Below are 51,762 nucleotides of genomic sequence, written 5' to 3'. Positions count from 1 at the left end.
TTCAATTTAAGATTTTGTTCGGCTCAATGAATACTGAACATTACATAAAGTAATGTTTGAATTGACTGTGCTGAATCTTTCGATTCAATGGTCACTTCGTTTCATTGAAACCTAATTTGATACCTAAGTATCTAATTGGATTATCATCAACGAGTGCCCACACAGATTGATAGGTCTATATTGTTAAAGAGCAACTCTTCTTTGTGATTGATATCACTTCGGAAGAGGCGGCCATTCTAGCGAGATAATTTATTGTGTCAAACACTTTCTTCAAATTATTTCGTTTTTCTTTTCAGCCTTATCAACTTCGCTTAACCCCTTGTGAGGCCTTGCCCTGTCGACGAGGAAGCATTATAGAGATCGCGCTCACATTGGCAAGTGTTATTTTTCAAAAATTGCAAAAATAATGGTTAAACAATGAGTTTTCGATCAAACCTTTATTTATTCAACTTTACCCCAAACTCTCACACAACTTATCCACAGAGTTGTTCTTTGAGGCGTGTTTTTCAAGTACCATAAATAAAGAAAGCTGCTTTATTGCAGCTATCTTTATTAAACTTAACCTAAACTCTATTTAAAGAGCATTATGGCTATATGCCAGACCCATCTTGTTCAGAGCCATCATCTTCGTGTAGGCCACATTCTCGCTTTAAGCCAAAGAATCGAGTTTCTTCCTCTGACATTCCCGGCTCCCATTTACGAGTGGTATGTGTATCACCAACTGAAAGGTAACCTTCATCCCACAATGGGTGGTATTTAAGGCCGTGTTGTTCTAAGTAGTAATGAACGTCTTTATTAGTCCAATCAATTACTGGTAGAAATTTAAACACACCGTTCTGAATTGATAGAATCGGTAAACCTGCACGAGATTTACTTTGCTCTCGACGCAATCCAGAGAACCACGTTCCAACATTAAGCTCTTTTAACGCTCGACGCATCGGCTCAACTTTATTGAGCTTGTTGTATTTTTCAATTCCCTCTACGCCCTGCTCCCATAACTTTCCATATCGAGCTTCTTGCCAATTCGCACTTTCTTTGGCTCGATAAACTTTTAAATTTAGGTTGAGAGCATCTGTCAGCTCATCGATAAATCGGTACGTCTCAGCAAACAGGTAACCAGTATCGGTTAGAATGACGGGGATGTCCGCTTTGGCGCGAGTAACTAAATGAAGCATAACCGCGGCTTGAATACCAAAACTAGAAGAAACCGCGAACTCGCCTTCTAGATTATCTAAAGCCCACGCTACTCTCTCTTGTGCTGAAAGCTTTTCGAGCTCGACATTAATTTGAGCAAGACGGAGGATTTGCTCCGTCTTTGTTAATGTCAGTAACTCTGTGAGCTCCAGCTTGGATGCTACAGAATCAAGCATGAAAGTCCCTCTTTGATACGAGCACTTCTTGGATAATGCCAGCACGAATAGTGAAATCGCCAAAGGCTTCGCCTTCTTTACGCTCTTTCGACCATCGAGCCACCAGCAGATCAATCTCTTCTAAGATTTGCTTATCCGTGATGTTCTCTTTATACATTTTTGGTACTCGAGTACCGGCACGGTTACCACCTAGGTGCAAGTTGTAACGACCCGGCGCTTTGCCAACTAGACCAATTTCAGCCAACATTGCGCGACCACAACCATTTGGACACCCAGTTACACGCAAAATGATGTTGTCATTTTCTGGTAGGTTGTGCTTCTCCAGAATCCCCTCCACATCAGTAACAAACTGAGGAAGGAAACGTTCAGCTTCTGCCATCGCTAGCGGACAAGTTGGAAAAGCAACACAAGCCATTGAGTTCTTACGCTGTTCACTTACGCCGTCGTCCATTAAGCCATGTTCACGAGCGATCTTTTCAATCTTCGCTTTTTCGTTTTTAGGTACACCCGCAACAATTAGGTTTTGGTTTGCTGTCATGCGGAAATCGCCTTTGTGGATTTTGGCAATTTCAGCAACACCCGTCTTAAGTGGTTTACCTGGAAAGTCTAATAAGCGACCGTTTTCGATGAAAAGCGCTAAATGATATTTACCATCAATTCCTTCTACCCAGCCAATACGGTCACCACGTTCTGTGAATTCATATGGACGGCTTTGCTCAAACTTAACACCAGCACGTTTCTCGACTTCCGCTTTAAAGACATCGCTACCTACACGATCCAATGTGTATTTGGTTTTTGCGTTCTTACGGTTTGAACGGTTACCCCAGTCGCGCTGAGTTGTTACTACAGCTGCGGCAACATCAAGTGTCTTGTCCAGCGGAATAAAGCCAAAGTCGTCAGCGCGGCGCGGATAAGTTGATATATCGCCATGCGTCATCGCTAAGCCGCCGCCGACCAGGACGTTAAAGCCTACCAGCTTACCGTTATCTGCAATCGCTACGAAGTTGAGATCGTTAGCGTGTACATCTACGTCATTTTGCGGTGGGATAACCACTGTAGTTTTAAACTTACGTGGTAAGTAGTTCTTGCCTAGAATCGGTTCGTCTTCTTCCGTGCTTTCTACTTTTTCACCGTCTAGCCAAATCTCTGCATAAGCGCGCGTCTTTGGTAATAGATGCTCACTGATCTTCTTCGCCCATTCGTAAGCTTCTTGGTGTAACTCAGACTCCACTGGGTTAGTGGTACACAACACGTTACGGTTTACATCACCCGCGGTTGCAATCGAATCAATGCCAATACTGTTGAGCGTTTGATGCATCAACTTAATATTCGGTTTTAATACCCCATGAAACTGGAACGTTTGGCGAGTCGTCAGACGAATACTTCCATATAAAGAGTGCTCCGTTGCGAACTTGTCGATCGCTAACCATTGCGTTGGCGTGATGATGCCTCCAGGCATACGAGCACGAAGCATCACATTATGTAATGGTTCCAGTTTTTGCTTTGTGCGTTCATTACGGATATCACGATCGTCTTGTTGATACATACCGTGGAAACGAATTAACTGGAAGTTGTCGGCAGTAAAGCCACCAGTAATACGGTCCTGTAAATCTTGCTCAATAGTGCCACGTAATAAGTTGCTTTCTCGCTTCAGGCGCTCGTTATCAGATAGCGGCCCTAACTCTTCACCTAATACAACCTGCTTATTATTGTCCGTAGAAAAAGTCATTAGTACACATCCCTCTGATAACGTTTCGCTTTACGTAGGTCATTAATAAATTGTTCTGCATCGTCACGCGGCATCTTGCCTTCTTGTTCAGCAACGATAACCAATGCGTCGTGCACATCTTTTGCCATACGCGTTGCATCACCGCAGACATAGATATAAGCGCCTTCTTGGATCCACTGCCACACTTGAGCTGCGTTTTCTAAGATGCGATGTTGTACGTAAACCTTTTCTACTTGGTCACGACTAAAGGCAACATCCAATCGGCTTAGTACTCCTGACTTGAGATACTTTTGCCATTCCACTTGGTACAAGAAGTCTTGAGTGAACGTGCGATCACCAAAGAACAACCAGTTTTTGCCTTCAGCATCGCGGTTTTCACGTTCCTGAATAAAGCTACGGAATGGTGCGATCCCTGTGCCAGGACCAACCATGATAATTGGAGTACTATCATCTTCCGGCAGTTTAAAGTTGTTGTTATGCTCAACAAATACTTTAACTTCATCTCCCTCTTCGAGACGCTGTGCTAAGAAACTAGACGCACCACCATATCGTTTTTCGTCGTTTTGTTCGTACTCAACCAAAGCAACCGTTAGGTGTACTTCTTCATCGACCTCTTCTTGGCTTGATGCAATAGAGTAAAGGCGTGGAGTAAGACGACGAAGCAAACCAATCAACTCATCTGCGGTTAACTTGGTTTTCTTTTCTGCCAGTACATCAACGATTTGAGTATTTGCAGAGTACTCGCGAAGCTTATCTTTATCTTCAACTAACTTTTGTAGCTTCTTGCTACCGGATAACTCGGCAAACTTTGTGATGAGCTGCGGGTTAGATGTTGTGATTTCATATTTACTCACGAGAGCACTGTGGATTGACAAGCTTTCACCATCAACGTCAACAGTCTCAACCCCAGACAAACCGACCTTACCAAGAATGGCATTTGCAAGTTCCGAGCTATTTTCAAACCACACACCTAGTGCATCACCTGGCTGATACGTTAAGCCCGAGCCTTCTAAGTCGATTTCTATATGACGAACGTCTTTTCCAGAGTCACGGCCCGTGATTTTTTGACTGGTCAGTAACGTCGCAGTGTACGGATTTTGTTTATTGTAAGGAGAGTGCGCAGTCGCAGCTTGACCCACAGGAAGTTGAACCACATCCGCTTCAGAGCCAGAAGACAGTGTATCTTTTACCTTGTCTAACGCATTCTTACGCCATTCAGTTGCAGGGGCTTCATAATCCACATCGCAATCAAGACGCTCGATAAATGGAGTCGCGCCTAGCTTTGATAGGTAAGTGTCGAAGTCTTTACCGGTCTGACAGAAGAACTCGTAGCTAGAATCTCCCAATGCAATAACACCATATTGCAGGTTTGGCAGCTTAGGAGCCTTCTTCGATTGCAAAAACTCATGTAGCTCAATGGCATTGTCTGGCGCTTCGCCTTCGCCGTTAGTCGATGCCACAATAATGACATGCGTTTCTTTGGCTAAGTTTTTACCTTTGTAATCGCTTGCATCAAAAAGTTCGACTGCAATTCCTTCTGCTTTTGCTTCCTGTTCCAGAGCTTCAGCAACACCTTTAGCATTGCCCGTTTGGGAAGCAAAAATAATACTCAACTTACCTGCTGGCTTCGCTGATACGGCTGCCGTTGCTTGTGCAATTGGCGTTACCGCTGTGTTTGGTTGATTTTGAGCTAATCCCCAAAAATACCCACTGACCCAAGCAAGTTGCTGTGAAGACAACTCAGAGACAGTTTGTTGGAGTGAGCTAATTTGTTGGTCATTCAGAGGGCTTGCGATTGGAGGATTTCCTCCTTGCCCATTATTATCTTCAGACACATTCTTGTGAGAATACTCATTCTTTTGAAAAGACATTATCACGACATCCCTATTCATTGCGTGACGATAGAGTACCCACTCTCCTTAATAACAAGAAAGAATAGAAGTGAATGTTTTATAACTTTTTGGAAGTAAGAACGGCTTACTTTTTGCTCATCGATCTTCAATGCGGACTTGTTGAAAGCCTACTGCCATTGCCGATTTTGACGCAGTATCCAAATCTTCATAAAGACATTCTTCGCCGTGACTGTCCGTTAGAAAAACAAAACCACCGCGCGCATGTCTGAACTCTACAACCCAACCACCCTCTTGGATTGCAGGCTCAATAATCGCTTCGATAAGCTGATTTTCACGGAATAGATGTCTTAGTTCATTTATTGTCATCGCTATCCCTGTTTTAACTTTCACATTGCTCCTAGGTAAGCATGGTCTAAGTCAGCCAAATAGGGAGAAATTTCGATTAGATATAATGAAGTGATATAAAAAAACGCCGCTTATAAAGCGACGTTTTAAGTAAATCGAATATCTAACATGGCTGAGTTTAGAACGCGTATTCCGCACTCACAAAGAAGCCGTTAGCAAAAATAAACTCTTTCCCTAGATCCGACATGAATTTATCGGACTCTAAATCAATCACACGGTAACCTCCACGAAAAGCCAGTCGAGCTTTTTCGAGCGGTACATTGTATTGAACACCTGCCATGAAATCGGTGCTTTTGATACCTTTGTTGTCACCAAAGTTTATCTCACCAATCACATCAAAGTTTGTATCCGGAACTTGAATTTCTGCGTAACCATACCAAGCCCAAATCAGCTCATCAAATTCTTCTACACGCCTGCTTGAGCCAGCATCAATGTATTTAGTGTCACTTAAATTACTAAACGTAAGACCCGCATCAAAGTGCAATAAATCATGCTCTAGAACGTGGTAATACAAGGTTAAATCGAGCTTATCGAACCCCATGTAATCCGCATCAACACTTGAGTAACGAAGGCGCGCATTAGGGACGTATTTAACATCATGTTCAATCGCCGCGTAAAAAGTGCCTGCGGTACTGCTATCTCGTCTCACTTCATTAACTTTAGTGTCGGCAGCCCATACCTCTGCGCCGACTTTTGTCGATACAGAGTACTCTGCAAAAACAGGAAAAGATACTGCCAACGATAATGCCGTTAAAGCGATGTTCGCTTTATTTGTCATGTAGTATTTACTCCGAGATAGCTGATATTCACGTAGAGGACGTGAGAGGAAATATACCATATTCTCACGCCTCTCCATCAACTAAATGATGTTACTCATTATTTATAGCGGGGCTGAGCGACGTAATTCTTGAAGAACCAAATACCCAATGCAATCACGATTAACCATGGTAATAGTTTAAGTACCGCTCCAACCATTCCCAGTAAAAACATCACAACTAACGCAATACCAGTTGCTGCGAATACGGTCATCATTGTGATACCCGTAACCAACAAGGTCGCCGCAAAGACTAAAATAAAGATTAGCTCCAACATAATCACTTCTCCATTTGTTTTCAATAAACAGAGCAGTTTCCATACCAACTTACAGAAACGAAGTTAAGATTATGATTTTTAATAAAAAAACAAAGCCAGAGGCATTTCTGCACTCTGGCTTTATCATTCTTTAGTTGGTAATTTTAGCCATTCACTGGCGAATTTTACACATTCAATTCTTTTGGAATCTTAGCTAGCGCGTCTTGCAATACTTCTAGACTAGAACCTGGTTTGTGCGCATTTTCACTGATATGACGACGCCATTGACGAGCACCGGGCATGCTTTGGAACAAACCTAACATGTGGCGGGTAATATGACCAAGGTACGCACCTTTCGCTAATTGCGCTTCAATGTATGGATACATCTCTTCAACAATTTCGCTGCGTTTCTTCACTGGAGCATTAGAGCCAAACAACTCTTGATCTACCGATGCCAGTAAATATGGGCTTTGGTATGCTTCACGACCAATCATCACACCGTCAAGATGCTGAAGATGTGCTTTTGCTTCTTCTAATGATTTCACGCCACCGTTAATCGCAATCGTTAGGTGTGAGAAGTCTTGCTTCAATTGGTAAGCGCGTGGGTAATCCAATGGTGGGATCTCACGGTTTTCTTTTGGGCTTAGACCACTTAACCATGCTTTACGTGCGTGGATAGTGAACTGCTCACAGCCACCCTTTTCTGAAACAATAGAAACGAAATCCGTTAGGAATTCGTAAGAGTCTTGATCATCAATACCAATGCGAGTCTTGACTGTTACAGGGATATCGACCACGTCTTTCATTGCTGCGACACAATCCGCAACTAACTGCGGTTCAGCCATTAGGCAAGCACCAAATCGACCGTTTTGTACGCGGTCAGATGGACACCCCACATTTAGGTTAATCTCATCGTAGCCACGCTCTTGCGCTAGCTTGGCACACGTAGCCAAATCTGCTGGGTTTGAACCACCAAGTTGAAGGGCTAACGGATGCTCTTCTTCGTTATAAGCCAGGAAATCTCCTTTTCCATGAATGATCGCACCTGTCGTCACCATTTCAGTGTACAACAGGGTTTCTTTGGTCATTAAGCGATGGAAGTAGCGACAATGACGATCAGTCCAATCTAACATTGGTGCTACGGAGAGCCTGCAAGAATGAGTCATGATATAAACACCCGTTTTTTATGTTGCCAAGGTCGAGCGCAGCAGTACGCTCAAAAAATAAGTCGGGTATTGTATACCCAAGCACCTCTGGGTGCTAGTTTCAGCGAGAATGATTTGGTTGGCTGGCTAGCCAAGTGCTTAGGAATACGCAGAAGTAATACGAATCTGTCATTCGTTGATTCATTCTGTGATGATTATTCCGCCTTCACACCACCACCGACTTGCTTTAATTCATGATTTTCGTTCTGATAGTGGGTAAAATGAAGCATTTCTAAACGAACTTCGTATAGAAATGATTTATCATAGAGCACGTCCGATAGTTATGGTGAAAGGTTTGAACCCAACAATCATTGAACAAATTGAAAGTATCTGCGCAGAGCGTGGAGTACGACTGACTCCGCAACGCCGACGCGTATTTGAACTCATTTGTTCTAATCGCCGCGCCTCAAGTGCGTATGAGCTATTGGAGCAACTAAAAGAGAGTGAGCCTCAGGCTAAGCCGCCCACTGTTTATCGAGCATTAGATTTTCTCCTAGAGCAAGGCTTCATCCACCGAGTGGAATCGACAAATAGCTTTATTACTTGTTGTTCTTTCAATACTCAGCAGCACTTTTTCCAATTACTAATTTGCGATAAATGTGGTGATGTCGTTGAACTCGAAGATGAGACGCTGATATCCTTGTTAGCCGAAAACGCCGAGAAGCATGGATTCAAACTTACCAACCAAGTTATTGAAACTCATGGTGAATGCCAGGCCTGTTCCTCCGAGACGAAAGAAAAAGTATAGAAGAACGTTATGCGCGCTGAATTTGTAAACCCGTTTTTAGCTTCTTTAATGAACGTGCTAAAAACTATGGCTTCTCTTGAGCTGAAGCCACAAAAACCGCGAATCAAAAAAGATGAGATCGCACGAGGTGACGTTTCTGGTCTGATTGGTATGGTAGGCCCACAAACTCGTGGTTCAATGTCGATCACCTTTGATGAAGCACTCGCCCTAGAAATCATGCAGAACATGCTTGGTGAACGTCCAAATGGGCTCAATGAAGAAGTGACCGATATGGTGGGTGAGATCACCAACATGGTTACTGGTGGTGCGAAACGCATTCTGGCGGAAAGTGGTTTTGACTTTGATATGGCAACACCGGTTGTGGTTTCGGGCCGAGGTCATACGATTCGCCACAAGTGTGAAGGCTCAATTATTATCATGCCTTTCTCTTCCCAATGGGGAAATGCCTTTATCGAAATTTGCTTCGAATAAAAGAGAAAAAATAGGTTGGCACTGGCCAACCTATTTTGTTTTTGCCTCAGGCAATAAAAAGGTCAGCATTTGCTGACCTTTTCTTTATCTATTCAAACATTAAGCTTTGAACGCTTTAAATGCGTTGATTAGACCGTTTGTTGAGCTGTCATGCGAGCTGATTTGAGACTCGTCTGCAAGCTCAGGTAGGATTTGGTTAGCCAGTTGTTTACCTAGCTCCACGCCCCACTGGTCAAAGCTGAAGATATTCCAGATAACACCTTGTACGAAAATTTTGTGTTCGTACATTGCGATCAAGTTACCTAGCGTACGAGGCGTGATTTGCTTCACTAGAATAGAGTTTGTTGGACGGTTACCTTCAAACACTTTGAATGGTGCAATCGCTGCCACTTCTTCAGCATTCTTACCTACTTTCACCAACTCTTCTTTCACGGTTTCTTCATTTTTACCAAACGCTAGAGCTTCAGTTTGCGCGAAGAAGTTAGACATCAGTTTTTGGTGATGATCGCTAGCTGGGTTGTGGCTAATTGCAGGTGCAATGAAGTCACATGGGATAAGCTTAGTACCTTGGTGAATTAGCTGGTAGAACGCGTGCTGACCGTTGGTACCTGGTTCACCCCAAATGATTGGGCCAGTTTGGTAAGTTACAGCATTGCCGTCACGGTCAACGTATTTACCGTTTGATTCCATGTTACCTTGCTGGAAGTACGCCGCGAAACGGTGCATGTACTGATCGTAAGGCAGAATAGCTTCTGATTCCGCACCGTGGAAGTTGTTGTACCAAATACCGATAAGCGCAAGGATCACAGGGATGTTGCTTTCTAGATCTGTTGATACAAAGTGCTTGTCCATCTCGTGAGCGCCATCAAGCAGCTCAACGAAGTTGTCGAAACCTACTGCTAGTGCAATTGATAGACCGATCGCAGACCATAGTGAGTAACGGCCACCAACCCAGTCCCAGAATTCAAACATGTTCGCTGTATCGATACCAAATTCAGACACGGCTGTCGCGTTTGTTGAAAGCGCAGCAAAGTGCTTAGCCACATGAGCCTGATCACCCGCCGATTCTAGGAACCAATCACGAGCAGTGTGCGCGTTAGTCATGGTTTCTTGTGTTGTAAACGTCTTAGACGCGATCAAGAATAACGTCGTTTCTGGGTTAACTTTCTTCAACGTTTCAACGATGTGTGTACCATCAACGTTAGATACGAAGTGAAGGTTTAGATGATTTTTGTATGGCGCTAGAGCTTCCGTCACCATGTAAGGGCCAAGGTCAGAACCGCCGATACCGATGTTCACAATATCAGTAATTGCTTTGCCTGTGTAACCTTTCCATTCACCGCCGATAACGCGCTCAGTGAATGATTTCATTTTTTCTAGAACCGCGTTCACTGCTGGCATTACGTCTTCGCCGTCTACCATAACTGGAGTATTCGCGCGGTTACGTAGTGCAGTGTGAAGAACAGCGCGACCTTCTGTTTGGTTGATCGCTTCACCACTGAACATCGCTTCAATTGCAGATTTCAGCTCGGTCTCTTTCGCAAGAGCAAACAGGTGCTTCAGAGTTTCCTCATTGATGAGGTTCTTTGAGTAATCGACTAGGATGTCTGAGCCGAAACGTGCAGAGTATTTGTCGAAACGCGCTGCGTCTTGAGCAAACAGCTCTTTAAGATCCATATCTTGTGCAGATTCGAAATGCGCCGTTAGCGCTTTCCAAGCTTGTGTTTGCGTTGGATTGATATTTTTCAACATGGTCTTTATCCCGATGTTACAGTAGGTTCCATTCCTTACAGTCTAGCGAAAACTGTGGAATCCCCGATTTAGCAAATAGAATATAAATTAGATGTTTGGGCAAATTGCCACAAAACAAGTCTTTGTAATTTTTTTTCAGGCGCCAATTATGACCGAGAGCTTTTACACTCACATTGAGTTAGGTCACGTTCCCTGCCCTGAAATTGAACAATTCATTTACGATGACAAGAATCATATCATTTACTAATGACAGGCTCTAATTGGAATAGGATAGACGCCAATTTATAAATTTCCAAAGGAACACGTATGTGGGCACAAAAAACACTGCAATTAAAAGCGAGAAGCCGCGGTTTTCACCTGATAACTGATGAAATTGAACAACAATTACCACAAATAAACGAACTTTCAGTAGGTTTATTACACTTATTTATTCAGCACACCTCCGCCAGTTTGACCTTAAATGAGAATGCTGATCCAACCGTGCGTATGGACATGGAAGCGCACCTCAATAAGTTTGTGCCAGAGCGTGCTCCTTATTATCAGCACACCTATGAAGGTGACGACGACATGCCGGCACATATTAAAGCATCACTGCTTGGCAGTAGTGTGACGGTACCAATCCAAAATGGTCGATTAGCTTTAGGAACATGGCAAGGTATTTACTTGGGTGAGCATCGAGACTTTGGTGGCGGCCGCCGCGTTATTGCTACGATTAACGGTGAGTAGATAAAACAAAGGCTAACCTTGGGTTAGCCTTTCGTTGTTTATTTTGAGTATTCCATCTCGACGCGAGGCGTTAGCTTAGTCACGAGTTCATACGCAATCGTACCAATGTGACCCGCCACTTCTTCTACTGGGAGCTCTTTCCCCCAAAGAATCGCTTCGTCGCTGACTTTATCCGTTGCGTCTGGTCCCAAATCGACCGTCAGCATATCCATGGAAACTCGACCTGCAATAGGTACTTTACGGCCATTAACCCACACCGGCGTACCGTTTGGAGCACTTCTTGGGTAACCGTCGCCATACCCTACAGCGATGACCCCAACTTTTGTATCTCGCTCACTGGTCCAAATACCACCGTAGCCAACACTTTCGCCCTTCTTCACTTCACGTACCGCAATAAGGTGGGATTTAAGTGTCATAACAGGTTGATACCCAAGATCTTGCGCCGTTTTGTCATCGAATGGCGACACACCATACATGATAATACCCGGACGAACCCAATCTAAATGGCTTTGAGGCCATGCCAATAACCCCGCAGATGCCGCCAGTGAACGTTCCCCTTGGCAACCAGAAGTCAACGATTTAAACAGCTCAATCTGTTGTGGGGTAATATCGCTATCCAGCTCATCTGCACAGCCAAAGTGGCTCATGTAACGCAACGGTTTCGCTACATTTGGACACTCCTTCAGCCGCGTTACAAAGTCGTCATATTGTTCAGGACGAACCCCAAGGCGGTGCATGCCACTGTCAATCTTCAGCCACACGACAACCGGAGTTTCAAGGTCTGCTTGCTCCAAGGCGATAAGCTGCTCTTCACAGTGCACCACGGTTTGGATGTTGTTCGTCACAAGAACAGGTAAATCACCAGGAGAGTAAAAACCTTCTAGCAATAGAATCGGCTTTACTACTCCACAAGCGCGCAGTTGCAATGCTTCTTCAATGCGAGCCACGCCAAACGCATCCGCATGGTTAGCATGTTTTGCGACATGACGTAATCCGTGACCATAACCATTGGCCTTGACGACAGCCATCACTTTACTTTGTGGCGCTTGAGCTTTTACGCGCTGTAAGTTGTGCTGCAACGCAGACAAATCAATGCACGCCTTGGCCGCTTTCATATAGCTCATGGAATTACTCATCATCAATATCGAATGCAGGACCCGCGTAGTTGTCGAAACGCGAATGTTGACCTTGGAAAGTGAGGCGAACAGAGCCGATAGGACCGTTACGCTGTTTACCAATAATGATTTCGGCCGTACCTTTGTACGGACTATCTGGGTGATAAACCTCATCACGGTAGATGAACATGATCAAGTCGGCATCCTGCTCGATGGAACCGGATTCACGCAAGTCCGAGTTTACTGGTCGTTTATCCGCACGTTGCTCTAGGGAACGGTTTAGCTGCGACAGTGCCACAACAGGCACATTTAGCTCTTTTGCCAGCGCCTTAAGAGAGCGAGAGATCTCAGCAATCTCAAGAGTACGGTTATCGGTTAACGAAGGCACGCGCATCAACTGAAGGTAGTCGACCATGATCATCGATAGACCGCCATGTTCACGAGCGATACGGCGAGCGCGCGAACGCACTTCGGTCGGAGTTAGACCAGAGCTATCATCAATGTACATATTTTTCTTCTGCATCAGGATACCCATAGTAGAAGAAATACGCGCCCAATCTTCGTCATCTAGCTGACCCGTACGGATCTTGGTTTGGTCTACACGAGACAAAGAGGCCAACATACGCATCATCAACTGTTCAGCTGGCATCTCTAACGAAAAAATAAGTACGGGCTTTTCTTGTTGCATGGCCGCATTTTCACACAAGTTCATCGCAAAGGTCGTTTTACCCATCGATGGACGCGCTGCGACAATCACCAAATCAGAGCCTTGCAAACCTGCGGTTTTCTTATTGAGATCGGTGAAACCGGTATCGACCCCCGTAACACCATCTTGTGGCGTTTTATACAACAACTCGATACGTTCTAACGTCTTTTCGAGGATGTTGTCGACGTTTTGTGGTCCTTCGTTTTCACTAGTTCGAGACTCGGCGATAGCAAAAACTTTACTCTCCGCCATGTCTATTAAATCTTCAGAACTGCGACCTTGAGGGTCATAGCCCGCGTCCGCAATTTCATTCGCGACACCAATAAGGCCACGAACAATCGCACGCTCAGCGACAATATCAGCATACGCATTGATGTTAGCTGCACTTGGCGTATTCTTCGCCAAGTCAGCGAGGTAAGCAAAACCGCCTACATCTTCTAACAACTCGTGACGCTCTAGATATTCCGATAAAGTAATAAGATCGAGAGGTTTACCCGCTTCAAGAATGGTTTTTACACCTTCAAAAATCAGGCGGTGTGGACGACTATAGAAATCACTGCTCACAACACGTTCGGCAACGGTGTCCCAACGTTCATTATCCAGTAAAAGACCACCAATTACTGATTGCTCGGCTTCTAGTGAGTGAGGTGGCACTTTGATTGCGTCGACCTGACTGTCTGAAGGTTTGCGATTTCTGTTTTCCGCCATGACTTTGCTCGATAACTACTATTGACCCACGATTATAACCTTAACCTAACTGAGATGCTTCCCCGAAGCGACAATTACTTGTTAAGAAATCATCATGTGAACCACCCAGGTAATAGCCTGGTTCTTCCGCCTAGCTCTAATAAAAATTAACCTACCATTGACCCAACCAAATATCTGTATCAGTATCATGCCCCTCCTTTTTGATTACGTTCGAGGTTGATGTGTCCCGATACTGGTTACTTAGCTTTAGCCTACTGTGCGCTAGTGCATCGTATGCTGACGAATCAGTACAGCCAGAGCAAAATATTGATGTACCCGACCCACTAAAAACCGAGGTGGAGTTCGGCTATCAAGCTCACACAGGTAACACGGACTCTCGTTCCCTGAATGCTCGTTTGAGTGCTGAATATACGTCAGGTCGACACCGTTCTAATGGTGAATGGAAGTACTACAACTTGTACAAAGACGGTGAAGAAGACAAACGCTCATCCACCTACTCCCTACAGAGTGACTACAAGTTAGGCCCTAAGACATATTTGTATGGCAGCTTTAAAGGGGTGGATTCTCGCTACAGTGCTTATTTTAAAGACTATACGTTGTCAGGTGGTTTGGGTTACCAGTTCTCCTACACTGAGAACTTCATTTTAGAGGTAGAGGTAGGCCCTGGTTTTCGCTATCAAGAGCCAAACTTAGACGAAATAGATGATGACGATATTGTCTTTCCCGATATCGTTAGAGAAGGCATTTTTCGAGGAAATATCAACACAACTTGGCATGCGTTGGATAATTTAAGTTTCGCAGCTGATATTACGTTGGTAACAGGTAGAAGTAACACACGTACTGATAGTGAACTCAGTGTAACCAATGATATTACTGAAGATATTGCACTGAAACTGGCGCACTCTCGTCAGTATCACGATAAAGTGCCTGAAGGCTTAAGCAAAGCAGACAGCGTATTTTCCGTTAATTTACTTTTCGCTTTTTAACCCTTTTTCTCTCAGTTTTAGAAATAAAAAAAGCACCTCCAAGGAGGTGCTTTTTAGTATTTCGTCTTGATACTGAATTACTCAGCAGCAACAACTTGTAGGTTCACAGTTGCGAAAACTTCAGAGTGAAGTTGAACGCTGATCTCGAACTCACCAGTTGTACGTAGAGCACCTTCAGGAAGGCGAACTTCGCTCTTAGCAACTTCAACGCCTGCAGCTGTGATAGCGTCAGCGATGTCACGAGTACCGATAGAACCGAATAGTTTGCCTTCGTCACCAGCTTTAGAAGCGATAACTACAGCTTCTAGAGCGTTAACTTTCTCTGCGCGAGCTTCTGCAGCAGCTAGTTGCTCAGCAACTTTAGCTTCTAGTTCAGCACGACGAGCTTCAAACATTTCAACGTTAGCTTTAGTTGCCATAACTGCTTTACCTTGTGGGATAAGGAAGTTACGAGCGTAGCCAGATTTAACGTTTGCAGTATCGCCAAGACCACCTAGGTTACCAATTTTATCAAGTAGAATAACTTGCATTGCTTAATCCTCTTTCTTAATAAAATGAACCGATTACTGATGCTTGTCAGTGTACGGTAGTAGAGCTAGGTAGCGTGAACGCTTGATAGCACGTGCTAGTTGACGCTGGTACTTAGCGCTTGTACCAGTGATACGGCTAGGTACGATTTTACCAGCTTCAGTGATGTAGTTTTTAAGAGTTGCTACGTCTTTGTAATCAATCTCTTGTACGCCTTCTGCAGTGAAACGGCAGAATTTACGACGACGGAAGAAACGAGCCATGGGCTATCTCCTGATCTTAAATTTGAGTAATGTTGTCGGCGTGTAACACTAATTTTCCCACGCCATTTCGGCCGGTTTGATAAGTGACAAAACCACTTACCTTAATGTTACTGCCTTGAACTAAATTCTGAGTTAGTGCTTGTGACCCAAGCCCGCTGACGACTACCGGCATACGACAATAAACTTGTCGAGGTAAGTCAGCTTCGATAATAGTAGAGCGATGCTCCAGCCAAAACCGACAGTGTTCAATGCCACCAGGGCTTTTACTACGAATGGGCGGTTTGGCAATGGTGCCGCTCAGCTCCATTCGATTGGCCATAAGAAAACTTACTCAGCAGCTTCTGACTTAGCTTCAGGCTTAGCTTCAGAACGCTCTTCACGACGTGGAGCACGCTCTTCTTTTTGCTTAAGCATGATAGATTGCTCAGTGATCGCTGCTTTAGTACGCATGATCATGTTACGTAGAACTGCATCGTTGAAACGGAAAGCAGTTTCTAGCTCATCAATTACAGCTTGGTCAGCTTCAACGTTCATAAGAACGTAGTGAGCTTTGTGAAGCTTGTTGATTGGGTAAGCCAGTTGACGACGGCCCCAGTCTTCTAGACGGTGGATTTTACCGCCAGCTTCAGTGATTGAACCAGTGTAACGCTCGATCATGCCAGCAACTTGCTCGCTTTGATCTGGGTGCACCATGAATACGATTTCGTAATGACGCATTGGTTGCTCCTTACGGATTATTCAGCTTCCACAAATGGCTCAGTCGTCCAGAGGAAGCAAGGAACTAAAGATAATTGACTGAGTTTAAGGAGCACGAATAGTACAGAAAGGGCGTAAAATAGGCAAGTGATTATTTGCTCATCGCAGCGGATATTTAATTTCTTCTAATACTAGAAAACACAAAGGCTGCCAACAACCTGGCAGCCTTTAAAATCAGTGTGTTATTGCGCTGGCTTATCGGTGCTTATTTAACTTCAGTCAGTTCAGCGCGCATTTGATCGATCACTTGTTTGTAATCTGGCTCACCGAAAATCGCCGAGCCTGCGACAAACATGTCTGCGCCCGCTTCTGCAATTTCACGAATGTTGTCAACCTTCACACCGCCATCGATTTCTAAGCGGATATCACGGCCAGACTCGTCAATCATCTTACGAACGGCACGCAGTTTATCTAGTGTATGAGGAATGAATGATTGACCACCAAAACCAGGGTTTACCGACATCAGTAGAATCATGTCGACTTTATCCATAATAAACTCAAGACTTGCAAGTGGCGTTGCTGGGTTTAGTACCACACCAGCCTGACAGCCGTGCTCTTTAATTAACTGCAGTGTACGGTCTACATGATCAGAAGCTTCTACATGGAACGTAATCATCGACGCACCCGCTTTTGCGAAATCAGGAATAATACGGTCAACGGGTTTCACCATTAGGTGAACATCGATTGGCGCTGTGATGCCATAATCGCGTAGTGCTTTACACACAGGCGCACCAAAAGTCAGGTTTGGTACATAGTGGTTATCCATAACGTCGAAATGCACCACATCCGCACCCGCTGCGAGTACTTTTTCTACATCTTCACCTAGACGAGCAAAATCTGCCGATAAAATGGATGGAGCAATAAGAAAATCTTTCATACCTGACCTCAGTAGTAATGAGCAAACAATCTGCGCGCAATTCTACCGAAGCCAGTGGGGAGATCCACTATTTAGATATAATAGTGTGAGAATTAAGAGCTTGATTTATCCATGTCTGGGGCATGAAAAAGCGCAAGTAGCTCATCAACTTTATTACGACCGTTACCATTACGGCTAATGGTACGCTTTACTTTTACCACATTAAGATCCGCACCGTGATACAACCGACGTGTCAAGGTAGTGTCGTGGTTAGAAATCAACACAGGAATGCCACGTTCAGTCGCTGTTCTTTCAGCAATGTCGGCTAATGCAGCTTGGTCGTCCAACGTGAAACCATTACCTGCGTATGAGGTGAAATTTGCCGTATTTGAAAGCGGCGCATAAGGTGGATCGCAATACACGACGCTCCCTTTGCGCGCACGACGAAATGTTTCAGGATAACCTTCACAAACGAACGTAGCTTTTTTGGCTTTTTCTGCAAAAAACTCCAATTCCGCCTCAGGGAAATACGGTTTTTTGTAAGAGCCAAACGGTACATTGAAGCCACCTTTTTTGTTGTAACGGCATAGGCCATTAAAACCAAAGCGGTTCATGTACAAAAACGCTAAAGAGCGGTACATCACGTCATCGGTTTTATTAAACTCAGCGCGAATGTGTAGGTAGGCTTCTTTGCGGTTGTTCTCAGCGACAAACCAACGCTTCGCTTCAGAGATATACTCTTCAGGGCGTTCTTTCAGCAGGTTGTACAGATTGATCAAATCTGGATTGATATCTGCAAGTAGATAATGGTCATAATCGGTATTCAGAAACACTGAGCCCGCACCAACAAAAGGTTCAACTAGCTTTCGAGCCGGCGGCAAATGACGTTGGATGTCTTCAACCAGTCCGTATTTTCCTCCTGCCCATTTAAGAAAGGCTCGTTGCTTTTTCATCTACTGCTCTATCTATCGACCAAAAATTAAGGCTGCGGAATGTAACATATTTTTCAGGGAAGCTCAGGTTTATTTCACTCGTTCAATTTCACGGTGAACCTGACGGAGTGATTTTGCCCAAGGACTCACCGACTTAACCGAATCTGGCAAGCTTGCGACGGCATCACGAGCCATTTGAATTGTCGGATAATCTTGATATGTGATGATATACCACTCGGTGTCATTACGAACGGTAGGATAAATTCGCACTTGATTATTCAGTTGATGCTCATTGAGAAAGGATTGTACATCTTCCATTGAGGTCATAGCCGCGAGTTGTAAAGTATACGCTCTTGGCGATAGCGCTTTTAGTTCTTCACGAGCAAATGAAAATTTCACAACAGGTTGGTTTGCCTCACCCTCTTCTGACTGAGCAGGTGCTTGCGTCATATCTTGATTCGGTTTTACGACTTTAATCAAAGGGGAGCTAGTTTCATCGGCGGTTTCTGTCTTCTCAGTACCTACGACATCATCAATCGCTTTTGTGTCTGCTGAATCAGCTTTACCTTCAAGCAATGCATCGACCACATTCGACTCAATCACCACTCTTTGTTGATTGTCATCACTGCCTACGCTCGCTACTTCTTCTGTCACTGCTGGCGGTAATGAATCAGAATCATCAATCGCACCAGACTTATCAAGACTGCTAGAGCCATCGGTTACAGGTTGCAGTGAAGACTGCGCTGCACTGATTCCTGACTCTTCAAAAGTTGGAATAGCCGTTTGCTCTAAACTGCCAGCAATTTGCTGCGCTTTATCATCAGGACTTGGTTGACTAAGCATCCACCAATAGCCACCAGCAGCAAGCAACAGTAAGACTAATACCACCAACGCAATATTCAGGGGTGAACCGACAATCGAGCGGATAATGATCCTTTTTTCCACTTTCATCTCTCCTAACGCCATGATGTCACCCGGTACTGGGTCGACTTTTTTAAATGCATCTCGAACCCGTTTCTCAGACTCATCATCGACGTAGCGCGCAACAAGTGACTCAAAGAAACGACGAGCTTCCACTTCGGACAACATATCAATATCAAGCTCAACAGGCTTTATCTCTTGTCCATAACTGAGACGTGCTAGCAAACCTTCTAAACGTCCAGACTGTGTAAACAGTAAGACATTGATGGTCCAATTTGGCTTATGGTGCGCCTCTAAGACCAGCATCCAAAGCTCAGAGATAAGTGTCTCACTCAATAAATGCGCATCATCTACAACAATTGCAATGTCACACGGCTCATCACCTAAAAGCCTTTCAAGGCTGTCAAGTAAAGGCTCTTGCTGATTAAACAATGCGTCTGAAACCAGTTGACTCAAAATAAGGACGCGATGCTGCACATCGTCTTGATTAGAATGACAAAGTAACAAACATTGATTCTTGTTACTGGCACCCACTTCAAGGTATCGCTGCGCTAACCAAGATTTCCCGTACCCATCATGACCATTAATCGCAATGAGATTGGAACCAAAGTTAGTCAGTAGACCTAATCTATCAAGCAACTCGATTTGAGAATCTAATTCCAGTACGTGAGCAACACTCATCTAATAACCTTAATACACTACAAGAATGACGCCCAAAGGCGCCATTACAAGGTTAAATATCGCGACCGAAGTCTATTGCCTGCTTGAGTACGTCTTGCGTCGTATCAGCAATTACCTCGGCAGTGCCAATGCCTGTAGGCAAAACCAATCGTAATTGACCAGAGAGGACTTTCTTATCTCGCATCATGTGCTTGATGAAGTCATCGAAATTCATACTGTCTGGAGTATGCACAGGCAGTTTTGCACGACGCAAAATCGCAACAATACGCTCAAATTGCTCTTCCGAGATCAGACCGCGTAGATGCGACGTTTTGGCCGCCATAACAGTGCCGGAAGATACCGCTTCACCATGCAGCCAATTGCCATAGCCAAGTTCCGCTTCAATCGCATGACCAAAGGTGTGACCTAAGTTAAGCAAAGCACGGATGCCCGATTCTTTCTCATCCTGAGCCACCACTTCCGCTTTTATTTCACAGCAACGTGCGATCGCATAAGTTAGTGCTTCTTCATCCAACGCATACAAGCGCTCAAGATTGTCTTCTAACCATACAAAAAAATCTGCATCGTAAATAATGCCGTACTTAATGACTTCGGCGATACCCGCAGCGAACTCACGTTCAGGCAACGTCGACAGGCAGTTGGTATCAATGATCACGGCTTTAGGTTGGTAAAACGCACCTATCATGTTCTTACCCAACGGATGGTTAACCGCGGTTTTTCCACCAACCGAAGAGTCCACTTGGGATAGTAATGTGGTCGGTATTTGAATAAAGTCGACCCCACGCTGGTAACAGGCAGACGCAAAACCCACAAGGTCGCCAATAACACCACCACCTAACGCGATGATCACAACATCACGAGCATAACTCCCTTCCAGTAAGAAGTTCATTACTTGATTAAATACATCCAAGTTTTTGTACTGTTCACCGTCAGGCAATTCTAACAAGGATGCACTACAGCCGAGCTGCTCGAGTTGCTTTAAAATTTTGTCTGCATACAAAGGCGCCACTGTGACATTACTGATCACAACAACTTTTTGTTTTGCATTTTTGTTTGAGAGAACTTGAGAGAGGTACGCCGGGTCCTCAAATAACCCGGCGCCAATAGAGATTGGGTAGCTACGCTCAGCTAGGTTGACCGTAATCCGTTCCATCGGTTTGCTCCAATTAAAAAAAAGATAAAGACTTATCTCTCTTCTAGCATTTTTACGATCTGGTTGGCTACCACTTTTGCACTTTGATCGTCAGTGCGAACAGTGTAATCCGCTACTTCTTCATATAAAGGATTACGTTCTTCAGCTAATTGCTCCAGTACTTCGCGAGGGTTATCCGTTTGAAGTAAAGGACGCTTCTTGTCGCGGTTTGTACGCGCAAGTTGCTTTTCAATCGTCGTTTCTAAGTAAACAACAACACCACGTGCCGAAAGACGATTGCGGTTTTCTTTGCTCTTAACAGAGCCACCGCCAGTCGCAAGCACGATGCCTTGCTCTTGTGTTAGGTCTTCAAGTACCGCTTCTTCACGCTTGCGGAAGCCTTCTTCACCTTCTACATCAAAAACCCAAGAGATGTCTGCACCAGTGCGTTCTTCGATCACTGTATCGGAGTCAACAAACTCCATATGCAGTTGCTGTGCTAGATGTCTACCAATTGTACTTTTGCCGGCGCCCATTGGGCCAACAAGGAAAATATTACGTTTCTCAGCCATGTTTAGCAGTAATTTACAACATTGATTCAATAAGATCGCCACAAGAAAACACAGCTAAACTGCTGTTCTACAAGGCTTGTGGCACCAGTTCCTCACAGATAATTCGTGATAAGACCCGAAATTATCCAAGCATGGTGCCACTATTGCAACTTTATTTTTGATTTAATCAGTTTTTCCCGAGACAGAACTACTGAATCACCACCTTAGGCGTGACGAAAATTAACAGCTCACTTTTGCCAACATTTTCATAGCTTCGACGAAAAAGCGCACCTAATAGCGGCAGATCGCCCAACAAAGGCACTTTGTCCACCGAGTTAGTAATGCTGTGCTGAAAAATACCACCAAGAACGACCGTTTCACCGTTATTCACTAACACTTGCGTCCCGATACGTTGAGTATCAATCGCAACAGCTTCACCAGTGCCTGTCTTCACGACTTGTCCAGGTCTATCTTGCGTGACACTTAAATCCAACACTAAGCGGTTATCCGGTGTGATTTGCGGGGTCACCTTCAAACTTAATACCGCCTTTTTGAACGTCACCGTCGTTGCACCACTTGATGATGACTCTAGGTAAGGAATCTCTGTACCTTGTTCGATATAGGCTGGTTTCTTATTGGTAGTGATCAAACGTGGGCTCGAGATAATCTCAGCTTTAGACTCTTGTTGCAGCGCAGAAAGTTCCAAATCAAGTAGTGTGTCTGATCCTAACTTCGCAACTTGGAAAGCAATGCTGGTCGCATTCGGACTGGTTGCAGCTAAGTTTACATTTAGGAAGTCATCGATCCCCACTCCATCACCGTCACCACCGTCGTCGCCCCCTTCTCCATTATAGAGACCGATCGTGGCAAGGTTGTTCTCAATAGAACCGCCCACTGTATTACTGCCATTAATAGACGTAAAACCCCAACGAATCCCTAACTCATCCATGTTACCTTCATTGATGGTCACAATACGCGCCTCAATTTGAACCTGTTTAACTGGAATATCCAAAGACTCAATAATTTCTCGAATCACCTCGATGTTTTCAGGTAACTCTCTAATCAATAACGAGTTAGTTCGCTCATCAATGGTCATACTGCCGCGCTCTGACAGCATGCTGATATTTCCTTCACCATTGATCATCTCCGCAATGTCTGATGCTTTAGCAAAATTAACTTTGATGATTTCAGATGAAAGCTCTCCCATTTCTTCCGTCAGTTTTTGTTTTTCTAACTGCTGCTTCTCACGCAAGTCCAGCTCATCAGTCGGAGCAACTAAAATCACGTTGCCATCAACACGCTTATCTAACCCCTTAACTTGCAATATAATATCCAGCACTTGCTGCCAAGGGACACCATCAAGACGAAGCGTGAGGTTGCCTTCCACAGAGTCGGAGACAACCAAATTGAATTGGTTGTAATCAGCAATAAGCTGCAAGACGTTTCGCACAGGAATATCTTGGAAGTTAATCGAAATAAGCTTACCTTCTCTTTCTAAAATGCTTTTATCTGGGGCTTTCTCATTAGGTTCGATCTTCGCTACTTTGATTTCCAAAAAACGCCCCGTTAAACGGTAATCATGCTTGTATTCTTCATTGATGTGCGCAACCAAGCGCGTCGTCGAGGTGTCGCGAAACACTTCTACGCTCTCAACCACAGTCGAAAAGTCTTTCACGTCTAGGAGATACAATTGCTCGTCTTTTACTGAAGTGTTAAGCAAATCGATACTTAACCCTTCCTGTACACGCTTGATATCTACAATCGCGGCCGGTGACGCCAATTCGACGACAATCACCGCGTCTTTATCTTTATTAGTTCGAAAGTCGATACTTTTTAGGGCATTGGACGAAACTTCTTCAGCTGCCGCTAAAGGGGCTAAAAATACAAACAACCATAAGGAGAAGAGCCCAGTAAGTATCCTTGGTGTACGTGTTAATCCTTGTCTCATTTTCATTACTCAATATCAAAAATAAATGGGGCTATCTCAAAGCCAACTTAACTTTACGTTTTTGCCAACATCCTAAGCCGTCGGGCAACGTTTCATTAATCAACAAGTAGGAGTGGCTGACATGGGTCACTTTGCCATTATTGCGTCCGAGGTATTGACCCGGCTTAACTTTATAGACGTTGCCATTGGGAGCCTGAACGAGGCCAGAAACCGTGTTATCCATGCCCATGACCCCTTTCAAACGTAATTGGCTTAATGGGAATTTTTCTAATTTTCCAGTTCGCCTTCTTGAGGGCGGTTGCCAACAATCTTTTCTTGCAACTGGCTGAGTCGCGATGATGGCTTCTTTGGGTAATTCAAAGGGTGCACGCTGTACTTCCGGTGCGTACGTGACTGCAACATACTTGTCTGCGGGCTTAAGCTTCTCGACCTCTCGACGCGCCTGTGTTTCCACTCCTCGAATAAAATCCGTCAATGATTCATCATTCGCCTGGCAGCCCATCAATAGAGAACCCATCAATACCAACAACAAAGACTTACTTGTCATTTTTCGTCTCCTCCGGCTTAAACTGATAGGTGTTAGCGCGCACCCGAAAGTGCAGGGTTTCGCTCTCTTGGCTGACACGTTGCCAAGTCACATCTTTAAACGTGATGATTCGAGGTAGCGTCGCTATTGCCTGAGAAAAATGGCCGATGTCATGAAAGTCGCCCGTTAACTCTATGTTTAAAGGAAGACGATAAAGGAAGTGCTCTGATTGTTTTTCGCCCCAGTCGATTCGGGTGAAAGTCAGCTTATTGTCGATGCCAAGCTCATTCACTGAAGCGAGCATTGTAGCCAGCTCTTTTTGCGCAGGCAGTTGTTGCAGTAATAACTCGTAACGAGTGGTAAGTTCATCCAATTGAGATTGAAGCTGAGGCAACGCTGCCACTTTGTTCGCTTTGATCTTCAATGCCACCTTGAGTGTCTGCTCCTGCTGGATCAAGTGATTCAACTGTTCTTCTTTCGGTTTAAGGTAAAACCAATAACCTAAGCCTTGAATCGCTATGATCAGAAGCGCGATTACTACAATCTGGGGCAACAATGGCCACTCGGCCATTTCATCTATTTCGAGATCCTGCCAATCAACCACGTTGAGCCTCCAATTTCTTCTCCGTTACTTTGAACATGAAAGACACTTTGAATGTTTGAAACTCTTTCCCAAAACGGGCTTTGCCGTGAACGATGGAATGCATTTCTACGTCGTTCAACTTGGCCGAGCGCTCCATGTTGTCCAGCATCGTGGCAAGTTTTGGAGTGCTATCTGAGATCCCAGAGATCTCAATTTCCAGATCATTCATTTTGATCTTGTCGACATATACACCTTCAGGGATAACGGCAGGCATTAAGTTCATGAACTCGGTCGTTTTGTTTCGTCCGTTTTGTAAACCTTCAACGACCTTTAGACGTTCGAGGATTTTGCTGTGCTCTTGCTCTGCAATTTTCATTGCTTCAATACGCTGGTCGAGTTCGGCAATGTAGTGAGTGAGGTAATCGAGCCGCTCCTGTTGTTGATCTTGTTGGTACTCAAAAAACTTTCCAATACCCCACTGGATGCCAACAGCGACCAACATGCCTAATGCGACCAAACTGATGAAGCGACGTCGGTGCTCTTCTCTTTGATTCTCTCGCCAAGGAAGTAAATTAATGCGATAAAGCACGGGCGCCTCCTAGCCAATGAATGCCACGAACGGCCAGTCCGGCTGCTGTTGAGAAATGCTGCCAATCCACAGCACGACGCTTACGCTTAGACACCTTCATCTCAAATAGCCCTAGCGGATTTAGCAATTCACACTCTAACGACAATTGTTGAGACAACTCTTCTACGAGCATGGGAGTGGAGGCCCCTTCCCCTGATAACCAGATACCCTTGATGTTTTGTGAGCCATTGATTGAGGTATAGAGCTGCATCTGGCGCTTTACTCGCTCTACGATTTGACGGTTAAACAGCTCTGTTTTCTCCTGAGCATCATCGGACAGAAAATCGACTGGAGAAGCGCTGTTTGCTCCGCGTGTGCCGTAAGCAAACTCTTTGTGAAACAGTTCACCTTGTTCGGTAAACATGGTGAAGGAGCTCGATAAAGTGCCAATATCGAGTAAGCAGTATTTGTTTTTGTCAGGAAAGCGATCGGCGGTGAGCTTCCAGATATGACCAAGGCTTTGCGAATGCACGTCCACTAAAACAGGTTTTAGTCCGGACTTTTGTAATGCATCGACTCGGCCTTCTACCACATCTTTTCTTGTCGCAAACACTTGATAGCTATCACTGCCACTCTGCCCGCCCTCAGCGCGAAGACGAACGAAGTCTAAACTCAGCTCTTCGACAGGGAATGGCGATTGATGAGAAAAGGCTTGTATCACTGCAAACTCAACTTCACTCTCTTCAAGATTTTGTTCTATTTGCAGTTTCTTGCTAATTACCGAGTTATCAGGAACTGAGATCGCAACTTTTTTAGCACCAAAAGGCAGTTCTTTTTTTATCTGCTTGAGGGTCTTTACAATTTCTTGATGATTTATGGTGTTATTTTCAGCGACAATACCTTCCTTTAGTAATATTTCTTTGTAACCCAACAGAGCGTAATTGTTGCCTGTGGGTTTAAGTACTACGGCTTTGAGGCTGTTATGGCCTATATCGATGCCGGTAACGATTAGCTTATCCATCTCTTACTCTCGCTCCGAAATTTCTTCGTGCAAAGGTTGTTATTAGCATCCAAATAAGAGTTAATATCTCTTATGTGCTAAATTTTTGACCTAAGAGTACAAGGGTTTGCCGTTACACAGCCTCAACCAATCAGGGATTCTCCGGTGAAGTTCATAAAGCGTTTATTATTTTTAACATTGATTTGCATAATTCTTGGAGTCACCACAATATTTGGCTTCTATCAGTACGTGAAGCCTGAATTGCCAGATGTTGCAACTCTAAAAGACGTTGAATTACAAACACCTATGAAGGTGTTTAGTCAAGACGGGAAGCTGATCGCACAGTTCGGTGAAAAGCGTCGTATTCCTGTTACTTATGACGAAATTCCTCAAGACTTAATTCACGCGCTCATCGCAACCGAAGATAGCCGTTTCTACGAGCATCCCGGTATCGACCCTATCGGCATCACTCGTGCAGCTGTTGTTGTTGCGGTTTCAGGCTCGGCTAAACAGGGTGCAAGTACGATTACGCAACAGCTAGCTCGTAACTTCTTCTTATCTAATGAGAAGAAGATCATGCGTAAGATTAAAGAGATTTTTATTGCTATCCATATTGAGCAGCTTTTAAGTAAGCAAGAAATCATGGAGCTTTATGTCAATAAAATCTTCCTTGGTTACCGCTCATATGGCTTTGGTGCTGCCGCTCAAGTGTATTTTGGCAAGAGCCTTGATGAATTGACGTTAAGTGAGATTGCAACACTCGCTGGTATGCCAAAAGCGCCATCAACCATGAACCCAATTTACTCTCTTGAGCGCGCAACAAAACGCCGTAACGTTGTATTAATGCGAATGCTTGATGAGAAATACATTACACAAGAGCAGTATGACGAAGCACGCAATGAACCTATTGTGGCGCGTTATCATAGCGCTGAAATTGAGCTTTCAGCGCCTTACGTAGCAGAGTTGGCTCGTGCATGGGCAGTAAAAGAGTACGGTGAAGAAGAAGCTTACACCTCTGGCTTGAATATCTACATGACTGTGGATTCTAAACTGCAAGATGCTGCAAATACGTCTGCGGTAAATAACCTCTTGTCATACGATGAACGTCATGGCTACCGTGGTGCAGAAAGTGTGCTTTGGAAAGAAGGGGAAGCAGCCTGGGGCAATGAGCAAATAGAAAAGCACCTGAAGAAACAGCCAACTTATGGTGACCTTTACCCTGCGGTTGTGACGAAAGTCGATGATAAGACGGCGCAAGTATGGGTTAAGAACCATGAAGAGCAAACCATCCCTTGGACTGGAATGCACTGGGCGCGTAAGTACATTACCGATAACCGCCAAGGCTCAACACCAAAGTCAGCGCATGATGTGCTAGCGACAGGTCAACAAGTTTGGGTTCGCGAAGTAAGTGAAACCGATGAAGATGACAACACAACACTGAGCTGGAAACTGAGCCAAGTGCCGACAGCAAACACCGCGTTTGTTGCGATGAACCCAGAAAATGGCGCGATATTGTCGCTGGTTGGTGGTTTCAACTTTGTTCACAGCAAGTTTAACCGTGCAACCATGTCAGTGCGTCAGGTTGGTTCAAGTATCAAGCCTTTCATCTACTCGGCAGCAATTGACAAAGGACTGACTCTAGCCACTTTGATTAACGATGCGCCGATTAACAAGTGGGATGCAGGTTCTGGTTCAGCTTGGCGACCAAAAAACTCACCACCGACTTATGGTGGTCCAACGCGTCTTCGCCTCGGCTTAGCTCAATCAAAAAACGTCATGGCAGTACGTACACTCCGTGAAGTTGGCCTCGAGGAGACACGTCAGTACCTTACTCGTTTCGGTTTTGATATTAACCAAGTACCACGCTCTGAGACCATCGCACTCGGAGCTGGCAGCTTAACACCAATGAAAGTGGCACAAGGTTACTCTGTGTTTGCAAACGGTGGTTATTACGTTGAACCATTCTATGTAGAACGCGTGGAAGATGCATTCGGTGAAGTACTGTTTAAAGCCAATCCAAAGAGTGTTTGTCATAAGGATTGTCCACAAATGAGCGAGCAGCCAGAAAATCGCTACGCTGATGAATTTGGCGAACAAGACGTCGCAATTGACGGCCTTGCAACAGACAATGCCCTTGAAAATGATGAACCTCAATATGCACCGCAAGTTATCTCCGAACAGAATGCATTCTTAATGCGTGAGATGATGTACAGCAACATTTGGGGTGGCGGTAACTGGCGTGAAGGCACAGGTTGGAATGGTACAGGCTGGCGCGCGCAAAAACTTGGTCGTCGTGATATCGGGGGTAAAACGGGTACAACGAATGATTCCAAGGATGCTTGGTACAATGGCTATGGACCTGGTGTCGTTGCGATAGCTTGGGTTGGCTTTGATGATCACTCACGTGCACTTGGCCGCACCACTGTTAACAGCAACCTAGGGCAAGGCCAAATTTCTGGTGCCGAGTCGGGTGCGAAAACCGCAGAGCCTGCTTGGATTGACTTCATGCGTGTTGCGCTAGAAGGGACGCCGGAGCAAGGTAAAAATATTCCAGAGGATATTATTCGAGTTCGTATTGATCGCAACAGCGGTATGCTAACGCACAAGGTAGATAGCACATCAATGTTCGAATACTTTGAAAAAGGCACGGAGCCTACCGAATACGCTGGCGACCGTTTAGAAGATAGTATTTACTCTTCAGGCTCTGGCGCAGAAGAACTGTTCTAAATCACAAAAGCACAAGGGAGAGCATCAAGCTCTCCCTTTTTTATGTCTGCTTCTTATGCTGCAGCATTCAATGATGGATAAGAAGCCAACACCTCTTTAATCTTCGCTGCTAAAGCTTCAAACCTAGCTCGTAATGGTGAGCCCGGACGATATACGAGAACGATATTACGCGAGGGTGTTGGGTTAACAGCTGGTACGTAGCATACGCCATCTTTTTGCTTCTCATTAGGGATAGAAAGCTGAGGCAATAACGTAATCCCCGCACCGGCAGCAACCATATTGCGTAACGTCTCCAAGCTGGTGGCTTTAAAACGCTCATCGTCTTTTGCACCAGCGGCAAAACAAAAACCTAACGCTTGATCTCGCAGACAGTGGCCGTCTCCCAACGCTAAAACGGTTTTACCATTCAGCTCCAACATATCAACATGGTCGAGAGAGGCCCACTCGTGGTCACATGGCACTGCGACACTTAATGGCTCTTGATACACTTCGATCTCTTTAAATGGCGCAGTTTCATCAACCGAAGCTAAAACTAAGCAATCTAGTTTGCCTTCTTCCAATTGACGCACTAATTGATGTGTTTGAGCTTCGTGCAGAAATAGCTCCAGCTCAGGAAATGCTTCTTTTATCTGCGGCAGAATTTTGGGTAGTAGATAAGGCCCAACCGTCGGGATGAAACCAATATGCATCGGTCCAGTCATGGCTCCGCTTTGACCGCTTGCCATATCTCTGAAGGTTTTCACTTCACTTAAGATGCGTTTAGCCTGCTCCACCAGCTGTAACCCTGAATCGGTAAACAAAACACGTCGGCTGCTTCGCTCTAAAAGCGTGGTCCCGAGTTCGTCCTCTAGTTTACGAATTTGCCCACTCAATGTTGGCTGGCTAACAAAACATGCCTCTGCCGCTTTGCGAAAGTGCTTATGTTCCGCAAGTGCAACTAAGTACTCAAAATCTCGAATATTCATACTTCACGCTTCGCTTCTTTAACAATAGCTAATACCTATCAAAACCATAACACCAAACGATTAGAGCTATCAAAGGATTTTTACAATAATGGGCTCAACAAAACGAAACAGAGCGACGAAAAACGCTAAGCTCTATACGCATAATTTAAAATAGTTAAAGGAAATCATTATGTTTGTATCTAAAGAAGGTCAACAAGTCCCTCAAGTTACTTTTCCAGTTCGTCAAGGTGACTCTTGGGTGAATGTAACGACCGATGAGCTATTTAAAGGTAAGACCGTTATCGTATTTAGCTTACCGGGTGCATTTACTCCAACCTGTTCATCAAGCCATCTACCTCGTTACAACGAATTGTTCCCTGTATTTAAAGAGCACGGAGTGGATGAGATTATTTGTGTCTCGGTCAATGATACGTTCGTGATGAATGCATGGAAACAAGACCAAGAAGCAGAAAACATTACCTTCATCCCGGATGGTAATGGTGAATTCACCGATGGCATGGGTATGTTAGTGGATAAAAACGACATCGGCTTTGGCAAACGTTCATGGCGTTACAGCATGCTAGTAAAAGATGGCGTAGTGGAAAAAATGTTCATTGAGCCAAACGAACCAGGCGACCCATTCAAGGTGTCAGACGCAGATACGATGCTGAACTACATAGCGCCTGACTACAAAACGCAAGAATCCATCACTGTGTTCACTAAACCAGGCTGCCCTTTCTGTATGAAAGCGAAACAAAATCTGATTGACCACGGTCTTCAATATGAAGAAGTGATTCTGGGTAAAGACGCAACAACAGTTAGTCTACGAGCTATATCTGGTCGCACGACTGTTCCACAAGTCTTTATCGGTGGCAAGCACATCGGCGGTAGCGAAGAGCTAGAAGCGTATCTAGGCTAAGCTGTCCATAGCCTACACCCTCGGTCTCCGGTGCCTTTTGGCTCGGAGGCCAACCCTAAACCACTTCTTCTACTAGTCTAGATAAGTAGTCATCTACCAATAAGGTGACTACTTATCCAGATTCAACTATCCAATTCACTCTCCAAGCTCAATGTAGCTAGCTTGGCTTAAAACAAAAGCGAGAGTTCACGATGAAACAAGTTAATGTCGACGTAGCGGTTATTGGTGGCGGGACGGCTGGTCTTGGTGCTTATCGAGCAGCAAAAGCTCATACCAACAGCGTGGTAATGATTGAGGGCGGTCCCTACGGAACAACCTGTGCTCGTGTCGGATGCATGCCGTCTAAGCTGTTAATTGCGGCAGCAGAAAGTGTTCATCAAATCGAAAAAGCACCTGGATTTGGGATACACCCGCAAGGTGAAGTACGAATTAACGGACGAGAAGTTATGGATCGTGTAAAGCGCGAACGCGATCGTTTTGTTAGCTTTGTGCTTGAAAGTGTCGATGATATTCCCGCTGAAGACAAACTATCGGGCTACGCGAAGTTTGCCGATGACCACACTCTCATCATAGATGATCATACTCAGGTCACCGCACAGCGCATTGTTATTGCGACAGGATCTCGTCCAGCATATCCGGCAGCTTGGAATGAACTGGGTGATCGCCTAGTGATTAACGATGATGTATTTGACTGGGATGACTTACCAGAGTCCGTGGCAGTATTTGGCCCAGGAGTCATCGGCCTTGAATTGGGTCAGGCTTTACACCGCCTAGGAGTAAACGTGAAGCTCTTTGGCATTGGAGGACAAGTGGGCCCACTGACAGACCCAGAGGTGATGGCGTATGCAGATAAAGCCTTTAAGGAAGAGTTCTACCTTGATGCAGATGTAAAAGTCGAAAGTATGAAACGCATTGCTTCGTCAGACAATGACGGCGAAGACAAGGTCGAAATCCAATTCATCAACCATGATGGTGAATTAGAAACTTTCGTTGTCGATTACGTATTGGCCGCAACGGGTCGTCGTCCAAACGTCGATAAGCTGGCGATCGAGAACACCAATGTGGCTCTCGATGAACGTGGCGTACCAACGGCGGATCACTACACATTGCAAACTTCGGTAGAGAGCATCTTCATCGCGGGTGATGCAAGTAACCAAATTCCACTGCTGCACGAAGCCGCTGACCAAGGCCGTATTGCTGGAGACAACGCAGGCCGTTTCCCAGATATTCGTGCGGGTCTGCGTCGCTCACCAATTTCAGCCGTGTTCTCCGACCCTCAAATTGCTATGGTTGGAGAAACATATAAACAACTAGAAACACGTCTAGGCACATGTGGATGTTTCGCAACCGGTGAAGTCTCGTTTGAAAATCAAGGACGTTCGCGCGTCATGCTTCGTAATAAAGGCATTCTGCATGTCTACGGAGAGCAAGGCACTGGACGTTTTTTAGGTGCAGAAATGATGGGCCCGAATGCAGAGCATCTTGCTCACCTTTTAGCATGGGCGCACCAAAATAGGATGACGATTTCTGAGATGTTAGATATGCCCTTCTATCACCCAGTGATTGAAGAAGGCGTCCGCACCGCTCTACGTGATTTGAATGCAAAACTACACTTAGGGCCAGAAATGGTGAAACATTGTCTTGACTGCGGCCCTGGCTGCTAACGCTTTCAGGCTTCTATCTAAATATAAAGCAAAGCCTCGTCATCAACGAGGCTTTGCTTTGCTACTTCGGCGCAATAAAATCTCTCTTACGCTGCCATCATTGCATAGCGGCTGACCATATAAATCGCGACAACACCGATCATAAAGAACCCACCAGCGATACTCAGCGCAAGTTTCAACTCTGTCGACATCATTATATTTCCTGTTAAAGACTGACAGCACATCATACATCAATTACGTGCCACAAAGCTTTTACAAAGCTAACTTTCCATTTTTGGTTGTGTCATGGCGCTCTAAGCCCGTGTAAGAAACGCTTTCCACCATTTAGTTAGATATATAATCTGAAGCAACACTAATGGTTTGGAAAACACTATGACTTGTCGCCGCTGCGAGGAACATTGGTTTTGGAAAAAACTTGGACGTTGCCAACGATGCTTGGATCAATTGACGGTACTTTCTGTACTGTGTTGGATTGTGTGGTGGTTTATGCTCAAAGATGATCCACAAAGCATCGAGTCGATCGCTTTGATCTTTGCCGGCTTCGCTTTCAACGTTTTGTTGTTTCTACACTTATGGATGCGTTTTGTCATCTTGCCTTGGCAACGTCGAAAGGGACAAAAAAAGGCCAATAAAAAAGAGAAAAGTGACAGATAGAAAAAAGCCCCAAAACCAATGTCAGTTCTGGGGCTCTCTTAGATTCTTCTAAGAAAAAGCAGTGGTACTTTAATAGACCGGGCTTCCTCTCAAAGGTTCCAAATTTTTTCGATTTTTTTAGCGAATACTGATGTAAGTAAACAGGAAAATGACTATGTCATTGAATGCTAATAAAATCACTCCACAACTTCAGTTCATGCCACATGCGTTTTTTGGATCACTTGCTCCATTAAATTGATCTCAAGCGCTACCTCATCACATGCATGTTGACGTGGGCACTGATCGCAATCTTTCAGAACTTTCTCCGGCAGTAATGACTTCGATGTCGGTAAAAAGCTTTGCTTCATAAAGAACTCAGGCGTTCGCGTTAGAACAAAGACTTTCTTGATCGCCATCTGGCGCGCTTTCTCAACCAAATAGTTCACAATCGCACTGCCCTGCCCTTGGCCTTGCCAGCCCGCTTCGATACCAAGAGAGCGTATTTCAGCCAACCCTGAGTCATACACATATAGAGAAGCGCAACCCGTCACTTCACCATGATGCTCAGCCACCGCGAAAGAGCCAATATCTCTCACGAGCTCATTACGAGAGCGCGGAAGATTCTCACCAAGGTTCGCCCAGTAAGCAACCATACCTTCCAGCGTTTCAATGTCCGTCAAACGTGCAGGACGCACTTTCACCGCCGAGCTGTCACGTTGGCTCAGGCGCTTATCCGCTTGTTCTACCGCGTAAGCGACCTGGTGAGGCGAAACACCACCCAAAGCACAACGCTTTTCCAAACACGAATCGATAGTCAGAATGTCATACACATCCGCTTCAATGACCTCTGAGAAGGCTTTTAACTCTTCGATAGACAGTTCTTCTAGCGCACAACCTTTAGCAATAGCACCAACGACCGCGACACCGACGATGTGGTGAGCTTCACGGAATGGGATGCCTTTCGCCACTAGGTAATCAGCTAACTCCGTCGAGTTTGCGTAACCTTGTTTCGCCGCTTCTAGTGTGCGCTCGCCATTCACTTTAATACCGTCAAAACACAGAGCTGCCATTTCCATGCAGTCGTTCCATGTATCTAAAGCGTCAAACAACCCTTCTTTATCTTCCTGCATGTCTTTGTTGTACGCCAATGGCAAGGCTTTAACTGTCATCATCATGCTCGATAATGCGCCATAGACACGCCCTGTCTTACCACGGATCAACTCAAGTGCATCTGGGTTTTTCTTCTGTGGCATTAATGACGAACCAGATGTCACCGTATCCGCTAACTCAATGAAGTTTGACTCGCCTGAATTGTAGAAGATCATATCTTCTGCAAGACGAGAAAGGTGAAGCATAGAAATCGACGCCACCGACATCAGTTCCATCACATGATCACGATCTGAAACCGAATCGAGTGAATTACGCGTAGCACGGTGGAAACCGAGATTATGTGCTAATTGTTCGCGATCAATCGGATAAGCCGTTCCCGCTAAAGCACCCGAGCCAAGTGGACAAGTGTCGAGACGCTGTAAGGCATCATTCAGACGAGAGTAGTCACGCTCGAACATTTCAACATAAGCCAAGCACCAGTGAGCAAAGGTTACAGGTTGAGCACGCTGAAGATGAGTATAGCCTGGCAATACGGTGCCTTGGTGCTGTTTAGCAACATGGACCATTTGTGCTTGTAGGCGATCTAAAGCAATCAACAATTGCTGACCTTGCTGACGACACCAAAGTTTCAAGTCTGTGGCGACTTGGTCATTACGAGAACGCCCAGTGTGGAGTTTTTTACCTAAATCTCCCACTTTACTGATTAGCTGCTGTTCAACCCAAGAGTGGATATCTTCTGCATCAGAGCGAAGAATTTGGTGAGGGTCTTCCATCACTTCTAACTTCAGCTCATTTAAAGCAAGTTCCAGTTTTTGCTGTTCTTCTGCCGATAGCACATCAACAGAAAGCAGAGCTTTAGACCATGCGATTGAACCTACGATGTCTTGCTCAGCCAATCGGTAGTCAAAACGCAACGAATCATTGAACTCTTTAAATCTGGTGTCTGCCGCTTGGGTAAATCTTCCGCCCCATAATGCCATTGCGTCTCTCCTGATGACTATTGCTTACTCTAACGTTCTCGAATGAGTAGTAACCAATTTGATGGTCATTTGCTCACTTTTTCTTATGTGTCAACGTTACGGCAATTTCGATAAAAAATAAAGTATAAATTCAATATTTTTACATATATATTCAAGCCAAATTTAGGTACCCGCTTTTAGAAACCAAAAGACCCGCCTATAAATGGCGGGTCTTTATTCAATCCAAGATGGATGTTAAGGGATTATTTCTTCTGGCTGTTCAATGCACGAATACGGCTTGATAGCGAGTAAAGACGGATGAACCCACCTGCATGGCTTTGGTCGTAAACTTCATCTTCACCAAAAGTCGCGAACTCTTCTGAATACAAGCTGTTGTCAGAACGTTTTTGCGTGACTGTCGCTTGACCTTTGTAAAGCTTAACAACCACTTCACCGTTAACGTCTTGCGCTAGCTCTTCTGAAGCAGCAAGGATAGATTTACATAGTGGCGTAAACCAACGGCCATCGTATACAAGGTGAGACGCTTTTAGACCTAGCTCCTCACGGAATTCGAATGATGATTTGTCTAGCACAAGCTGCTCTACAGCACGCAGCGCTTCCATCATGATGGTGCCTCCCGGTGTTTCATAGCAACCACGAGACTTCATTCCAACAAGACGGTTTTCCACGATATCGATACGGCCAACACCGTGCTTAGCGCCCTTCTCGTTTAGGTAAACCAGTGCGTTGTATGGTGTCATCACTTCACCATCAACTTCGACCACTTCACCTTTTTCTACTTTCAGCGTGACGTATTCCGCTTCATTTGGCGCTTGCTCTGGGTCGACAGTCCACACCCAGCAGTCTTCGTTTGGTGCGTTCCACGTATCTTCTAAAACGCCGCCTTCCGTCGAAATGTGCCATGCGTTTGCATCACGTGAATAGATCTTAGTAAGAGACGCAGAGCAAGGAATATTACGCTCAGCTAGGTAATCCAAACACTCTTCACGGCTCACTAGGTCCCACTCACGCCAAGGTGCAATCACTTGTAAGTCCGGTGCTAGTGCTGCGAATGCGCCTTCAAAACGTACTTGGTCGTTACCTTTACCTGTACAGCCATGACACAGAGCGTCCGCGCCCACTTTACGTGCCACTTCAACCTGCGCTTTGGCAATGATTGGACGCGCCATTGATGTACCTAGCAGGTACTTACCTTCGTAGTACGCGCCGGTTTTTAGCGTTGGGTAAATGTAGTCTGCGACCATTTCTTCTTTCAAGTCAGCGATGTAGCACTCAGAAGCACCAGAGGCTTTTGCTTTCGCTTCAATGCCTTCTAGCTCTTCGGCACCTTGACCAACATCGGCAACGAAAGCCACTACTTCACAGTCGTAGTTCTCTTTTAGCCACGGGATAATTACTGAAGTATCTAGACCGCCTGAGTATGCGACTACCACTTTATTTACGTTCACTTTGCTCATGTTTTTTCTCCAAACTTAACTGGCGCTGCGCTCGGCGGTCAGTGCCAACTACGACTTCCTAATATTGAATTCTTTTGCTGATGCTTATTGAGGCAAGAATTGAGTACCAATACTTTCACCAGCGAATAACTGTGCTAATTTTTCTGGGTAACGCCAGGTCGCGACTTCAATTGGACGGCCAAGATCATTGGCGGCCTCCAAAGCAGCTTTAACTTTGACGATCATGCCATCGGTGATCACATGTCCATCGATCAACGAGTTAGCTTGCTGCTCTGACAGGGTTTTGATCAAATGGCCTTTTCCATCTAATACACCACTCACGTCTGATAACAGGACTAACTCCGCATCTAATGCGCCCGCAACCGCGACTGCTGCTTGATCAGCATTCACATTCATCATCTGGCCATCTTTGGTTAAACCAATTGAACTGATGATCGGCAGTGCACCTGTGTTTAGCACCGCTTGTAATAGTGCTGAGTCACCCGGTGATGCTTTGCCTACCGCGCCGAGTTCTGGGTCAAGTTCTTCAACAAGACACAAACCACCATCCGCAAGGCTAAGGCCCACAGCGTTAAGACCGTCCGCAATCGCTTGACCTTGAAGTAACTTATTCGCAGTGCCTGCAAGCGCGCCTGCAATCACAGGAATTTGATCGTAAGGCGTTACGCGTAAACCGTTTTTCTTAACGGTTTCAAGCTGAAGCTTTGCCATCAACTCATCAACTAGGTAGCCACCGCCATGAACGATGGCGATTTGTCGCTGTGCCGATTTTTGGTAAGCCGCAATGGCACCAAAAAGTTGGCTTAAGGTTTGAGTGCATGATAGAGCTGCACCACCTAGCTTAATGACTAAAGGAGCTTGATTGGTTTGCGTCATCGCATTTCCCTCTTTCAACGACTACAGCAACGCTGTCAGTTCTGGGTAACCGTAATGAATATTGAGACATTGCATCGCTTGACTCGATGCACCTTTAAGTAGGTTGTCGATAGCTGAAATCACAATGATGTGTTCGCCTTGTACCTTCCAGCCGATATCACAGAAAGGGGTATTTTCGACATCCTGAATACGTGGAATACCGTCGCCTTTAAGACGCACCGCAGGCTTGCCTTGATAAGCTTGTTCAAACGCCTGTGCCACTTGTGCTTCTGTCACACCTTGCGCAAGCTTCATGGTGATAGTGGCAAGAATGCCGCGTTTAAAGTTGCCGAGGTGCGGAGTAAAAATCACATCGCAACCCAATTGCTGAGCAATCTCTGGCTGGTGACGATGGTTAAATACACCATAAGGTTGCAAGCTCACTTCACAGAAGCTGTTAACCATGGAGGCTTTACGCCCTGCACCTGATACACCACTGGTTGCGTTGATCACTGGCCATTGGTTGGTATCGAGCAACGCATGTTCTAATAAAGGTTTGATTGCAAGCTGTGAAGCGGTTGGGTAACAACCTGCCACCGCAATCAAAGGAGTAGTTTTAATCTGCTCTTGGTTCCACTCTGCTAAGCCGTATGCTGCTTTATCTAGCCAGTTGTTATGTTGATGTGCGAAGCCATAAAAAGTGTCGTAAAAGCCTTCACTTTTCACACGGAATGCACCCGATAAATCGAATACCTGACAGCCTGTCTCCAAGAAAGTTGGGGCTAAATCATGGCTGACTTCGTGAGCCGTTGCCAAAAACACCACGTCCGATTCTTGAGCGATTTGCAGTGGATCCGTTAGTGGTAAAACTGGCATATCAATGATGCCCGCTAGCTTACCGTGTAGCTGCGCGATGCTCTTTCCCGCATCAACACTGTTGGCGGAAACGTATAAACCTGATAGCGTGAGTTGTGGGTGTTTATTAACCATTAACGCTAACTCTGCACCGGTGTAACCGCTGGCTCCAATAATCGTGGTTTTTAGCATTGTGTGACATCCATATACTTAAAGGCTCAAATGACTATTCATATTTAACTTTTGCTTTATTTTGATTTTTTATTCATTAAATATGATTTAATATGTGTTTTACATTTTTGTGGTCTGTCTGTCAACAGGAGATTTGAAGAATCCATGCAATTACCAACTTTTCTAGAGGTCTATGAAGGACTCATCAGCACCTCTTCTATCAGCTCCACGGATCCGAGCTGGGATCAGGGCAATGCAAAAGTCATCGAAAAACTCGCATCTTGGTTTAAAGATCTGGGTTTTAGCGTTGAAGTGATCGAAGTCGAGCCAGGCAAGCACAATATGATCGCACGTATGGGTGAGGGTGAAGGTGGCCTTTTACTTGCTGGCCATAGTGATACCGTGCCATTCGATCAAGGGCGATGGAATTTTGATCCGCATAAACTGACGGAAAAAGGCAACCGCTTCTACGGTTTAGGCACAGCAGACATGAAAGGCTTTTTCGCCTTTATTTATGAAGCAGTGAAGAAAGTCGATTGGAGCAAGCAGAGCAAACCACTTTACGTATTAGCCACTTGTGACGAAGAGACCACCATGTTGGGCGCGCGACATTTCACAGCAAACGCCCCATTTAAGCCGGATTACTGCATCATTGGTGAACCCACCAGCCTTGTACCAATTCGAGGTCATAAAGGGCATGTGGCAAATGCCATTCGCGTAACAGGCAAGTCCGGTCACTCATCGGACCCAGCGCTTGGCGTTAACGCTATTGAGATCATGCATGAAGTCATGTTCGCCATGATGCAACTGCGTGACAAATTGATTAAAGAATATCACCATCCGGGTTTTGCCATTCCAAGCCCAACCCTAAATCTTGGACACATTCACGGTGGTGACAGCGCTAACCGTATTTGTGGTTGCTGCGAACTGCATTACGACGTGCGTCCTCTTCCCGGCATTAGCCTTGATGGTTTAGAGAACATGTTGCGCGGAGCATTAAAAGAAGTCGAAGCGAAATGGCCTGGGAGACTGGAGATTATTCCATTGCATGAGCCTATTCCGGGTTACGAATGCCAACATGACCACCCATTTATTGGTGGTGTTGAAGAGATCTGCCAAACCAGTTCAGAAACCGTGAACTACTGTACTGAAGCACCATTTCTACAGCAGTTGTGTCCAACCTTGGTGCTCGGCCCTGGGTCAATCGACCAAGCCCATCAACCGGATGAGTTTCTATCCTTCGACTTTATCGACCCCACAATTGATGTGCTTTCAAAGGCGATGGTCAAGTACTGCTGTTAATACGCGTTTAAGCTCGAAAGTCTGTGCAGCTCGATTGAGCTGCATCTTTTTATCTTCACAATTTAGCGCTAGTCTTAACACTTATTTAACTTGTTATTTTGTAATTAATTTTCACTTCTTACTCTATGGCTGCCGTAAATTTGCTCTAAATCAGGAGACAGCGGAATAATTGCAAACTTAGTCTGCTTTATTTGACTATAACTGGTGCTTTTCGCTAGATTGGAGTCTTAACAAGGACAATGGATGTAGTTTTTTTACGAGGCAGGACGACAATGAACGAGAAATACGCCGCACTCAAAAGTAATGTGCGCATGTTAGGCCACTTATTGGGTAACACCATTCGCGATGCCCATGGCGAAGAAATCTTCGAGAAAGTGGAAACCATTCGTAAATTATCCAAATCAGCTCAAGCAGGGAATCAAGCAGACAGAGACAGCTTGATCGAAGAAATCAAACATCTACCTGATGAGCAGCTAACGCCCGTTACTCGCGCGTTTAACCAATTTCTAAACCTCACCAATATCGCTGAGCAATACCACACGATTTCACGCCATTGTGAAGAGCACATTTGCGAACCAGACGCGATTAACTCGCTGTTTTCTAAACTGGTACAAAACGATGTGAGCAAACTGGACACTGCCCAAGCGGTTCGTGATCTAAATATTGAATTGGTATTGACGGCTCACCCAACAGAAATTACGCGCCGTACGATGATCAACAAACTGGTCAAGATAAATGAGTGCTTATCAAAGTTGGAGCTAAGCGATCTTTCTTCTAAAGAGCGCAGAAAAACCGAACGCCGCCTAGAGCAACTGATTGCCCAAGGCTGGCATTCAGACGTGATTCGACAACAACGCCCAACTCCGTTGGATGAAGCAAAGTGGGGCTTTGCGGTCGTTGAAAACTCGCTATGGGAAGCAGTACCGGACTTCCTACGTGAGATGAATGACCGTCTAAAATCTTACCTTGGAGAAGGTTTACCTATTGATGCTCGCCCAGTGCACTTCTCCTCTTGGATGGGCGGTGACCGTGACGGTAACCCGTTTGTTACTCACAACGTTACGCGTGAAGTCTTACTTTTGTCTCGTTGGAAAGCCGCCGATCTTTATCTCAATGACATCAACGAGTTGATCAGCGAGCTGTCTATGACAGTTTCAAACGATCAAGTCCGTGAGCTTGCTGGCGAAGATCAGCACGAACCATACCGTGCGATCCTGAAGCAATTACGCACTCTGCTCAATGAAACCAAAGATATTCTCGATGCTAAGATCCACGGTCAAAAACTGGCCGTTAAAGCACCACTGCAAAAAGTCGAGCAACTTTGGGAACCGTTGTATGCCTGCTACCAGTCACTAAACGAATGTGGCATGGGTGTAATAGCCAACGGCTCACTACTGGATACACTACGCCGCGTAAAAGCATTTGGTATCCATCTTGTACGTCTTGATATCCGCCAGGAGAGCACGCGTCACTCAGACGTCTTGTCTGAACTGACTCGCTACTTAGGTATTGGTGATTACGAACAATGGAGTGAGCAAGATAAGATTGCTTTTCTAACTAACGAGCTGGCATCTAAACGTCCGCTTCTCCCTCGTGATTGGGAACCGTCTGAACCCGTCAAAGAGGTTTTGGATACCTGCAAGATTGTTGCAGCACAACCGCGTGAAGCGTTTGGCGCTTACGTTATTTCAATGGCACGTACCGCCTCTGACGTACTAGCCGTTCATCTACTGCTACAAGAAGCTGGTTGCCCTTACCGCATGGATGTGTGTCCTCTGTTCGAAACGCTAGACGATTTGAACAACGCGGAATCGGTCATCAAGCAGCTTATGGGGATTGACCTTTACCGTGGTTTTATCCAAAACCACCAGATGGTCATGATTGGTTACTCTGACTCAGCGAAAGATGCAGGTGTTATGTCTGCAGGTTGGGCTCAGTATCATGCGATGGAATCGTTAGTTAAAGTGGCTGAAGAAGAAGGCGTTGAGCTAACTCTATTCCATGGTCGTGGGGGCACAGTCGGTCGCGGTGGCGCACCTGCGCATGCTGCGCTTTTGTCGCAACCACCAAAAAGCTTGAAAGGCGGTTTACGTGTAACAGAGCAAGGCGAGATGATCCGCTTTAAACTGGGTCTCCCAGATGTCGCAGTAAACAGCTTTAACCTATACGCAAGCGCGATTCTGGAAGCCAACTTGTTACCGCCACCGGAGCCAAAACAAGAATGGCGCGACTTGATGGAAGTGCTATCAGAAGTAAGCTGTGAGTCTTACCGAAATGTGGTTCGTGGCGAGCCAGATTTCGTGCCTTACTTCCGCCAAGCAACACCAGAACTCGAACTCGGCAAGTTGCCACTTGGTTCTCGTCCTGCAAAACGCAACCCTAAGGGCGGAGTAGAAAGCTTACGTGCAATCCCGTGGATCTTCTCATGGAGTCAAAACCGTTTGGTACTTCCTGCATGGCTAGGCGCAGGTGAAGCGATTCAATACTCGATCGATAAAGGCCACCAAGCATTGCTCGAAGAGATGTGCCGCGAATGGCCGTTTTTCTCTACTCGTCTCGGCATGCTAGAGATGGTGTACTCGAAGTGTAATATTGATATCTCTCGCTACTACGATGAGCGATTGGTGGATGAGTCGCTCCGTCCACTCGGTGAAAAACTTCGTGCTCAGCTTCAAGAAGACATCAAAGCGGTACTGAATGTAGAGAACAATGAAAACTTGATGCAGCATGACCCTTGGGGACTCGAGTCGATTCGCTTACGCAATATCTACGTTGAGCCATTGAATATGCTACAAGCAGAGCTGCTATACCGCACGCGTCAAACCGAAGAAGCCTCTGCAAACTTGGAAGAAGCGTTGATGGTGACGATTGCTGGTATTGCTGCTGGTATGCGTAACACAGGCTAATCATTTCATTTTTAATAAAAAGCTGGGCAAATGCTCAGCTTTTTTTATCACAGGATAATCGCACCAAAACAAAAGCAGTCAAATAAACCACAATAGACCCAAAAAATACCAAAACAAAAGAACAAAAAACCACAAGTTAACACTATTGATTATTATGTTAGTTTTTTAGGGTAATTTTGTCCTACTATTCCACTTCATGCTTATTATTTATATACTACTTGCCTGCTGAGAGCTCATAAATCCAATCATACCTGCTCCAGCCTTGATGGGACTCCCCATCTCTCTAGGTGATAAACGGCTTTAAGGTGACAGGACCAACATTGTTGGTGCTACTTATACATTAAAAAACTCAAGTGCCAGTAAGAGCGCAGCTGAAAGTATAAGTAGCTTGTTTACAAGTTTATTGACCATTTGGATTGAAGACATGTCATTACCACACGTAATCTTAACTGTTCTTAGCACTCGCGACGCAACCGGTTACGATATCACTAAAGAATTCTCTGCTAGCATCGGTTACTTCTGGAAAGCAAGCCACCAACAGGTGTACCGTGAACTCAACAAAATGGCTGAGAAAGAACTGGTTACTTGCGTATTAGAACCCCAAGAAGGCAAACCAGACCGCAAGGTTTACTCCATTACAGACGCTGGTCGCAGCGCTTTAGGAGAGTGGTTTGATCAACCAACTGCACACCCAACAGTTCGTGATGAGTTTTCAGCGAAATTGATGGCATGTGCCGTTCAACCAGCGGCTCCATTCCGTGACCAACTCGCCGAGCTAGTTGAAGAGTCTCGCAAACTGGTTTCTCACTACAAAGAAATTGAAGCGGCTTACTACGCAACGCCGTCAACTTTAGATAAACAAGCTCGCCTAGAACGTCTAACGCTTCGCCGTAACCTACTGTTACGTGAAACTTGGATCACTTGGGCAGAAGAAGTTCTAACTGAACTTGAAGTGATTGGTTAAACTCCTTTTGCTTTGATAAAACGAAAAAGGCTTGCCACTTGGCAAGCCTTTTATCTTTTTGAAACTAGGTTTACGCACCGACTACTGCGCGAGGACGAACACCCAACGTATGGCATAACGCGTAAGTCATCTCTGCACGGTTTAGTGTGTAGAAGTGAAAATCCTTAACCCCTTCACGACTCAGTACACGCACCATATCAATAGCTTGGCTAGCTCCTACAAGCTGGCGAGTCACCGGATCATCATCCAAGCCATCGAATTGTTTGCTCATCCATCCTGGTACTTTCACATTGTTCTGTGCCGCAAAGCGAGAAGCTTGCTTAAAGTTCGATACAGGCAAAATTCCTGGCACAATCTCTACGTCAATTCCTGCTGCGACACAACGGTCACGGAATCGCAGGTAAGACTCAACGTCAAAAAAGAACTGAGTAATAGCACGGTTTGCACCTGCATCTACCTTACGTTTTAGGTTCAATAAGTCAGACTGTGCGCTTTTAGCTTCAGGGTGAACCTCAGGGAATGCAGCAACGGAGATATCGAAATCGTGGCGTGATTTCAGCAGCTCAACCAAATCCGAGGCATACATATCAGGCGCACCGCCACCTGGAGGAATATCACCACGCAGAGCGACGATATTTTCAATACCATTGTTCCAATAATCATCGGCAATATTAATCAGCTCTTCACGAGTCGCATCAATACAAGTGAGATGGGGAGCGGCAACCAATCCGGTTGTTGCTTTAATTTCTTTAATGATGGAGTGTGTTCTGTCACGCTCGCCGGAGTTCGCACCGTAAGTCACAGAAACAAATTTAGGTTGAAGCGTTTTAAGACGGTGCACTGAATTCCAAAGTGTTTCTTCCATCTTAGCGCTGCTTGGCGGAAAAAACTCAAACGATACATTGATGTTATCTGATAACTCAGCAATATTCTGGTTCAAGGCGTCGATATGGCCTGCGTGCGTATATCCCATCTTACTCTCCCTGCGGCACTCCGCCACGAAAACAAATCCTTAAAATCGACGTTTAGACGTCTATATGTCTACAGAATGTATTGAATACGATTTAATGTCAACCTTGTAATTATGAATTTTTCTCAAGTTAATAATGAAGATAGTTCAAGTTTCTACTTGAGCATCATCTCGCCATTTTGCACGGGTTATGACTTCAGTATGGCACTGATAGGGGAATAAAAAACCCTGGATTAATTCCAGGGTTTTTAGGTCAATCGCAACTTTAAAATAAACCAGCCAATCGGTTGAGGTCGGATTGAATAGCGCCGGCTGTCACTTCTCTGCCGGCGCCTGGTCCTCGAATGACCAGAGGGTTATCTTTGTACCACTTGCTCTCTATGGCAAAAATGTTATCGCATGGCAATAAGTTGGCGAGCGCGTGCTCACGAGATAACGCTTCGACTCCCACCGTTGCTTTACCATTTTTTTCTAAACGCGCCACATAGCGAAGCACTTGATCGTTTCTCTGTGCTTTTGTCAGACGCTCTTGAAGTATTTCACTCAACAACGCTCCATTATCGAAGAAATCATCTAAGCTCAGTTCTCTTAATTCTTCTGGCACCAAAGACTCAACTTTAACGCTGTCTGGTTCTATATCTAGGCCCGATTCTCGAGCCAAGATGACTAACTTACGCATTACATCGGAGCCATCTAAATCAGAACGAGGGTCAGGTTCGGTTAACCCTTGCTGCCAAGCAAGATCGACTAAATCATTAAATGGCACAGAACCATCAAACTGTTGGAACAGCCATGATAACGTCCCCGAGAAAATCCCCGATAGAGCGACGATTTCATCCCCACTTTCACGAAGATCTCGCACGGTATGGTTTATCGGTAACCCAGCACCAACCGTTGCGTTGTATAGCCAATGACGACCAATTTTAGCGAATGCATCTTGAACCTGATGGTAGTACTGACTATCTGCGGAACCGGCCACTTTGTTGGCGGAAATCAAATGAATGCCTTGCTGTGCGATTTCTACGTAGCGCTGAGCCAAATCTTTACTCGCGGTAACATCAAGCACGACGGCTTCATCGTAGCTTTTAAGCGCTCCCAAACGTGCCAGCCAATCCCCATTGTTTGCTATGCTTTCATCATCAAATCGTTCAGCAACACTCACCGCCTCAATACCTTGCTCATCGAACCAATAGGTTTGGCTATCCACAACCGCGACAAGATCAAAGCTCATACCATGACGTTTTTCGAGCTCACTTTTTTGCGTCGCAAATAAATTTAACCAACTAGAACCAATATTACCCTTGCCACATAAAGCCACTGCCACGCGTTTTTGCGCTTGGAACAACTGGCTATGAATCGTTTGAACCAACGCCTCGGTATCAGTACGGCGCAAAACAGCGACTAGGCTCAGCCCTGAGTCTGTTTCAGAGATAAATTCTACCGGAGAGTGCTTTAGCTTCTGATAAAAGCCAAAGCAATGATTGGCGTTTTTCGTAACGCCTGCACCTACCGCAGCTAAGAGCGAGTAACCTTCTTTTAGCTTAATTTCTGCCTCTACCGCAAGCTCTTGCAAGTGTTTCAATGCACCACCGGCGATTTCTGCGGTGTAAGCCAAGCGTAGCGTATGCTGATCGGATTGAGCTTCAAATGCCAATGGCTCTAATTGCGCGCGCTGCAACGCTTGTAATACATCACTCTGTGTTTTTTCGAAGTCGTGCCCATGCATGAAAGACAACTGCACCAATAAAACATCATCCAGTGAAGTAATAATTTTAGCGCCACGACCAGATGCCAATACACGCTCAATACGAGTAGAACCCGACTCTGGCAGATAGCTACACTTGAGATTAAGGTCCATGGTACTTTGCGCCACAGGCTGAAGCGTACGACTGTGTAGCACTGGGGCAGCTAAGCGAGCAAGTTCACTGGCTTCATCCAATCGAAGTAACGGTAATAAACAAGCGTCAGACACCAAACGTGGATCAGCACTATAGACACCAGCAACATCACTCCAAATCGTGACAGTACTGACTTCAGCAAGCGCGCCTATGACCGTTGCAGAATAGTCAGAGCCGTTACGACCAAGTAGGATGGTTTCTCCTGCCTCGTTCTGAGCCATAAAGCCAGTAATTACCACACGTTTATGGTTATGCTGCGCGAGGATCTCTTTAATTAAAGGGTATGAACGAGCGCGATCAACCTCTGGTTGAGTTCCCGCTTCTGCACGTAAAAACGCTCGTGCATCTTGTGCAACCGCAGGGATAGAACGTTGAGATAATAACGCGGCCAATAGGCGAGCAGACCATACTTCTCCGTGCCCCAGTACCGCGGCTTTTTGCGCATTAGTGAGTGGTGCAGTCAGCTCCGAGAGAGTACTGAACTCATCATGTAATAAAGCTAACAGCTCTTCTTTTGCTTCACTCTCCAACAAGCTTTCTATTAGCTCAGTTTGAAACTGTCTTAAGCTTTGAAGCGCTTCATGCGCAATTCGGCCATCTTTATTTAACCCTTCCAAAAACTCAATCAAGCGGTTAGTGGTTTTTCCTGCGGCTGAGACGACCACAAGATCATTTTCTGTCGAATACTCCTTGAGAATACCCACAACGCGTAAGTAGCATTCTGGGTTTGCTAAGCTACTGCCACCAAACTTATGCAGCTGACGTTGTACAGTCATTGTTATCGTCTCCTATTACTGGGTAGCTTTAGCGAACGCTTGTTCTAAATCTGTGATGAGGTCTTGTGCATCTTCCAAACCGACAGACAAACGCAATAGTTGATGAGAGACCCCAGCCTCCGCCAGCGCCTCCTCACCCATTGCACGGTGCGTCATGGATGCCGGGTGGCAAATCAAACTTTCTACACCACCTAATGATTCAGCTAATGAAAACAGTTGGAGCTCTTTCACAAACACCTTTAACTGCTCAAACGAACCAGCAAACTCAAAACTCAACATAGAGCCAAAGCCCGTTTGCTGCTTTTTAGCGATGTCATGACCTGGATGTTCCGGCAGGCTTGGATGATAGATAGTTTTAACTAACGCTTGTTTCTGTAGGTAAGCCAGTACCTGCTGTGAGCTCTCTTCATGTACTTTCATACGAGCACCAAGCGTACGAATACCTCGCAGTGTCATGTAACTATCGAAAGGTGTGCCCGTTGCACCAATACAATTGCCCCACCATGCAAGCTCTTCTGCATGCGCTTCTGTGTTGGTGATGATTACCCCACCAATTACGTCCGAATGACCGTTGATGTACTTTGTTGTGGAGTGGATAACAAAATCCGCACCTAGCTCTAAAGGTTTTTGGTACACGGGTGTCAAAAAGGTATTGTCCACCGCAACTAACGCGCCGACTTGTTTCGCTTTTTCACAGGTAGCTGCAATATCCACTACGCGAACCAGAGGGTTTGACGGAGTTTCTAGCAAAATGAGTTTTGGTTTTTGTGCCAATGCAGCATCTAAAGCCTGTTCGTCTGATTGATCGACAAACTGAACCTTAAAATCGCCTTTGCTAGCTCGAGTATTAAAAAGACGATAGGTGCCGCCATAACAATCGTGAGGAGCAATAATGAGATCATCTGGGCCGAGAAAAGCGGAAACCCATAAATTTAATGCCGACGTACCGCAGTTAGTAACAACCGCTCCTTTTCCAGACTCAAGTTCAGATAGCGCACTTTCCAACAGTCCGCGGTTTGGATTACCAGATCGTGTGTAATCATACTTGGGCACTTCACCAAAAGCAGGAAAACCATAGTTAGTGGAAAGATAAATAGGTGGAACGACAGCATGATATTGGCTGTCTGATTCAATACCAGTGCGTACTGCAATGGTCGCAGGTTTGCGAGTGCTCATGGGTGTATCCTTTCACGGGTAATGACTTCTAAATAGGAATGCGCTATATCTAATGAGTAACATAAAGTGATCAACACGCTTCCTTTGCTGTTATGTTCACTTTACTCGTCAAAAAATGAGACGTCAACACTTCTAGACGTCTATATGTCTTTGCTTATGGCGGTAAATGCAGCTAAAATCAGCACCTAAATTATTTTTAACCGATTACATAAATGAAGGTGTGCAATGGCTGACTGGAATGGCGAATACATTAGCCCATATGCAGAGCACGGCAAAAAAAGCGAACAAGTAAAAAAAATTACCGTCTCTATCCCGCTAAAAGTTTTAAAGGTGCTAACTGATGAGCGTACTCGCCGTCAGATCAATAACTTACGCCATGCAACCAATAGCGAACTGCTATGCGAGGCATTTTTGCACGCGTACACAGGTCAGCCACTTCCGACAGATGAAGACCTTCGTAAAGACCGTCCTGATGATATTCCAACAGAAGTAAAAGCGCTGATGACGGAAATGGGCATCGAATTTGAGTCATTCGACGAAGAATAAAAAAGCCTGATAAGAGGTTTCAGGTAATAACTCTTGCCTCGAGCCAAATGAATGACATAAAAAATGGGACGCAATAGCGTCCCATTTTTTATGTATCACATCTGAAAGATATATTACTCTGCCATGTAGTTTTCAGGCATCTCGATACGAGCTACACCTGAATTAACCGCCGCCTGAGCAACCGCTTTTGCAACACGTGGTAGCAAACGTGAATCCATTGGTTTTGGAATAATATAGTCCGCACCAAACTCTAGCTTATCAACACCGGCAGCCTTCAATACGGCTTCAGGTACAGGCTCTTTTGCTAGCTCGCGAATCGCCTCAACGGCTGCAAGTTTCATTTCATCATTGATTTCACTTGCACGCACATCAAGAGCACCACGGAAAATGAATGGGAAACACAATACGTTGTTAACTTGGTTAGGATAATCACTACGGCCAGTACCCATGATCAAGTCATCACGAACTGCGTGAGCAAGTTCCGGCTTGATTTCAGGATCCGGGTTAGAACATGCGAATACGATTGGCTTATCTGCCATCAACTTCAACGCTTCCGCTGGCAATAGGTTTGGACCAGATACACCTAGGAACAGATCTGCACCTTCAATCACGTCTTCTAGTGTGCGCTTATCTGTATTGTTCGCAAATAGCTGCTTATATTCATTAAGATCATCACGACGAGTGTGAATCACACCTTTGCGATCTAGCATGTAGATTTTTTCGCGCATTGCACCGCATTTGATCAGAAGCTCCATACACGCTACAGCGGCAGCGCCAGCGCCAAGGCAAACAATTGTTGAATCTTCAAGTTTCTTACCTTGAAGTTCGATTGCATTCAGCATACCCGCTGCCGTTACAATAGCAGTACCATGTTGATCATCGTGGAATACTGGTACATCACAACGCTCAATCAAACGTTTTTCAATCTCAAAACAGTCTGGTGCTTTAATATCTTCAAGGTTAATACCGCCAAAAGTGTCTGCAATGCTCGCAACAGTATCAACAAATTCATCGATCGTGCGGTGCTTAACTTCAATATCAATAGAGTCAAGACCTGCAAAACGCTTAAACAGTAACGCTTTACCTTCCATCACTGGCTTAGATGCAAGTGGACCTAGGTTACCTAGACCTAGAATAGCGGTACCGTTAGAAATAACAGCAACCATGTTCCCTTTTGCAGTGTACTTGTACACGTTATCCGGGTTTTGTGCGATTTCACGCACTGGCTCTGCAACTCCTGGGCTGTATGCAAGGGCAAGATCACCCGCCGTTTCCGCAGGCTTTGTCAGTTCGACAGCAATCTTTCCTGGAGTTGGATAAGCATGGTAATCCAATGCTTTTTGGCGATGTTCTTCTTCTGGAGTGGCTGCTTGGTGGTTGTCTTCAGACATGGACGTTTCTCTTTTTTATTTTTAGGTAAGGGGGCATAAATTCTATCGGATAGAAATCAAACTTCATAGGCAAGATTGCGAGCAATATCCTTAAAAAGCCGATAATAAAAGAGATTAGACCAGATAACGGGGTTAAGCACCTGATTTTCGAGTCAGGTGCTCTTTCTTCTTACTATTATTGGAGTATGCAAACTCAGAAAGTATCGTTACTCTTCGTCCACGTATTGCGCTTGGAGAAAATTCTCAATACCAGACATTTCAATCAAGCCAAGTTGCGTCTCTAGCCAATCAACATGTTCTTCTTCATCTTCAAGAATATCTTGGAAGAGATCTCGAGACACATAATCTCGAATGTCTTCAGCGTAGGCAATCGCATCTTTTAAATCTGGAATAGCCGCCATTTCAAGCTTTAAGTCACACTCGAGCATTTCCTTGGTATCTTCACCAATCATCAACTTACCTAAATCTTGTAGGTTCGGTAGGCCTTCAAGGAACAAAATACGCTCAATTAGATGATCGGCATGTTTCATCTCATCGATAGATTCGTGATATTCCTTGTCTGCTAGGTGCTTTAAGCCCCAGTCTTTATACATTCGGGCGTGAAGAAAATACTGATTAATAGCGACGAGCTCGTTACCGAGCACTTTATTGAGATGTTGAATGATGATTGGATCGCCTTTCATGACAGAACCCTCCTCTTTGGCTTCATTTAAATGTAGAAGCAAATGAGAAGGTGTCAAAATGTAAGGCAAATAATTACTGCATACTTACAGCAATTAGCTGGCTTGTTTAAATTCCGTGTAACTAGTTTCCGCTAAAATTTCCTTGGCCTGTCTGATGCACTTACCACATTGGCTGCCCAATGCCGTGCACTTTTTGATTCCTTTAATATCTGTTACGCCTTCATCTATCGCCAACTTCCTAATTTTTTTGTCGGAGACACCATGGCAAAGACAAACGTACATACTCAAAAAACCTATAAAACTAATCTGTGACAAACAATATAAACAAGAATAGTTCTTGTTACCAGTCGCATTATGGTGTCCGCTCAGAATATTTGGTTATAACGATTTTACCGCTGCAGGAAAAGATCAAAGGGTTAAGAGGGGTGAGTAAAAGCGTTAAGAAACAAAGCCGGTAAAACTCTGTTTTTAAATCGAAAAAGTGACGTCTTTTATTTCAACACTTATAACTAAATGTAATCTAGAAATGAAAAAGGGAAGCCTAAGCTTCCCTTTTCGATGCGCTTTCTTCAAAAAGAAGAACAGTGCAAGATTTCGTTTAATTCGTTATGAATTAGTCGAAGATCTTAGCAACAACACCAGCACCTACTGTACGGCCACCTTCACGGATCGCGAAACGTAGACCTTCGTCCATTGCGATTGGTGCGATTAGCTCTACAGTCATCTGTACGTTGTCGCCTGGCAT

47 protein-coding genes and 1 pseudogene are annotated in these 51,762 nt (G+C 45.0%); 12 read left to right on the top strand and 36 right to left on the bottom strand.

The features are described 5' to 3' along the window. Positions 1 to 590: 590 nt before the first annotated feature. The 7 genes from R7P80_RS27495 to dusA all read right to left on the bottom strand — a co-directional run bounded on the left by R7P80_RS27495 (position 591) and on the right by dusA (position 7,594). The gene (locus R7P80_RS27495; protein ID WP_005382748.1) at positions 591 to 1,370 is read right to left on the bottom strand and encodes a phosphoadenylyl-sulfate reductase; all 780 of its coding nucleotides are present in this window, start codon (positions 1,368 to 1,370) and stop codon (positions 591 to 593) included. Continuing rightward, entirely contained in the window at positions 1,363 to 3,099 is a 1,737-nt protein-coding gene (cysI, locus tag R7P80_RS27490; protein WP_225492147.1) for an assimilatory sulfite reductase (NADPH) hemoprotein subunit, read from the bottom strand. The genes R7P80_RS27495 and cysI overlap by 8 nt, the downstream gene beginning before the upstream one ends. Further along, positions 3,099 to 4,970, bottom strand: coding sequence for an assimilatory sulfite reductase (NADPH) flavoprotein subunit (locus tag R7P80_RS27485; RefSeq protein WP_005381262.1), 1,872 nt, complete (start codon positions 4,968 to 4,970; stop codon positions 3,099 to 3,101). The genes cysI and R7P80_RS27485 overlap by 1 nt, the downstream gene beginning before the upstream one ends. Positions 4,971 to 5,087: 117 nt before the next feature. Then, on the bottom strand, positions 5,088 to 5,318 hold the full coding sequence (locus tag R7P80_RS27480; RefSeq protein WP_005381264.1) for a hypothetical protein: 231 nt from the start codon (positions 5,316 to 5,318) through the stop codon (positions 5,088 to 5,090). 157 nt (positions 5,319 to 5,475) lie between these two features. Further along, positions 5,476 to 6,135 carry a TIGR04219 family outer membrane beta-barrel protein gene (locus tag R7P80_RS27475; RefSeq protein ID WP_005381265.1) on the bottom strand — a complete coding sequence of 220 codons (660 nt, stop codon included), beginning with the start codon at positions 6,133 to 6,135 and terminating at the stop codon, positions 5,476 to 5,478. 98 nt (positions 6,136 to 6,233) lie between these two features. Then, positions 6,234 to 6,449 carry an envelope stress response protein PspG gene (pspG, locus tag R7P80_RS27470; protein ID WP_005381266.1) on the bottom strand — a complete coding sequence of 72 codons (216 nt, stop codon included), beginning with the start codon at positions 6,447 to 6,449 and terminating at the stop codon, positions 6,234 to 6,236. 164 nt (positions 6,450 to 6,613) lie between these two features. After that, entirely contained in the window at positions 6,614 to 7,594 is a 981-nt protein-coding gene (gene dusA / locus R7P80_RS27465) for a tRNA dihydrouridine(20/20a) synthase DusA (RefSeq protein WP_225492149.1), read from the bottom strand. Positions 7,595 to 7,916: 322 nt separating this feature from the next. On the opposite strand from dusA, the gene zur reads away from it, so the two are divergent. Further along, the gene (gene zur, locus R7P80_RS27460) at positions 7,917 to 8,381 is read left to right on the top strand and encodes a zinc uptake transcriptional repressor Zur (RefSeq protein ID WP_005381268.1); all 465 of its coding nucleotides are present in this window, start codon (positions 7,917 to 7,919) and stop codon (positions 8,379 to 8,381) included. 9 nt (positions 8,382 to 8,390) lie between these two features. Further along, complete coding sequence (locus tag R7P80_RS27455; protein WP_005381269.1) at positions 8,391 to 8,852, top strand: chemotaxis protein CheX; 462 nt, start codon at positions 8,391 to 8,393, stop codon at positions 8,850 to 8,852. 99 nt (positions 8,853 to 8,951) lie between these two features. On the opposite strand, the gene pgi is transcribed toward R7P80_RS27455, so the two are convergent. Continuing rightward, complete coding sequence (gene pgi / locus R7P80_RS27450) at positions 8,952 to 10,604, bottom strand: glucose-6-phosphate isomerase (RefSeq protein ID WP_005381270.1); 1,653 nt, start codon at positions 10,602 to 10,604, stop codon at positions 8,952 to 8,954. A gap of 306 nt (positions 10,605 to 10,910) precedes the next feature. Between pgi and R7P80_RS27445 the strand changes: the two genes are divergently transcribed. Continuing rightward, positions 10,911 to 11,330 (top strand): secondary thiamine-phosphate synthase enzyme YjbQ, encoded by a 420-nt coding sequence (locus tag R7P80_RS27445; protein WP_053350735.1) that lies wholly within the window; start codon positions 10,911 to 10,913, stop codon positions 11,328 to 11,330. A gap of 38 nt (positions 11,331 to 11,368) precedes the next feature. Here R7P80_RS27445 and alr read toward each other — a convergent pair whose 3' ends face one another. Next, on the bottom strand, positions 11,369 to 12,445 hold the full coding sequence (gene alr / locus R7P80_RS27440) for an alanine racemase (protein WP_005381272.1): 1,077 nt from the start codon (positions 12,443 to 12,445) through the stop codon (positions 11,369 to 11,371). A gap of 13 nt (positions 12,446 to 12,458) precedes the next feature. Further along, positions 12,459 to 13,859: a replicative DNA helicase gene (locus R7P80_RS27435; protein ID WP_005382759.1), complete on the bottom strand. Its 1,401-nt coding sequence runs from the start codon at positions 13,857 to 13,859 to the stop codon at positions 12,459 to 12,461. Positions 13,860 to 14,080: 221 nt separating this feature from the next. Between R7P80_RS27435 and R7P80_RS27430 the strand changes: the two genes are divergently transcribed. Next, positions 14,081 to 14,845, top strand: coding sequence for a DUF481 domain-containing protein (locus R7P80_RS27430; protein WP_005381276.1), 765 nt, complete (start codon positions 14,081 to 14,083; stop codon positions 14,843 to 14,845). A 77-nt stretch (positions 14,846 to 14,922) separates the two neighbouring features. Here R7P80_RS27430 and rplI read toward each other — a convergent pair whose 3' ends face one another. The 14 genes from rplI to pilM form a co-directional block, all read right to left on the bottom strand. Continuing rightward, positions 14,923 to 15,375: a 50S ribosomal protein L9 gene (rplI, locus tag R7P80_RS27425; protein WP_005381278.1), complete on the bottom strand. Its 453-nt coding sequence runs from the start codon at positions 15,373 to 15,375 to the stop codon at positions 14,923 to 14,925. Positions 15,376 to 15,408: 33 nt separating this feature from the next. Beyond that, complete coding sequence (gene rpsR, locus R7P80_RS27420; RefSeq protein ID WP_000090472.1) at positions 15,409 to 15,636, bottom strand: 30S ribosomal protein S18; 228 nt, start codon at positions 15,634 to 15,636, stop codon at positions 15,409 to 15,411. A gap of 16 nt (positions 15,637 to 15,652) precedes the next feature. After that, on the bottom strand, positions 15,653 to 15,955 hold the full coding sequence (priB, locus tag R7P80_RS27415) for a primosomal replication protein N (RefSeq protein WP_005381298.1): 303 nt from the start codon (positions 15,953 to 15,955) through the stop codon (positions 15,653 to 15,655). 8 nt (positions 15,956 to 15,963) lie between these two features. After that, a complete protein-coding gene (rpsF, locus tag R7P80_RS27410) occupies positions 15,964 to 16,353 on the bottom strand; it encodes a 30S ribosomal protein S6 (RefSeq protein WP_005381299.1) in 390 nt (129 codons plus the stop codon). Positions 16,354 to 16,597: 244 nt separating this feature from the next. Further along, entirely contained in the window at positions 16,598 to 17,269 is a 672-nt protein-coding gene (gene rpe, locus R7P80_RS27405; RefSeq protein ID WP_149191991.1) for a ribulose-phosphate 3-epimerase, read from the bottom strand. A gap of 92 nt (positions 17,270 to 17,361) precedes the next feature. Beyond that, positions 17,362 to 18,201 (bottom strand): Dam family site-specific DNA-(adenine-N6)-methyltransferase, encoded by an 840-nt coding sequence (locus R7P80_RS27400; RefSeq protein ID WP_005382762.1) that lies wholly within the window; start codon positions 18,199 to 18,201, stop codon positions 17,362 to 17,364. A gap of 69 nt (positions 18,202 to 18,270) precedes the next feature. Then, a complete protein-coding gene (locus R7P80_RS27395) occupies positions 18,271 to 19,782 on the bottom strand; it encodes an SPOR domain-containing protein (RefSeq protein WP_149191990.1) in 1,512 nt (503 codons plus the stop codon). 52 nt (positions 19,783 to 19,834) lie between these two features. Continuing rightward, positions 19,835 to 20,935 (bottom strand): 3-dehydroquinate synthase, encoded by a 1,101-nt coding sequence (gene aroB / locus R7P80_RS27390; protein WP_005381318.1) that lies wholly within the window; start codon positions 20,933 to 20,935, stop codon positions 19,835 to 19,837. Positions 20,936 to 20,967: 32 nt separating this feature from the next. Then, the gene (aroK, locus tag R7P80_RS27385) at positions 20,968 to 21,486 is read right to left on the bottom strand and encodes a shikimate kinase AroK (protein WP_005381319.1); all 519 of its coding nucleotides are present in this window, start codon (positions 21,484 to 21,486) and stop codon (positions 20,968 to 20,970) included. 187 nt (positions 21,487 to 21,673) lie between these two features. Then, positions 21,674 to 23,419, bottom strand: a complete 1,746-nt coding sequence (locus tag R7P80_RS27380; protein ID WP_225492151.1) for a type IV pilus secretin PilQ — start codon at positions 23,417 to 23,419, stop codon at positions 21,674 to 21,676. Positions 23,420 to 23,444: 25 nt separating this feature from the next. Then, complete coding sequence (locus R7P80_RS27375) at positions 23,445 to 23,960, bottom strand: pilus assembly protein PilP (RefSeq protein WP_115386334.1); 516 nt, start codon at positions 23,958 to 23,960, stop codon at positions 23,445 to 23,447. Continuing rightward, positions 23,950 to 24,543 carry a type 4a pilus biogenesis protein PilO gene (locus R7P80_RS27370; RefSeq protein WP_215810441.1) on the bottom strand — a complete coding sequence of 198 codons (594 nt, stop codon included), beginning with the start codon at positions 24,541 to 24,543 and terminating at the stop codon, positions 23,950 to 23,952. Before R7P80_RS27370 ends, R7P80_RS27375 begins: the two co-directional genes overlap by 11 nt. Then, complete coding sequence (locus tag R7P80_RS27365) at positions 24,536 to 25,111, bottom strand: PilN domain-containing protein (RefSeq protein ID WP_005381323.1); 576 nt, start codon at positions 25,109 to 25,111, stop codon at positions 24,536 to 24,538. Before R7P80_RS27365 ends, R7P80_RS27370 begins: the two co-directional genes overlap by 8 nt. Then, complete coding sequence (gene pilM, locus R7P80_RS27360) at positions 25,095 to 26,111, bottom strand: type IV pilus biogenesis protein PilM (RefSeq protein ID WP_017633531.1); 1,017 nt, start codon at positions 26,109 to 26,111, stop codon at positions 25,095 to 25,097. Before pilM ends, R7P80_RS27365 begins: the two co-directional genes overlap by 17 nt. A gap of 144 nt (positions 26,112 to 26,255) precedes the next feature. Between pilM and R7P80_RS27355 the strand changes: the two genes are divergently transcribed. After that, on the top strand, positions 26,256 to 28,817 hold the full coding sequence (locus R7P80_RS27355; RefSeq protein WP_025768081.1) for a penicillin-binding protein 1A: 2,562 nt from the start codon (positions 26,256 to 26,258) through the stop codon (positions 28,815 to 28,817). A 53-nt stretch (positions 28,818 to 28,870) separates the two neighbouring features. Here the strand turns inward: R7P80_RS27355 and oxyR are convergent, their stop codons facing one another. Further along, positions 28,871 to 29,782, bottom strand: a complete 912-nt coding sequence (gene oxyR / locus R7P80_RS27350) for a DNA-binding transcriptional regulator OxyR (protein WP_005381326.1) — start codon at positions 29,780 to 29,782, stop codon at positions 28,871 to 28,873. A 169-nt stretch (positions 29,783 to 29,951) separates the two neighbouring features. Here oxyR and R7P80_RS27345 point away from each other — a divergent pair, with 169 nt between their 5' ends. The 3 genes from R7P80_RS27345 (at position 29,952) to R7P80_RS27335 (ending at position 32,998) form a co-directional block, all read left to right on the top strand. Then, the gene (locus tag R7P80_RS27345) at positions 29,952 to 30,680 is read left to right on the top strand and encodes a redoxin family protein (RefSeq protein WP_005382781.1); all 729 of its coding nucleotides are present in this window, start codon (positions 29,952 to 29,954) and stop codon (positions 30,678 to 30,680) included. Positions 30,681 to 30,871: 191 nt separating this feature from the next. Continuing rightward, complete coding sequence (locus R7P80_RS27340) at positions 30,872 to 32,344, top strand: dihydrolipoyl dehydrogenase (protein WP_225492153.1); 1,473 nt, start codon at positions 30,872 to 30,874, stop codon at positions 32,342 to 32,344. Positions 32,345 to 32,716: 372 nt separating this feature from the next. After that, positions 32,717 to 32,998: a DUF3624 domain-containing protein gene (locus R7P80_RS27335; RefSeq protein WP_225492155.1), complete on the top strand. Its 282-nt coding sequence runs from the start codon at positions 32,717 to 32,719 to the stop codon at positions 32,996 to 32,998. 194 nt (positions 32,999 to 33,192) lie between these two features. Here the strand turns inward: R7P80_RS27335 and argH are convergent, their stop codons facing one another. The 4 genes from argH to argC all read right to left on the bottom strand — a co-directional run bounded on the left by argH (position 33,193) and on the right by argC (position 38,426). Continuing rightward, positions 33,193 to 35,067 (bottom strand): argininosuccinate lyase, encoded by a 1,875-nt coding sequence (gene argH, locus R7P80_RS27330; protein WP_005381331.1) that lies wholly within the window; start codon positions 35,065 to 35,067, stop codon positions 33,193 to 33,195. Between the two features lie 242 nt (positions 35,068 to 35,309). Next, positions 35,310 to 36,524, bottom strand: coding sequence for an argininosuccinate synthase (locus R7P80_RS27325; protein WP_005381332.1), 1,215 nt, complete (start codon positions 36,522 to 36,524; stop codon positions 35,310 to 35,312). Positions 36,525 to 36,608: 84 nt separating this feature from the next. Next, the gene (argB, locus tag R7P80_RS27320; RefSeq protein WP_005381333.1) at positions 36,609 to 37,400 is read right to left on the bottom strand and encodes an acetylglutamate kinase; all 792 of its coding nucleotides are present in this window, start codon (positions 37,398 to 37,400) and stop codon (positions 36,609 to 36,611) included. Between the two features lie 21 nt (positions 37,401 to 37,421). After that, entirely contained in the window at positions 37,422 to 38,426 is a 1,005-nt protein-coding gene (argC, locus tag R7P80_RS27315; RefSeq protein WP_225492157.1) for an N-acetyl-gamma-glutamyl-phosphate reductase, read from the bottom strand. 144 nt (positions 38,427 to 38,570) lie between these two features. On the opposite strand from argC, the gene argE reads away from it, so the two are divergent. The 3 genes from argE to R7P80_RS27300 all read left to right on the top strand — a co-directional run bounded on the left by argE (position 38,571) and on the right by R7P80_RS27300 (position 43,577). Beyond that, entirely contained in the window at positions 38,571 to 39,707 is a 1,137-nt protein-coding gene (gene argE / locus R7P80_RS27310; protein WP_017821739.1) for an acetylornithine deacetylase, read from the top strand. Between the two features lie 272 nt (positions 39,708 to 39,979). Then, a complete protein-coding gene (gene ppc, locus R7P80_RS27305; RefSeq protein WP_005381336.1) occupies positions 39,980 to 42,613 on the top strand; it encodes a phosphoenolpyruvate carboxylase in 2,634 nt (877 codons plus the stop codon). A gap of 424 nt (positions 42,614 to 43,037) precedes the next feature. Beyond that, the gene (locus R7P80_RS27300) at positions 43,038 to 43,577 is read left to right on the top strand and encodes a PadR family transcriptional regulator (RefSeq protein WP_005382791.1); all 540 of its coding nucleotides are present in this window, start codon (positions 43,038 to 43,040) and stop codon (positions 43,575 to 43,577) included. 70 nt (positions 43,578 to 43,647) lie between these two features. Here R7P80_RS27300 and metF read toward each other — a convergent pair whose 3' ends face one another. The 3 genes from metF to R7P80_RS27285 form a co-directional block, all read right to left on the bottom strand. Beyond that, the gene (gene metF / locus R7P80_RS27295; protein ID WP_005381345.1) at positions 43,648 to 44,550 is read right to left on the bottom strand and encodes a methylenetetrahydrofolate reductase; all 903 of its coding nucleotides are present in this window, start codon (positions 44,548 to 44,550) and stop codon (positions 43,648 to 43,650) included. 262 nt (positions 44,551 to 44,812) lie between these two features. Continuing rightward, positions 44,813 to 47,221: a bifunctional aspartate kinase/homoserine dehydrogenase II gene (locus R7P80_RS27290; protein ID WP_053307548.1), complete on the bottom strand. Its 2,409-nt coding sequence runs from the start codon at positions 47,219 to 47,221 to the stop codon at positions 44,813 to 44,815. A gap of 15 nt (positions 47,222 to 47,236) precedes the next feature. Continuing rightward, positions 47,237 to 48,397, bottom strand: a complete 1,161-nt coding sequence (locus R7P80_RS27285; protein ID WP_017821741.1) for an O-succinylhomoserine (thiol)-lyase — start codon at positions 48,395 to 48,397, stop codon at positions 47,237 to 47,239. A 225-nt stretch (positions 48,398 to 48,622) separates the two neighbouring features. Here R7P80_RS27285 and metJ point away from each other — a divergent pair, with 225 nt between their 5' ends. Further along, positions 48,623 to 48,943 (top strand): met regulon transcriptional regulator MetJ, encoded by a 321-nt coding sequence (gene metJ, locus R7P80_RS27280; protein ID WP_005381353.1) that lies wholly within the window; start codon positions 48,623 to 48,625, stop codon positions 48,941 to 48,943. Between the two features lie 113 nt (positions 48,944 to 49,056). Here metJ and R7P80_RS27275 read toward each other — a convergent pair whose 3' ends face one another. From R7P80_RS27275 to tuf, 4 genes and pseudogenes are all read right to left on the bottom strand, one after another. Beyond that, on the bottom strand, positions 49,057 to 50,334 hold the full coding sequence (locus R7P80_RS27275) for a malic enzyme-like NAD(P)-binding protein (protein ID WP_005381358.1): 1,278 nt from the start codon (positions 50,332 to 50,334) through the stop codon (positions 49,057 to 49,059). A gap of 206 nt (positions 50,335 to 50,540) precedes the next feature. After that, the gene (gene bfr, locus R7P80_RS27270; RefSeq protein ID WP_213971945.1) at positions 50,541 to 51,017 is read right to left on the bottom strand and encodes a bacterioferritin; all 477 of its coding nucleotides are present in this window, start codon (positions 51,015 to 51,017) and stop codon (positions 50,541 to 50,543) included. 93 nt (positions 51,018 to 51,110) lie between these two features. Continuing rightward, positions 51,111 to 51,299, bottom strand: coding sequence for a (2Fe-2S)-binding protein (locus R7P80_RS27265; protein WP_005381360.1), 189 nt, complete (start codon positions 51,297 to 51,299; stop codon positions 51,111 to 51,113). A 331-nt stretch (positions 51,300 to 51,630) separates the two neighbouring features. Beyond that, positions 51,631 to 51,762, bottom strand: a pseudogene (gene tuf, locus R7P80_RS27260) (elongation factor Tu); the annotation flags it as partial.

The organism is Vibrio sp. 2092 (genome assembly GCF_033339635.1).
Lineage (GTDB): Bacteria > Pseudomonadota > Gammaproteobacteria > Enterobacterales > Vibrionaceae > Vibrio > Vibrio alginolyticus.
This window is presented reverse-complemented; position numbering and strand designations above follow the sequence as displayed.

Bases quoted from the DNA above. Each gene is read 5' to 3' on its own strand.
- R7P80_RS27495 (WP_005382748.1), bottom strand. From the start codon at position 1,370: ATGCTTGATTCTGTAGCATCCAAGCTGGAGCTCACAGAGTTACTGACA.
- cysI (WP_225492147.1), bottom strand. From the start codon at position 3,099: ATGACTTTTTCTACGGACAATAATAAGCAGGTTGTATTAGGTGAAGAG.
- R7P80_RS27485 (WP_005381262.1), bottom strand. From the start codon at position 4,970: ATGTCTTTTCAAAAGAATGAGTATTCTCACAAGAATGTGTCTGAAGAT.
- R7P80_RS27480 (WP_005381264.1), bottom strand. From the start codon at position 5,318: ATGACAATAAATGAACTAAGACATCTATTCCGTGAAAATCAGCTTATC.
- R7P80_RS27475 (WP_005381265.1), bottom strand. From the start codon at position 6,135: ATGACAAATAAAGCGAACATCGCTTTAACGGCATTATCGTTGGCAGTA.
- pspG (WP_005381266.1), bottom strand. From the start codon at position 6,449: ATGTTGGAGCTAATCTTTATTTTAGTCTTTGCGGCGACCTTGTTGGTT.
- dusA (WP_225492149.1), bottom strand. From the start codon at position 7,594: ATGACTCATTCTTGCAGGCTCTCCGTAGCACCAATGTTAGATTGGACT.
- zur (WP_005381268.1), top strand. From the start codon at position 7,917: ATGGTGAAAGGTTTGAACCCAACAATCATTGAACAAATTGAAAGTATC.
- R7P80_RS27455 (WP_005381269.1), top strand. From the start codon at position 8,391: ATGCGCGCTGAATTTGTAAACCCGTTTTTAGCTTCTTTAATGAACGTG.
- pgi (WP_005381270.1), bottom strand. From the start codon at position 10,604: ATGTTGAAAAATATCAATCCAACGCAAACACAAGCTTGGAAAGCGCTA.
- R7P80_RS27445 (WP_053350735.1), top strand. From the start codon at position 10,911: ATGTGGGCACAAAAAACACTGCAATTAAAAGCGAGAAGCCGCGGTTTT.
- alr (WP_005381272.1), bottom strand. From the start codon at position 12,445: ATGAAAGCGGCCAAGGCGTGCATTGATTTGTCTGCGTTGCAGCACAAC.
- R7P80_RS27435 (WP_005382759.1), bottom strand. From the start codon at position 13,859: ATGGCGGAAAACAGAAATCGCAAACCTTCAGACAGTCAGGTCGACGCA.
- rplI (WP_005381278.1), bottom strand. From the start codon at position 15,375: ATGCAAGTTATTCTACTTGATAAAATTGGTAACCTAGGTGGTCTTGGC.
- rpsR (WP_000090472.1), bottom strand. From the start codon at position 15,636: ATGGCTCGTTTCTTCCGTCGTCGTAAATTCTGCCGTTTCACTGCAGAA.
- priB (WP_005381298.1), bottom strand. From the start codon at position 15,955: ATGGCCAATCGAATGGAGCTGAGCGGCACCATTGCCAAACCGCCCATT.
- rpsF (WP_005381299.1), bottom strand. From the start codon at position 16,353: ATGCGTCATTACGAAATCGTATTCATGGTGCACCCAGATCAAAGCGAG.
- rpe (WP_149191991.1), bottom strand. From the start codon at position 17,269: ATGAAAGATTTTCTTATTGCTCCATCCATTTTATCGGCAGATTTTGCT.
- R7P80_RS27400 (WP_005382762.1), bottom strand. From the start codon at position 18,201: ATGAAAAAGCAACGAGCCTTTCTTAAATGGGCAGGAGGAAAATACGGA.
- R7P80_RS27395 (WP_149191990.1), bottom strand. From the start codon at position 19,782: ATGAGTGTTGCTCACGTACTGGAATTAGATTCTCAAATCGAGTTGCTT.
- aroB (WP_005381318.1), bottom strand. From the start codon at position 20,935: ATGGAACGGATTACGGTCAACCTAGCTGAGCGTAGCTACCCAATCTCT.
- aroK (WP_005381319.1), bottom strand. From the start codon at position 21,486: ATGGCTGAGAAACGTAATATTTTCCTTGTTGGCCCAATGGGCGCCGGC.
- R7P80_RS27380 (WP_225492151.1), bottom strand. From the start codon at position 23,419: ATGAAAATGAGACAAGGATTAACACGTACACCAAGGATACTTACTGGG.
- R7P80_RS27375 (WP_115386334.1), bottom strand. From the start codon at position 23,960: ATGACAAGTAAGTCTTTGTTGTTGGTATTGATGGGTTCTCTATTGATG.
- pilM (WP_017633531.1), bottom strand. From the start codon at position 26,111: ATGGATAAGCTAATCGTTACCGGCATCGATATAGGCCATAACAGCCTC.
- oxyR (WP_005381326.1), bottom strand. From the start codon at position 29,782: ATGAATATTCGAGATTTTGAGTACTTAGTTGCACTTGCGGAACATAAG.
- R7P80_RS27345 (WP_005382781.1), top strand. From the start codon at position 29,952: ATGTTTGTATCTAAAGAAGGTCAACAAGTCCCTCAAGTTACTTTTCCA.
- R7P80_RS27340 (WP_225492153.1), top strand. From the start codon at position 30,872: ATGAAACAAGTTAATGTCGACGTAGCGGTTATTGGTGGCGGGACGGCT.
- R7P80_RS27335 (WP_225492155.1), top strand. From the start codon at position 32,717: ATGACTTGTCGCCGCTGCGAGGAACATTGGTTTTGGAAAAAACTTGGA.
- argH (WP_005381331.1), bottom strand. From the start codon at position 35,067: ATGGCATTATGGGGCGGAAGATTTACCCAAGCGGCAGACACCAGATTT.
- R7P80_RS27325 (WP_005381332.1), bottom strand. From the start codon at position 36,524: ATGAGCAAAGTGAACGTAAATAAAGTGGTAGTCGCATACTCAGGCGGT.
- argB (WP_005381333.1), bottom strand. From the start codon at position 37,400: ATGACGCAAACCAATCAAGCTCCTTTAGTCATTAAGCTAGGTGGTGCA.
- argC (WP_225492157.1), bottom strand. From the start codon at position 38,426: ATGCTAAAAACCACGATTATTGGAGCCAGCGGTTACACCGGTGCAGAG.
- argE (WP_017821739.1), top strand. From the start codon at position 38,571: ATGCAATTACCAACTTTTCTAGAGGTCTATGAAGGACTCATCAGCACC.
- ppc (WP_005381336.1), top strand. From the start codon at position 39,980: ATGAACGAGAAATACGCCGCACTCAAAAGTAATGTGCGCATGTTAGGC.
- R7P80_RS27300 (WP_005382791.1), top strand. From the start codon at position 43,038: ATGTCATTACCACACGTAATCTTAACTGTTCTTAGCACTCGCGACGCA.
- metF (WP_005381345.1), bottom strand. From the start codon at position 44,550: ATGGGATATACGCACGCAGGCCATATCGACGCCTTGAACCAGAATATT.
- R7P80_RS27290 (WP_053307548.1), bottom strand. From the start codon at position 47,221: ATGACTGTACAACGTCAGCTGCATAAGTTTGGTGGCAGTAGCTTAGCA.
- R7P80_RS27285 (WP_017821741.1), bottom strand. From the start codon at position 48,397: ATGAGCACTCGCAAACCTGCGACCATTGCAGTACGCACTGGTATTGAA.
- metJ (WP_005381353.1), top strand. From the start codon at position 48,623: ATGGCTGACTGGAATGGCGAATACATTAGCCCATATGCAGAGCACGGC.
- R7P80_RS27275 (WP_005381358.1), bottom strand. From the start codon at position 50,334: ATGTCTGAAGACAACCACCAAGCAGCCACTCCAGAAGAAGAACATCGC.
- bfr (WP_213971945.1), bottom strand. From the start codon at position 51,017: ATGAAAGGCGATCCAATCATCATTCAACATCTCAATAAAGTGCTCGGT.
- R7P80_RS27265 (WP_005381360.1), bottom strand. From the start codon at position 51,299: ATGTACGTTTGTCTTTGCCATGGTGTCTCCGACAAAAAAATTAGGAAG.